Raw genomic sequence first — 50,714 nt, forward strand, 5'->3', positions numbered from 1 at the left:
TGCTTGTCTCCGGTTCAGCGCTGGCGACCATTGATGTGATGCCGTTTAAAGATGAAGCTCAGGAGCAGCAGTTCCGCCAGCTTACTGAGCAACTGCGCTGTCCGAAATGCCAGAATAACAGCATTGCCGATTCCGGCTCGATGATTGCTACCGACCTGCGTCAGAAGGTATACGAACTGATACAGGAAGGAAAAAGCAATAAAGAGATTGTCGATTATATGGTGGCGCGCTACGGCAACTTCGTTACCTACGATCCGCCGCTTACGCCGCTGACCATCCTGCTGTGGGTGCTGCCGGCGGCGGCTGTCGGCGCGGGCGGCTGGATTATTTTTGCCCGCTCGCGTCGCCGGGTGCGGCTTAAGCAGGAAGAATTTTCCGACGCTGTTCCGGCAGATGGAAAACGTGCCGGATCAGGTGCTTACGTACCGGGGATCGTGATTGCTCTCATTGTTGCGGCGATAAGCTATTATCAGACCGGCAGCTACGGGCAGGTGAAAATCTGGCGGCAGGCGACCGCTCTTACGCCGGTACTGCTGGAGCGCGCGCTGGATCCGAAGGCGCAGCCGCTGAATGAAGAGGAGATGGCGCGGCTGGCGCTGGGGCTGCGCACCCGCCTGCAAAATGATGCCGGCAATGTTGAGGGCTGGCTCATGCTGGGGCGCATTGGTATGGTACTGGGTAATGCCGGTACCGCCACCGGGGCCTATGCGAACGCCTACCGGCTGGATCCGAAAAACCGCGATGCGGCGCTGGGCTATGCGGAGGCGCTGACGCGCTCGTCCGACCCGGAAGATAACCGCCGCAGCGGGGAGCTGCTGCGCCGGCTGGTGAGAAGCGACCACACGGACATCCGGGTATTAAGCCTGTATGCGTTTAACGCCTTTGAGCAGGGGCGTTTTGGCGAGGCGGTGGCGGCCTGGGAGATGATGCTGAAACTGCTGCCGGCGGCCGACCCCCGGCGGGCGGTGATTGAGCGCAGTATCCGGCAGGCGCTGGCGCAGGAGAAATAATGCCCTGACGGTCCGGTGACGCGGCTTACCGGGCCTTGATCCGATAAGCCGCGTCGCCGCGGTTATTACATTCCGCGCGTTTGTAAAAACAGAATGGTCGCCGCGACGCGCGAGCGCACGTTAAGCTTGCGCAGCAGGTTACGGATATGCACCTTAACCGTCTGCTCAGAAATATTTAGTACTGATGCAATCTGTTTGTTAGAAAGCCCCTGCGCCAGCTCATGTAAGACATCTAACTCTCGTTCGGTCAGGATACTAAAGGGATCTTCCTGTGCACCAAACCGTTCGCGCTCACGCAGATATTCGTTAACCCGTTCGCTAAAGACTTTACCGCCGTTAGCGCCTTTGCGAATAGCCTCCAGCAGTACTTCCGGATCGCTATCTTTGAGGAGATAACCGTCGGCGCCGGCGTCGATCAGCGCGTAGATGTCGCTGGCGGAATCTGAGACGGTAAGAATAATAATTTGCGCCGTCACGCCATCCCGACGTAGCGCGTTCAGGGTATCTAACCCGCTTAGGCCTTTCATATTCAGATCCAGCAGGATCAAATCGGGCTCAATGCGATTCGCCAGATCGATCGCGCTCGCCCCATCACCCGCTTCGGCAACGACATGAAAAGCTGGGTCCAGTTCCAGTAATTGGCGAATACCTCGCCGCATAAGTGGATGGTCGTCCACAATAAGCACCTGAACAGGTGTTACTTCAGGCATGCTGTATCTCCTGAGTTTTATTAGAATGATTATTGTTTTCAGCGCGGAAATCGTCCAGATTCACCACATTGCCAAGAGCGTAAATTTTACCCTAATTAGGGTATGGGTAAGTAGTAAAACCTGTGAAAGGATATAATGATATGAAGAACGGGCTTGTCGTGGACCAGACGCTTGCCCCACCATCCGGCAAAAGGGTATCTGTTAAGTTAAATCATACGGCGTTATTTTTAAAATATTATTAATTTCAATTGATTAGGTGTTGTTCACGCAATTGATGCTGTAAGTACAGGCGGAATTTACTACATAATCATTGTTTTTAGATTTGAGCGGATTTGCGTAAAAAATGACAAAATCACGATATTTAAAAGGCTATCATTATTGTATTCGCGGAGTTTGAATTTAAAAATAGTCATGATTATAAACAGTGGATTGTGGAGTTTTACATACTGGTATAATCGGTATAGCGTATACCTCTATAAAATAAAAGCGACACAGCAAATTATAAAAAGGTTATCTAAGATAATGCAGGGTTGAATAAATGAATAAAAATAGCGACATTTCCTCATTGTTAAAAGTGGAAGAGGGAGTTAGACATAAACCTTATATTGATGCTCTTGGTTATCCTACTGTTGGAGTTGGATTTAAGCTAGGGCCACAAGGCGCTAACCTGAAAAACTATACATTTTGTTTAACAGATAATGTCATTGAGGCCTGGCTTCAGGAAAATATTAATAGGGTTTACAAGAGCATGCAACAGAATGAGAAAATCAACCAGGCATTGTTATGCAGCAATTCAGTTCGTACGGATATCCTGATATCAATGGCATATCAGATGGGGGTCAATGGTCTTGCTGGTTTTAATAGTATGCTTATGGCGATAACTGAGCAGGAATGGAATAATGCAGCAGATGAAATGAGAAGGAGTATTTGGGCAAAGCAGACCCCAAAACGGGCCGAAAGACATGCTGCAGTAATAGAATCAGGACAATGGGCACCAGTATATAATTTTGCTATTAACCAATAGTTCCTTTTTGGATGCTACTATTTTTATAGTTTATGGAAGCTTATAAGATATTAACTTAAAAAGCGTGAGGGGAAAATCAATGTTCCAGTTGCTTGGGCAAGGTACAGTATGGATTATTCTTGGAGCAATTGCTGGAGGTACAGTATTTGTAGTGTCGGCGTCGGAGTATATACTATCTGTCCGCATTATCCTTTTTGCTGTATCAGTAATTATAGGTATAATATTCGCTGATTTAGTTGCATTGGCATTAACTCATCTAATTAATAAACACTTCTCTGTGATGTTAGTAATTCCTTCGTCCGTTGGGGCTGTTGTCGCCTCTACACTTTCTATTCGTGTGCTTACTTTTTTAGGAAAACGGATAGTTGATTTACAAGCAGGAAAGAATAATCATATATAAATATTTTTCACATTGAAAATGTTTTATCATTTTAATACTGATATTATTTTCTTTTATCCTGTGTTATTTGTTGATTTTATCCTGGTTGATTGTTTTTTTGTAAAAAATGTAGGTAATATCTTTAAGTTATGAGCAAAGGGGGGAATGAATCAGGCAAGACTATTGCAACATTACTCTTGGATGAGTATGAAACGTAGTTTTTCAAAAAAACTAAGTTTGCTTAAAACGAAGCAGCCACTGTATTTGAGTTTTAGCCTTTGCAAGGCATCTTTGGCGATGGCGAAGCTGACAGACAGCGAAATCCCCATGCTATCGCTTTAGGCCTAAATTATCCCCCTGTTCCATTGGTTACCATAGGTGTAAATCAGAGGATGGGGCAAAACTGTCTGCAGTTCAATCCTCTTCTGATACTCAGTGTAACGCGCTTAATAGTCCTTCACTCACCTTCACAGCAGATAGCACAACAGCGAAAGTGGCTTCTGTTGACAGTGAAAATCAGTGATGCGAATGGTAAAGCGGCTATAAAACTTTCTGGCGGGGATGTCAAAGTAGCAACGGTAATTGAAGCCATTAATGGCAGCATGGAATGAGGCGACACAATCGGACATAGGGGATTTTTGCCTACGGGTAAAATGCAAGGCCCTACGCCTTTAGTCTTTAAGCGGAATTATCATAATAAGAAAACGAAGCTGGTGGTGCCGATGAAAGATGATGCCGGAAATAGTCTGTCTTGCAATGATATTGTATTCTTCAGCGAAAACGTGTCAAAGTAAGTATCACTTTTTTAGCGATTTATCCGCTACTGACTGTGTAACGGTTAACATGTGTATTATTTTTATATGATGTTATGCGCGGCCAACCTGAAATGCGCAAACTTGGCCGCATATTTTTGATATGGACAAATAATCCAACAAGTGTGCTGTAAGGTTAAACCGTCAATTCCACAGGAACCAGTATCTGTGGTCTAAATAAAGTGGTAATTAATTGTTCAAACTGTGCTTCGCCCTTAACACCCAATAAAATTTGTCTGGATCTTTCTGAAATAGGGGCAGATCTTATACTCCAGAGAATAGATAAAGCGAGGCCCATGTGAATATCATCAATGTGAAAGAGAGTATCTTTGGCATCGTCTGCGACAACCTGATGACTAAACACTCTCGCATCTCTGCGCGCGATATCATCTCCACCCAGTAATGTAACTAATCTTTCTGATAGTTTTCTCTCCTTGAATTTTAATGTATTATTAATAACCATATGTGCTTCAGTCATATACGGGCTTTTTTGCTTCGCCGTGTCCATCGATACCACATGTACATTTTTCCCAAAACGACTGTTGCTCTTCTGCAATTTAATTCCTTTAACCGAAAGGGCGAAGAAAGCGAATCCGGTATTAGCAAGTTGAACAACATCAGCATCGGTGGTATGGGTAGTGTCAAACACTATCCTTCTATTTATTAACTCATCACGGCTTAAAAAAGTCTCTTCTAATGTTTTAGGGTTGGTTATATGGGCATTTGTGTGATGTATCATTTGAAATTCAAGTTGCATGAATCTTTCAACAAATGTTTTTTCTTCCGGACTCATTTTTCCCAACCTTTTTTTCAAAGCCCTGATGTTATCGGAGCTTATTTGACGCACGCGAGCAGCTGAGCTAGGGGCATAAAGACAGCTAAATTGTGGATTTTTTGCGCACCAGAGTCTACCCGTTCCCATTTTTTTATAGACTGCATCGACTTTCTGAGATTGCTTATCAGAAAGTTTGGGCTTCTCAGCGCCACCTGATGCCGTGGGTGCGAGTCCTTCGGCATCTGAAAGTGTCAGTGGATTATTTCTCACCATACGGTATAAATTCAGACCGTCGATCTCCCGCCCCGGATCGGCTGCTGTCCAGCGACACAGCCAGGGGGCGTAATAGCGGTAGCCGTAGTAATACAATCCGGTGCCGTCACGTTCTTTACCTGAGTAGCGAATCACTTTATAGCTGGCTTCCAGTTCATTGCGTGCCGCCCACACAGCGGTACCGCCGAAAGGATAGTATTCTTCCCGACTAATTTGCTGACCATCTGCATCCAGTTCCAGTGATGCAGAGCCGATATTGTCGCAAAGACTCCAGCGTAGCTGATTATTATCAATGCTATTCGGTTTACCTGATTCCCAGTGCAATATCCGTATGCCGGCACGGCCTATTTGACCCGTTAAGGTATGAAGTACTGAAATAACGTTGTTACCCCCCACGGACTCCTGCCAGCTTTGCCGTAGCTCAAGACCCGGCAGGTAGCGTACTTCATCTACTGTCCAAAGTTGCTGGCTGGCATTCGTCAGGGTGCGGGTCTGCTTACGGACGCGTCTATTGCCGCTATATTGGTAAATTTCTCGATCATTCTGTGCCATATCCGTGGCGCTGCGGCAAAGTAGCACTACCGCCTGCAGGTTATTATTACCGTCCCAGATCATGTTATGACTGGATGAAGACGCCGAAATCTGTAACTGCTTCAGGTTGCCATTGCTATCGAACCATTGGTTTATCTCATCTGAAGCCTGCGCTCCACCGTCGTTCATTTGTACACTACGGTTTGATGTCGTCTCTGTTATCATCGTTCGCGTATAGTTTCCGGCCCCCGTGTGAGTCTGTGACTGCAGGTTGCCGCTGTCGTCCCACATCCAGGTCCTGGTGTAGTTTACATACTGACTGTTGTCCGTGGGTACGGGCGTCAGTGCGGCAGGTAAACTGCTGTAGGGCATTATGTTGTTCCCGGCGTTTTCCCGCCCCGTGGCTTCCAGCAACTGGTAGAGGGCGTCATAGCTGAATTCTTTCAGCCCGTCAGTAACCTGATTTCGATAGTAGCGTGTTGCTACCTGGTTATCCGTAATCGAGGTGACATTTCCTGTATTGTCGTAGCGATATGCCAGTGACTGAAGTACTGTGTTATCACTGCGCTGTGCTGCCAGTGTTGATAGCCATTGTGTTTCAGGCTCATAGCCGTATGTCGTGGTTATGCCGTTGCTTGTTTTCTCTTCTAAAACCTGACTCGCAGCACTCCAACTGATATGTTCAAGTAACGTCTGTTTAGTTTCACCATCTAGTTTTATGGCCTGACTTGTTACTTTCCCGCTGATATCATAGCGCCAGCTCTGTTGGTGCCCCATGGCGTCGGTTCTGGTTAGCGTATTTGCGAAAGCATCTGCTTGTAGCGAAGTTACATAGATTTCCGAATCCAGAAGACGCTTTCTGTTAGTGTCGTCTGCAGGCCAGTTTGGCGCTATATCACCTGACATCAGGAATTGCTGCGATATTTGTAAGGTTGCTCCGCTCAACGCGACAGAATGGATGATTTGCAGGCCGCTGTCATCATACTGCCGTACAGGCAGGCCTTTCAGATTATCGCCCTCCAGACCTTTATCACCATATTCAGTTATCCGGCTGACGCGTTTTTCCCCATCTTTTTGCTGCTCCCTTGTCTGCACCAGGCGGCCCAGTCCATCGTAGGTCTGCTCTTGCGTGGCGCCACGACCATCAGTGAGCCATACCAGGCGAGCCGCGGCATCAAACAGCGTGACCAGCCATCCGCTGTCGGTGCTCTCTCTTTTGATTACCTGCCCGGCAAGAGATGACATATTGCGCAAATTTGCCACTACACTCCGGTCTTTTAGCCATGCTGAAAATAGCCTGGGATCACGTTTTTCTTCCACCGGGCTGTCATCAGCATGGTAGCTGTGGTTGACCAAAAGACGCCGCGGAACGGACGCTTTTTCACGGTTCCAGTTTAGTATACGTACGATAAACCCCCGATTATCATTAACGCTGATAACCGGAGTGCCTGAAGCAACTGTAACAGTACACATTATTTCACTCCTCAGTAGTATTACGCTCGTAGTAACGCATCATGTCAGCATGGCAAAATAAGCACTGGAAATTATGCTAAATAAGGAGGTAATTGTTGCAATAACAGCACGCTGTATGGCGGGGATGAAGAATGATGAATATCAGGAAAGTAAAAGGTAAAAATGTTGGATTGAAGTCACGGCAGTGGGGAATACAGAATGAAACGCATTGTGGTTAATGTCGGACATTATTTAAAAAGTCTCATTCCCGCAAAGGGAATGAGACAATATATGAAAGATCAGGCGGCTTTGCTACTACCAGCGCCAGGATCTAATGCTCTCTGGCGAGGATTGGTAGAGTGAGCCAGCTTGGGCGGGGCGCTCCGACTGAATAAATATTCTTTTTCATCTTTATTGCAATAAATATTGGGTACCCGTACTCCATATCCTCCTTTGAAGGTCTCGATATATTTGCCAAAACAACCGGCAATCTCCTTACTTTCTGATGTCGCAGTGAATCTACCGGGACGAACTGATGGCAACGTGGTTGTTCCCCGATAGAGTGTTTTATTTATTAGTGTGGCGTTATTATTAATATAGTCATCAAGAAGGTTGGCAAGCTCTTCGCCAGTCTTACCATCAAGTTCATATATGCCGTTCGCCACGCCTTTATGTTCTTTTTGCTCAAAAAAATCATGCCGATCTCTGGTTGCATTTGGGTCTCTGTTTAGTCCTCTTATATGTTTAACAAGTTTGCTTGCCTTCAATCTCTCTGTAGGAGATGCGTTTTGTATCAAGTGGGATTGTGCTGCCCAAACATAGAGTATTGCTTTTTTTGCATTTTCGGCAGTTGCCTGGGCTGCTTTAGCTTTTGCTTCTTTATGTGCCCTTAAGGCGTCCTGTGAAAAGTCAGGTGGAGACATATATTTTGACTGTTCATATATGACGTGAAAAAGAATATTTATAGAAGTTTCGGTTTTTAAGGGATATGTACTGGCGCGTGAATGGTTGGTGAGAATGAAACGTTTCATGGCAAGGGAATGTTTTTCATATTTTCCACTTTTCAGAGCACTTTCATATAAATGCTCAAATTCTGCGATCTCCTCCTTCGTTAACATTAATTTAGGCATTAATCCATCAACATCCGTCAGCGTGACCGGATTATTTCTCACCATGCGGTACAGATTCAGCCCGTCGATTTCCTGGCCTGGGTCGGCTGCCGTCCAGCGGCACAACCAGGGAGCGTAATAGCGATAGCCGTAATAATATAAGCCAGTGCCGTCACGTTCCTTGCCGGAATAGCGGATCACTCTATAACTGGCTTCCAGTTCACTGCGTGCCGCCCACACCGCAGTACCGCCGAAGGGATAATATTCTTCGTGGCTGATAATCTGCCCTTGGGCATCCAACTCCAGTGAGGCCGCGCCGCTGCTGTCATCCACACTCCAGCGTACCTGATCATTGTTAATACTGGCAGGTTTTCCCAATTCCCAGTGCAGCACCCGGATGCTGGCGCGTCCGGCCTGGGTTGTGATGACATGCAATGCTTCCGTAGCCGCATGTGGCGTAATGGTGTCACCGCTGACCGTCTCCTGCCAGTGGCGTCGCAGTTCCAGACCGGGTAGGTAACGCACCTCATCAACAGTCCACAGGTTATCTTCGGCTTTTGTCAGGCGACGAGTCTGTTTACGTACGCGTGTCCCGGCGCTGTACTGGTAGATTTCACGGTCGCTTTGTTGGATATCACCTTTGCGGTCAAGAAGAATAACTGCCTGCAAGTGGTTGCTATTGTCCCAACGCATATGGTCAGTAGTCGTGGCAGACGTTTGTAATCTGCGAAGGTTGCCACAAGGGTCGAATCCAGCATCAGTATCGTCTGGAGTCAGGGAGCCGTTGTCGTCTTGCAATAAACTGCGGTTGGACTGAGCGCTTATAACCATTGTCCGGGTAAAGCTGGCGGCGCCAAGGTGGGAGAATGAGCTCAGGTTACCGCTGTCATCGTACTGGTATGAGCGGGTATAGCCAAGGGTTTGGTTACTGTCAGTTGGGATGAGTGTGGGCAGCTCTGCGTATGGGGCTTGCGTATTACTGGCATTCTCGCGTCCGCAGGCAGAGATAAGCTGATACAGCGCGTCATAGGTAAATATTCGGTCACCAGAGGTCGACTGGTTTCGGTAGTAACGTATGTTGACAGTACTGTCGGTGATGACCGTTCTATTCCCTACTGGATCATAATCATACGTTAGATCCTGAAGCATGCTACTATCGCTACGGACAGCATGAAGATTATGCAGACGTAAGGTCTCTGGTTCATAGCTGTAGGTAGTTGTCACACCGTTTCCGCTGATTTCTTCAGCGATCAGCCCTACGGGGTTAAAAGCAATGTTTTCCAGCAGGGTGAGCGGCGTAGTCTGTCCGGCCAGTTGCAGAGTCTGGCGGCAGGTAGCGCCGCTGACGTCATAAAATGTCGCCACTCTGTTGTTCTGCGAATCTGTCCAGCTAAAGGGGGCGCCGGCAGCATTTGCTACAATAGTGGAGATAAAGCCGCTGTCTTCCAGTAAGGCGTCACAAGCGGTATCATTTTCCGGCCAGTCAGGCTTACCTTCAGCATCGTTAAGAAAACGTTTTGTTTGCTGTAAAACGGCGCCGCTAAGGGCAATCGCGTTGATGGAAAGTAGCCCGCCGTCATCATACTGGTGCACACAGACACCACGCAGATTGTTACGGTAAGCATCCTCAGGGGATACAACAGCATCGCCATACTCTTTACGCCAGGCGGTTCGGGGTGCGTCACCGGCAGCCTGTTCAATACCTGAAACTGGACGGCCCAGCACGTCCCAGGCATGAGTCTGGATAGTACCGCGAGCGTCGATGCCCCATGCGGCAGCGCCTTCAGCATTAAAGAGCATAACGTGCCAGCCGCTGTCGGTGCTGTCGCGCTTCAGTATCTGGCCTGCCAGTGACAGCCTGTTGTGCAGGTTCGGTACTGCCGTACTGTCCTGCTGCCAGGCAATAAAGCGGCGGGGATCGCGGTATCGGGCGGTCCGGCTGGATGTCTCCAGTTGAGAATGAGATAGCAAAAGGCGTAACGGATCCTGGTCGGATTCACGATTCCAGTTAAGCGTGCGTACGGTCATGCCGCGGTTATCGCAAATGGTAACCACCGGCGTTGCGGTTGATAGCGTCATAAAAATACCTTTATTAAAGTTAGTGAGCTGATGCTGGTTTTATTCGGGATGAACGAGAATTTACGGGTAATACTCGTCGCTGGATTTCAGCAGAACTCACCCGTGGCCAGCTAACCTCTGGCATTGTGCCGCCAAAATCCAGTAATGCCTCCCGCCAGCCTGATTTCGACAAGCTCTGCTTATAGCGTGTATATAAAGATTTTGTCTGCTCATCGCAGGCTTGTGAGTAATAAAGTAAACTAATAAGGTTTGCTATATTATCCGCCCCTGTTAAAGGTGTGCTATTCGTTTGGCTGGCATATTGCCGCAACTTTTTTGTACTCTTTCCATCAAATTTACCCGGAAAGGGTACAGTTTGTGAATTACAATAATCTTTGGTTTTTAAAACCAGATGTGTCATTTCATGAATAATTATTGTGGCAATATCATATAAATGTCTTTTTCCTGTATCTTCGTAATTAATTAGTATTTTGATGTCTTTCGAGGTGTCATATAAATTGTGTTCATTAGTCCCGACGCATGCAGCTGCATTTTTTGGTGCGTAAGGTTCTTCCTTAATGTTACGAAATGAATTTTCATTTAACGCCGCTGCAGCCTGATGCATTTTCTCTAAGGCATCTCTTAATGTTTTTATTGTTTCCTTTGAATCATTTCCCATATAGTCTTTAATAATGGCTCTGGTTTCATTGTTAATCTCATTAGGCTTGTTGGTGCTGCTTGATGGATTATCAGCCAATGGATTCCATCGCTCCCATAAATGCTGTAAGTACGTCCACCAGCTATTTTCCGGTACAACTCTGGCATTGCCTTCCAGTGCCTGACGTGCGTCACTAATTTGCTCCCTGACAATGCTTATAAGGTCAGGGACAATTGATTGAAAACGTTCTTCAGAGGCGGAAGGTTGTGCCGAGTTGCCCCCTGGCGCCAGGCCCAAGTCATCTGTCAACGTGACCGGATTATTCCTCACCATGCGGTACAGATTCAGCCCGTCGATTTCCTGGCCTGGATCGGCTGCCGTCCAGCGGCACAGCCAGGGAGCGTAATAACGATAGCCGTAATAATATAAACCAGTGCTATCACGTTCTTTGCCACAATAACGGATCACTTTATAACTGGCTTCCAGTTCACTGCGTGCCGCCCACACCGCAGTACCGCCGAAGGGATAATATTCTTCGCGACTGATCGTTTGCCCCTGCGCATCCAGTTCCAGCGCATAAATATTATCGCTCATTTGCCAGCGTGCCTGGTTATTATCAATGCTGTCAGGTTTGCCTGTTTTCCAGTGCAGCAGTCGGATACCGGCGCGCCCCGCCTGGGTGGTTATCACATGCAGCTCCTCAGTAGGATCCTGCGGCGTGACGGTATCGCCGGTGATGGTCTCCTGCCAGTGCCGCCGCAGCTCAAGGCCCGGCAGATAGCGCACTTCGTCCACCGTCCACAGATTGCTGTCGGCTTTCGTCAGGATACGGGTCTGTTTGCGCATACGCATTCCTGCGCTGTACTGGTAAATCTCCCGGTCGCTCTGCTGGATGTCGCCGTTACGATCAAGAAGGATAACCGTCTGTAGATGGTCGCTGGCGTCCAAGATTAGCTGCTCAGAGGCAGTGGCGGACACCTGCAAATTAAGGAGGTTGCCATTGGGGTCGAATGCAGCATCAACATCATCCGGCGTCAGCGTTCCGGTGTCGTTTTGCAACCTGCTGCGGTTGGACGCATCACTCACTACCATTGTGCGGGTAAAGCATGCGGCGCCCTGGTGAGAAAGGGAGAGCAGATTACCGCTGTCATCATAGCGAAAGGAGCGGGTATAACCGATGGTTTGAGTGCTGTCTGTTGGGATAGATGCGGGCAGAACAGCATATGGGACGGTGGTATTACCAGCATTCTCGCGCCCGGTTGCCTCCAGCAATTGGTAGAGCGCGTCATAAGTGAACTCCCTCCGTCCGTCGGTTTGCTGATTCTGGAAGTAGCGGGTCGCAATGGTGTTATCAGTAATTGAAATTAAATTGCCAGTATTGTCGTAGCCGTAGTCCAGATCCTGAAGCAGAGTACTGTCGGCGCGCAGTGCGCTCATCGCCGAGAGACGCTGTGTTTCGGGTTCATAGCGGTAGGATGTGGTCACGCCGTTACCGGACTTTTCTTCCACAACCTGGCCTGCGGCACTCCACATAGTGTCCTCAAGCAGTGTCTGTTTTTTACCATCCGAAAGTGTCGCATACTGGTTTTTTACATGGGAGCTGACGTCATAACGCCAGCTCAGCTGATTCCCCATTGCATCGGTCTGGTTCAGGCTAATACCGCGCGCATCGGCAGATATTGTCGAAACATAAATCTTATCCTCCAGTAGTGCCTGCTTGCCGGCGTCATCCTCCGGCCAGTCAGGTTGCGCTTGCGCAGATAAGAGAAACTGTTGCGTCTGGCGGAGAATTGCTCCGCTCAACGCCACCGATTCGACAGTCTGCAGACCGCTATCATCCCACCGTTGTACGCATAATCCGCGTAGATTGTTTTTCTGCGCGTTAGCATCTGCAGAACACGTATCCGTGTATGCGTGACGCCAGCTTACCCGCAATGCCTCGCCTTTTAGCCGCTTACTGCCGCTCTGCGGACGGCCCAGCATATCGTAAGTCTGAGTGTGTACGGTGCCCCGACCATCAATGGACCATGCAGTGCGGCTGGCTGCATCAAAGCGCGTTACCTGCCAGCCGCTGTCAGTACTGGCGCGCTTCAGCACCTGACCTGTCAACGATGACATGCAGTACAGGTTCGACAATGCAGTATCGTCCTGTTGCCTGGCGGCGAAACGGCGAGGATCGCGTTGCACGGTGGCCCGGCTGGCCGTATCCAGCCGGGTGTGGGTAACGAGGAGCCGACGTGGACTATCTTTATCCTCGCGGTTCCAGTTAAGGGTACGAATGGTGATACCGTGGTTATCGCACACAGCAATCACCGGTGTGTCTATTGCCAAAGTCATACGGGAATATCCTCCAGACCCACAGTGTCGTTTTCATCTTCTGCGACCGTGAACCAGGCATAGTAGGTATTGCGGCGCAGATAGCCTTTAGCCGTAACCGTGCGAATATTGCGGCCCGTTGCATCGTAATAATGCGTGTCGCTATAGCCATTTGTACGCATAGCGGCATCGACAACGTAGTGCCAGTCATCGAGGAAAAAGGGTTGATAGTTGCGAACCGCCTGGCCCTTATTGTCATATTCAGTGCGTCCGGAAACGGCCCACCGGGGGCTGGCATCAACCTCTGTTGTACTGATTTCCCCATTGCTTTCTCTGTGCCAGGCTTTTCCATCCGGAAAGAGGACGCATTGCTGCAATGCCCGGCCAAAACCATCGCTGTAGCTCAGCGAAATACCGGTTTGCTGCAGTCGTTTCGTTGAGTCATCTGGATCAAACGTTGCAGGATAGTTATCTGCAGTCAGGGTCACACTGTGGATGGGATTACGGGTTGCCTCGGTCAGTAAATTTGCCAGAGGATGCTGTGGATTTTTACGCGCCCAACGATGACCAGATGAACGAATATGTCCGGTAAATGTAATAAAGCGGTTCTTCAATAGAGTAGACCAGCCATCAGCAGTGACACTGTTTGCCTGGTCAGAGGAAACGCACCCCATCCAACTGAACATATCAGTGACGTTGATGGTGGCTAGTTGCTGGAGATACCCCACCGTTGTCGCCATCGCAATGGCTTGCTCAACGGTAAGCGAAGACGAGACAGGATAGTCTGCGATTTTTGCAAACCCCACCGCCTGGCCACCATTTTCTGTTCCATATACACTGGTTGCCAACAGACGACCGAGCGCATCCAGTTGACACTCCTGATAATTATTATTGATATCAGTTGTGCGCCATGGGCTCAGGAAACGATAGTCGTATTCCATTGTGACTGTATTACCCAGTACATCTTGCTGACTAATTGGTACCAGATAATGCGAGTCATACTGACAGGTTATGGCTCCGACAAGCCTGGTAGATTGCTGGCTTGCAACCGTTGAGAATTGGCTGACATCGTTATAGAGCGTAAAGCTGTGCTCAACGGCCCAAAGGTCGGCTTCGGTTGTAAAGGAAAAGAGTGCTGGTGTATTAACATAACCTAGCTTATCGAAACTGTATTCAGCAGGGATTGTTATCCCCTCATAGGCTTTGAGCGCCGTTTCATCCAGTACCGCCGTGCGTTGATAGTGCACCAGCGCCCGCAAATCAAGGGGGGTCGACGTGTAGATAATTTCGTTTTGTTGGGTCAGATAGCGAGTTTGTTCGGCACTTAACAAGCCATTATCTGCCCGAAGCGTTTCGTAGTTGATACCGCCAGCGGGAACAGAATCGAACTCCAGTTGATTTACCCGTTGTTGAGAGGGAAGCCCCAATCGCCAGGTTTGTGAGTTTTCCAGGTGAATAAAAGATGCCAGGCTCTCCACCAGCCGCAGTTTTTGCTGTTGATCATCATAGGTATTTTCCCAGGCATCATCAGGCAAGTTAGCCGGATAGGGTTGAAGGGCATGATAAGCGCGACGGGGGTACGCAATGCTAACTTGCCGGGTAACGTAACCATAGCCGTCAGCCTGAAGCGTCACCTGTTGTGAAACCTGTGGATCGCCAGCCAGACGCTCATAATGATGTGTTATTTGCTCCAGTGCGACGGGCAATACAACGGGCATCGTACCCCCCTGAACCAGACGAACCTGCATTCGCTGTTGCGTGGTGGTATAAGGAGAGGATGCGACGCTACTGGTATCCAGCCCATAGGTTTCGCTGCGCAGCGCTGTTCCTTTTAATGCACGGAACATCCACCAGCGCGTAGCTTTATCGGGGTTGTTCAATACCTGATCCTCTCCTGCCTGCCAGGTTGTCAGAAGTGTGGCATTAAGCGTGATTTCTTCTGTATCACCGCGCCAGGGCGTACCAAATAGTGTGGTTTCATCCTCTTCACGACCACAATGGAACCAGGTCTTTGTCAGGAGCGTCGCGGCGACAGGGGTATCGTCGCCAACCGGGAGCGCATCATCATTGGTATCTTCAGTTTCGACATAACCAAAACCACGGAATTCACGCTCTTTGCCATCATAAATACCCCTACGATAACGGATGCTCTGGCTAAGCTGGTTGCCGGTAACTTCGTCCTCTGTGGTTGTTTTAACCAGCAGATGCATAGCGAAAGGTAATGCCGGCGTCGCCTGTGGATTTTGCTGTTTTTCATCCAGCCATTCTTGCGCTGAACTGCGATAAAAAAGCGTAGTGTTGGCGCCGATATTGTTATTTGTGCCTGTCAGGAGCCAGGGTTTTTGTGCACAAAAAGCAAAATGCCAGTGCGTAGGGGTAGGCCAGGGAACAGTAAGTACCAGTTCAGCCATGCCATTACCCTGAATATCTGCCACAGTAAGTTGGCAAAGACGGTCATAAACGACGCCATCAGGAAAAGCAATATTGGACCCGAAAACGAAACCATTGCCACCCTGATTCAGCCAAACCTTTGCCTGGTTATGCTGCACATAGATCAAGTCAGGAGCGCCGGAACCATCGGTATCAGCCAACAACAAATTTTCAGGATTAAACTGTTCTTCACTGTCCAGTGGCGATGGCAGGGACAACTGGACAGGCGAGCCGAAACGGCCGCCGCCGAGATTAGGCCAGCAGGTAACGCTGTTATAACGGATGCGGCATAAGTGTGATTGCCCTGATCCCAGAATATCGGCAAAAAGCACCAGTTCGCGGGCATCCCGCCCTGGGCCAGGCAGTTCAATATTTTCATCCTGATTAATGTTTAATCCAGTGCTGAAAGCGCTGCCCTCATTGGCATACAGACGCACACTTTTTGGCCCGATCATCGCCAGATCGATAAGTCCGGATCCCATTAACTGTGTAAACTGAGCTTGCGGATGAAAAAACTCTTCAGGCAGGGCGCTGAACGGGGTAAAACGGCTCCAGTTTTTATCTGATTGTTGAGTAAAGAAACCTGCCATACCCGGTGCGGCGATTACCCAGTCCAGTTGGCCGTCACCGTCGATATCTATCAGACGGGCAGATGCGTTTTGCAAGGCCGGGATCTGCGGCAGGTTAACCCAGTCGGCATAGACCACCTCGTCTGTACCCGTCTCGCCCCGGCAAGGCGCGCGATAACGCCAGTCTTTGCCATTAAGCCACAGTATACCCGGTACGCCTTCGCCATAGAGATCGACCAACTGATAAGGCGGGGAATCCAGGCCGGAAAGGGATGACATCTGTTGCCACTGAGCGCCTGACATATCAGGTTGCGAGTAACAAAGCTCTAATGGCGGACATGAGAGTACCGAGCCGTCAGCGTCATAGGCAAGCGTCTGTGCCGATGTCAGTTGGCTGAGCACCGGCGTTTCGTTATATTCCAGCAATAAGCGTGAAACCAGGGCATTATCTTGTTTTAGTTCATCAGGAAAATGATGAAACATTAATACCTGATGACACAGACGGTGTGTGCGAATCTCAAACCCATACTCGTAGCGGGAAAAAGCGTCCTGACGAGCAGGCCAACTTGTCGTCGTTGAAAAAGCGGGGGCAGTGCTGGGATCGAGTGACCGTTCACCATAGTCGAAAATAAGCGTAAACAGCCATCTTGCGTCGGGTTTATCACTTTTCCAGAGATACAAATCAGACGCGGGCGTTTGACAGCCATATTGTACGCTTGCGAGATAACGTTGTGTGGAGCAATCGCGCTGATTGGTTTTGTCTATTTCTCTGATATTACTGGAATTTTCTGCTTTCCAACAATAATAAATATGATCTCCTACGGGATTGACTGACTCTTCTACCAGCCATTCAGCAATATGCGCGGCATTATGCGGGTCGCTGATTCGAGCTGATGCGGTTTTACCCAGCATATGCAAATTACCCGTGCTTTCGTGCAGTAACCAAAAATCACCGTCTGTGGCCTCGCTTTGCCAGTGCTCCAGACGATGAAATGCGCCTTCTGTGCGTGGCTGATATCGGGTAACAGTCCAGGTTTGAGTTAGTGTCGTACTGCCATATTGTTGGCAGGTAGTTGGGTTGGGGGTCTGACTTGTACTAATGGTTTTGACCAGCACTTCACCATCAGGGCCAAGAAATTCGTCATTGTCGTTATACTGTGGTACGCCATGGCTGGTTCGTCGACTAATGCGCAGCGTAGCGCACGCCCAGCCAATACCAAAAATACTATTTCCAGCAGAGCTGCTGTAAGTCAATGATAATGAAGGCGCAAAACCACGACCCGCGCTTACGGGTAGAGGTAATGTCATTGACGCCGTGCCGCCAGGACCTGCCTGACCGAGCGCTTCTCCCATACCGCTTAAAGTACCGCCCCCTTTTGGTAAGGAGGGGGGAGTTACCATGAGTGAGGCCGTGGATGAAGATGTATTTTCTTTTAACATTTTTTCTGCTCCAGTAACCGGCCAATCCAGGCCGGTTACTTTTCAAGGGGAATTACAGTGTTTTTTCAACGGTGTTTGCGAAGTCACTGCCACCAGAGACGGCGGTGTAATGCACCTGCACAATCACGTCGCTCAGGTTATCGAGAATGGCCTTCTGCTCACTGCTTTTTGGTCGTGGGAAGCTCAACTGCCAACTAGATACCGCGCCGGTGCCTTCGAATGGCAGGTAGCGTTCGTCGCCAAAACTGAGCTCGAACAGTCCGCTGTCGTTCATGCCAGAGGAGATGGCAATCTGCTGGCTGGCGCGTAGGTTCGTGACCACGTTCGCCGCATTGCCGGTGGTGTTGTCGTTGAGATAATTCACACCATCAATATCCGCTTTCAGAAGCGTACTGCTGCTGGTTTGCGTGAGCGTGGCGCGAACGTCTTGCCATGGGCCAAGCAACGTCGGCAGGGAGAGCGTGACAAACTTAATCTGGCGCAGATAATGACCAGGATAATCATTGTCAAACAGTCTCTCATCAAGTCTGAAGTTAACCGACCCGGTCGCGATCAGATTTGCGAAGTCAGAATCGCCAAGCAGGGTTTTCAGCGACACGGTTTTGGTGAGTTCCAGCCGGCGTTGGTTGCGTGACAGCCAGGCGGATTCCATCTGCTGCAGGTTTAGCTCCAGCGTTTCGCCCGCCAGCAGACCGTGGTAACTGTCGTTCCAGGCGTTGGTTTGGATGAAACGGCTGGTTAAATCACCCATTTCATACTGCCAACACGCTTCGGCGCTCAGGCACAGCGACAACACCGCGTCGTATGCCTGGTAGTAAAGCGCCGCCAGTTGACCGATAAGCCAGCTATATAGCGACGATTGCGTGAATCGGCTGGAAATGTACTGCATTGTGGCCTGCAGATTCGCCTGTTCGGTCTGTGCCTGTTGTAGCGAGGTCTGGGCCGCCTGCTGGCGTACCGCAAGCGCATCCAGTTGCCTGTCGATGCTGGTCATCTCGGCGTTCGCCTGTTGGTATTGCTGTTTCCATTCTTCGCTGCGGCGGCGATACTCTTCCGATACCTGGATGCGCTGCGCTGTGGCCTGAATGCTGTTAGCGCTGAACTGCAATACCATACCGCTGGCGGTGAGCGCTGCGCCCCAGACAGCACCGCCGGTGGCGACACCGAAGATGTTCGGCGCCATATTTAACGTCGCGCCGGTCGTCAGGAAGGGCTCTGCGGAAGTAAGTAATGCGCTGGCGGAAGATTGCATATTCATCACTTCCTGCTCGCTGGCGGAAATGCCGGTGGTGTACAGGTCGTAATAGTAGTCATAGCGCTGTTTGGCGATATCTTTACTGGCCTCCAGCGCTTTTTGATCGGCTTTCAGCGCATCAATTGCCTGTTTTTGCAGGCTGATGGTAAAGGAGGAGAGATCCAGCGCCTGCTGCTGTTGTAACTCCTGTAATCCTGTAGATTCCTTACGTTCGTAGTAACTGAGCAGGGTTTGTCCCATCTGGCTTAATGTACCGACCGCGCCGCGGGCATGTTGCAGCATGGCGGTGAAACGGTAAGGCGGGATGGCCATACTGAGTTTAGAAGCCTGGCCTGCCAATGAACCGCCGGTAGCATTCATTTGCACCAACATTGCCGGGTTAACCGGCGTGGCGTACAGCGGAGTGTTAATCGGCTGACCGGTAATAGACAGATTGTGGCGCAGGTTGTAAAGCCGCGAGTCGATAACGTCCCAATAGTTTAGTAACTGCGCATTTAACGGCAGCGAAAACGCTTCGTTAATGGTGACTTCCTGCGCGAGTGTATTGCTGCCGGAGAAGGCGTACAGCGAGATGCTGGCGCTATCTTCCAGCGCGGTGAGGTCGGTATTGCGCTGACTGGCGATATTTTTCAGCGTATCGGGCTGCCATTGCTGGAGCGTTGAAGTATCCGGGCGGGGACCAAGCAGCGTTTTGACTTGCACATAGCGCAGTTTGGCTTGGGCAAGTCCATCGTTGGTTAAAAGACGATACTCAGCGTCGCCAGCAGCAATCAAATTTGCCAGATACGCCATGGCGATTGCTTTCTGATAATGTACCGGATCGGCTTTGGCGATAATATCCGGATCGTCCGGGTTTAGAATCAACGCCGCAAGGCTTTCCTGCGCGTTCGCTTCAACTAGCGGGCGTACGCTCCAGTAGTCCGGTTCCGGGTAATCGGCATTTGAATTGATACGGCCGCAGGCGGAAGGGTCGAAAATATAGTTAAACCACTTTTGCGCGTCTGCGTAGTTGCCTTCCTGGCTCAGGCGGCTGGCGACCAGCCACGGCATATAGAAGAACAGTTCCCAGAAGTAGAGGCCATTTGCGCCATAGAAATCCATTGGCGTGGGGCTGGCGCCGCTGGTCATTGCAGGTTCCAGGGTTAGCTGGGTATCCCAGGCAAGCAGATCGTCAATGCTAACGTTAGCTTTGTTGATTAACTCTTTGGCAAACAGGGTATTCAGGCGAACAGGAGAAATCGCAGCGCCATCGTCGAACGTACCGTTAAAAGAGAGAAATACCACCGTACCCAGCTCCTCATCCCTGCGGGTAGCGATGAGTGGAGTGGCGGGAATATTCGTTAATTTCTGAAGCGAAACACGATATTCGGTATGGGTGGTCGCGCCGCCGCAATTATTAATATAGCCAACAGAAATGTAGCGCGTGATAGCACCAGTTGTTATTTCATCATCTGTAAAGTCAGCGACAGAATAATTAAATTTTGTATTGTTATTTATCGTGGCGGCCGTTTTACTTATGCAGGTGTTAGCATTGGTTGATTGCCAACAACCACTGCTTTTGCTCTCAAATACATCAAGAGTCCACGACGTATCATTATAATAGTTTTCAATATGCCTATTATTAACTATTGACAGGACCTTGGTATTATTATTTCTCAGTTCAAAATGAAAGTATTGCATGTTTCCCTGGGATGTCATCGCGGCCTTGGTCACAATCATCTCAGCAGCAAAGTTGGCAGCATCAGTGAGAATACCTTTATCAATAGTATAGGATCTTGATAACGGAAAGGTTTTCATGCCAGTGTTATAAGGAACCTCAATAGCAACGGTATTAATTGTTGCTGATAATGTGACAGGTAAATCAACCAGTTGCATGCCGGTAAATATTGAATCTGTAAATGAATAATAACAATCTAAAACACCATCATTCTCATTCAAGTTCCAATTTTCGTGATAAAAAGTGCCAGTGCTGTTAGTGCTGCAGGCAGTAATTATCGAGCCTTCTAAAGTGATGCTGCCATCATCTGCGGTGTTAACCGAAAAGTTACGGGTATCCAGCGCCGGAAGCGTAATATATGAGTGTAACCCGTCATAGAACTTTGTTGAATCGCATTTAACATCAGCAACGTAAAATTTATCCACAAGGAAACAGGATTGAATTTTACTTTGATTGTTGGTGATGGTTTGGCTTTCGATATAATTGTACAAAAACTTAGAGATTGTATTTGTCATCCCGACGCTGACTTTCGACTCTCTTTTTTCTGTATTAAACCAGTAATCTATCGTGATGGTGAAATCGTTGTATCCATTGTCCGTATATGCCGTAACATCTGTACCGTCGTATAATGATACCAATAAATAATTATCAGTTTCATTATAGCCACAAGCAGTGCAGAGATACTTTGAAGTAAACAGTTTATCACAGTATGTTTGCTCCCCATGATGATTTGCGGTATCTGAGTCAATTGACATCATGGCAAAAGGTGATGACCAGTTGCGGCTAAAATCACACTGTGATGAATAAGCCGTAATGGTATCGCTTTCATTCGGACCATTGCCTTCCGCACGCTCAAACCAGAACAGGTATAAACGATTATTAAAATAGGCCAGGCGCGGTGTTCCCTGGATCAGATCATCGTTTATGGATGTATTAACTGGATACCATTCAGACCAGGCGTTTGATGCTACAACGTTATCAACGTTGAGAGACATATCAAACGAGCGCCAGTAGTATTGCACCGGCGAAGAGGTCGATTTACCCAACAGATAATAGGTTCCTTTGGTTTGATCTTTGTCGTCGGTATAACCGCTGACAATAGTCAGGTTAGCGACCTGTTCGAAATGATTTAAATATCCCATTACCGCCTGTTGAGCGGTATCATTGCTGACTGTTTTTTGATTTAGTTCCGTAATCAAATCGTTAAAGCAGGAGGTCTGATCCTGGCGCAGTGTGGGATCAATATAATTTTCTGGGTAGCTGTCGAGTTCAACATAGCCACCCCAGACTGCATACTGATCGGCGCCATTATTCCAGCGTTTTAGCTGCATTGTGTCCAGCGCTTGGGTGTCGTAGCCCGGTTCCATATTCAGCGCAATACCATTGATATACTGTTGGATACTGGACATAGCTTGTGCTACGCGAGATGTCTGCACATCATTGGTGACCAGTGGGTCAATTAACAAATATTCATAAACATCGTCTGATGTTTTAATCATATTGCTTAAAGTAGCGTCACCGCTATTAGGTGCATATTGCCCAATATAATACGCGAGTAATGCACTACGATAGCCCTGATTTAATTCACTGCTAATGGTTGTCGACATAATAATTCCTTATTCAGGGCGACGGAAATCCCGCCGCCCGTGGCGATATTAATAAATCTTTTTGCGGATGACTCCGCAAAAAGGGGGTGGATAATTAGTTATTACTTTGCGCGGCTACCAATGACTCTCCGACAGATTGCCACTCCTGATAAGTAGAGGTGGTGGTAAGGCCGCCAGTATTCAGTATGGTTTCAACGGATGTGCCGGTACGGGTACACAATGTTTTCAGGCGCATTACGATGTCAATATGCGCCAGCGTAGCGGCAATGCCCGTGGCGGGATTGGCATACGCGGCGGCCTGTAAGACTTCATCGCTTTCCCAGTCGGTTAGCAACGCCAGACAGGAGGCGGCCTGGTCCGGGGTAAGCGATGGCGCGCCGTTTGCTCTGCGCAGGTAGGCCAGCATGGCGTCCTCTTTATCGGCCAGTTTCATCCAGTCGCTATAACGACTGAACAGATACAACAAGTTAAAATCAATCGTAGTATCGGCTACGCCGAACCAGTCTGTGTGGGCCAGTAGCGTGGAAAGCATGGCTGGCGTCAGGTTAAAGGTACTACATAACCCTGCGCGGCGGGCAATCTGATACAGATATTGTTGGTACTCATCCGGGATAGCATCTGGCGTCGTGATGCCGTTTAACGCCAGACTTTGGCTGAGCAGATCGTATTCAGACGATGCGGTCCAGGCGAGCAGGTATGGCGGATATGAGTGATCAATATCAAACGCTTTCGCCAGCGCACTATCGGCAATATTCTGTTGCGCGAGTTTTGCTTGATAGATGATATTTGAGACTGCATCCAGTTGCGTTTCGTTAGTACCATAGCGAAGATCGTTATGAACTATATTGCTAATTGTCTGATAATCAGTTGCTACAGGTAATACAAGACCACTGCTGTCAATGATATTATTCAAAGATTCCATCCAGGTGGTTTCAGTAAATGACAAACCTCCGGGTACTGTTTCGTTAGCAGGACGATTTGATTTTACAATATTTTTAAATTCGTCCGGTGTTATGTTTTTTTGCCATACGGTAACATCACTTATGATAATGTCGCTTTTTGCTTGTTGATGTGTCGAATAGAATGCTTGTGATCCATCTTCATTTATGGACCAACAATTGCCCTCAGCCTTACAGCTTCCCATGTTATTATAATCTAAGACTGAACTATATGTTTTTGTGCCATTATCTAAATAAATATCCAAGTACAACATGTTATTGTAGGGCATTCTGATGGATACATAGAACCAGGCTTCATTTTTCTCCCATTGAGCTGAACTCGCAGAAACACCTGCTGATTTTCCATTTGAGTCTTTCATGCATATATTAAATTTATAGCTCTCACCAAGGGTGATAGCAATCCCCGTCCCTATATTACCATCACTGCCGATAGTGGCTGAGGCAATAAGAGGAGCTCCTACACGTGCACCATTTTTAATATAGCACCACATGCCCAGTGAACTTGCTTTACTTGAATCTGGGTCTAATATATTGTTAGCTGTATCGCTCAGGCATGCATATTGCCCTTTCGTTGAGTTAAGTGCATAGCTCAAAGTGTTATTATACGAGCTAGGTGCATCCGTACCATTTGGAAAATAAACTGACTCCGCAATGATATCCTGCGGGAGAGAAGAAAAATAATTTTCATTCAATAGCGTTGAAGGTAATTGTTGATTAATACCACTGATGAAATTCAGTTCAGCCGTTGTCGCCGGAAGAACCATTTCTCCGCCCTGTAACATGGCAAGCGCCCAGGTCGCCGTCAGGTTGTTATCAGCTAGCCATTGCGCGGCGTCAGACAGCGCCATCAGGGTGTCCAGAAGATCGCTGGCGCTATTCTCTACTGTCGTATAAATCGGAATACTGGCAAGGCGTGTCAGCGCATTACCTTCTTCTACCAGCATCAATAATGCTACACCATCCTCAAAGCTCAGACCCAACCAGCGCGGCGCCATCACCAGACGGTAGAGCGCAGAGATAACATCTAACGAGCAGATTAGCGTATTCGTGTCGCAGTTTTGTGCGCTGCTGACCTGTTTCGCCAGTACCAGAAACTGAGCGCGGGTGATATTAAGACCGGCGCAAATCTGCTTAACAATCTGGCCATCCTCACCGGTCAGCGCAGTATAGTTAAACGCCCAATCGGTAATTTTGAATGGTTCATCAAAAGCGGAGGTTGTATTAAATATCTGATCCAGAAAAGGAACCGCAGGGGAGATCGCGTAAGGTGTGATTTGATACAGGATAGCGGCAAACTGGAAAGCTGTGACCTGATACGCTTGTTGCCAGTGGCGGTAAACACCCAACATACGTAGCGTTTGTGCGTTAAGGGAGTTATCGCTATTCTGGCTACCCTGACCGCGAATACAGGCGTTGAGCAATAAGTCTACCTCTTCAAAGGAGAGGCCAAGCCAGCGTTGTAAACGGATCATACGATTGATGCGCTGCATACGTACATCACTCAGATGCATGAGTGTCGTGCTATTATTGAAATAACACGCAGGGTATAAACTGAGTCCCGAATCCTTGTCATTCAATGAACTCTGTAATGAGGCAATAAGCGTGACATCATTTTGGTTGATGAGGCCAGACCAGAATGCAGGTTCAGAAAAACAGAGTTTTACTGAAGAATCTTTGTCCGTGGTGTACCATGTTCGGTTAACATTTCCACTTTCATTGAGTGTCCAGTAGTATTCACCGTTTTTAGTAAATGAAGCCGCCTTAAGCGCATTGGTTTCATAAACATGGATATCACTTGAACCCTCTTTCACTAAATATAGGGTGGCAACCCTGGTCGATGTGCACCATACGAGAGCAACGTAATACCATGTGTCTGTAGTTAATGCATCGCTTTCAACATATTGGTAGTTATGATCATTTTGTACAACGAGGTGAAGTTTGCCGCTTGAATAAAGCTCAATGGAAAACCCATGTTCACCATTTTGTGGATATATATTCATGGCTACTGGGATTCTGCCTGTTGGAAGTTTGGAGTATTTAAACCAAAAACCGAATGAAAAATTCTGATTACCATCGAACTGATTACATATGGCCTCATTCAGACGGATGTAGTTATTCTTCGTTGCGCAGAGTTTATAATACTCACCATATCTATCGAAGAGTCGTTCTGGATAAAATTCATTTTGCGATTGTGATAATTCTATTTTTGACGGTGTTTCATTTATGATAGATACGCCAGCAGCATCACAGGAATAATAATGGATTGGGGTATTTAACGCTAGCGCGGTTGTACCTTTTGAAAGATAACTATTAATCTCTCTATCGTTTATATCTTTATTCCAAACCGCAATATCGTCATATAAAATGACTGAGCGGCAACTACTATGCTCTTTATAATAGTTGTTGCCATAATTTCCATTAAACCCCCAGTATTCTTCTTCTAATGCAATGCTTTCTGGGGCGTCTATTTTTATGGTGTCATAATATGTAGGACCAGAACCATTTACATTAGTTATAAAGTAAAAGTGGGTGTCGGGTGAGTACTCAATACACACGAAAAGCCAGGTATTAGTAGGGAATATACGTGATACGGTCAGCGGGGAGGTTATGCCATCTGATGCGCTTAATTCCAGACTGCAATTACCATTGGTGTCAGGGAATGCCTTAACGGTAATTCCTTTTGCAGATGAAGCATAATGATCAGTTTTATTTGTTACCACCAGGCTGCCTGATTGTATATCTGCTGGGATATTACACCAGAACGATAATGTAAAGGGAATTAGTTGGGAACCGTCAGTAGCAATATTTGATTTGAAATAGACTTCAGCATTTTCTGTCGCATCAATTTTTAAAGCTGAACCAAACTTGCCAGTGACAAAACTAACCCCTTGCGAACTGATATACATCGGTATCGGATTAGTGCATTCATCTTTTACCACGCTTCTATCCTGTAATAATGCAGAATCATTAAGATAGTTGTTAATATAACTGGCACCATACAAATCAGATCCGGATACCCGATAAGCAGGCTGGTAATTATCGGAAATAGAGACTTTAGACTCGTTGCAGGTTGAGGCGATTAAGTTTTCCATCTCCTCTTTGGTAATACTGAGTTGCTGGCAGAAAATATTACTATTTACGAATTGTTCAAAACTGCTGGAATTCATCCCCAGACTTTGATGGTAGAAATTAGTTAATTCGGTTGTAGAATCAGCGAATGTTTCAATAATAATGTTCCGCTGCTCAGGTGCAAGATTACTCTCCAGTTGCCATGCCGTTTCCGCTTTTCCCGCACGCAGGTTCTGCTTTACAAAATAAGGCCAGGCGATATCTGTTTTCTTAATTATATTCTGTAGCGATTCGTCACTGGCTTCCAGAGAAAGCAGAGCCTGTTGATGCGGGTAATGATAAGGCAGGAGCGTTGGATAACGGGTGGTAGCTAGCATTTCGCTAACGCTGGTATTCTGGGCGACGTTATTAACGTATGGCGTGACGGACTGCTCAAGCACCTCATTGACCAGTTGTAAGGAGGGAACAACCTGATTAATCGCGTCATTATCCAGCATAAGCTCTGCTAAATCAGGGCGACGGACAGCCAGCGGGATAATATTATCGACCCCCATCTGTGATTCAAAATTCGTGGCCTGATTATACAGCCAGGAGAGATAAGCGACCGGAGAGTCAATGGCCTCCGGCGTGCCATTCTGGCAATATTCACGCCAGTCATCAGCAAATAGGGTTTGCCACGTCGGGCCGCCCTTTGTGAGTACTACAGAATTGCTATCCTGTAACTGAGTGGAATACACCGACGTCTGCACCGCCTGAGCAAGGTAAGTTTTGCGAAACAACAGCATAATCTGCGTTGCGTAACCGGAGGCGGTATCATAGATTTTACTGGCTTTAGCACCAAAGAGGCCCTGGTGCTTGCAAGTAAATTCACTTTTTGATAACTTCAGGATATCAAATATAGAATAATATCCGCGGTTAGATAACTGGTTCTGTATTCCAAAATGTTCCTCTAATTTTTTGAGGGATAAAGTGGCTGTTATACTCATTTAACTATCCTTTATTGTTACAGATAATGCCTTTTGCGCGGTATATGCAATGGCATTACTTGTATAGTTGATATATCTCTACTTTTGATAGAGACAATGAATTATGTTTTTCTTAATCACACTACAATAAACATTATAAATATTTTTGGTGGCTTTATTTTCAATAAATGCTTCAATATGTGCAGTTTTGTCATCAGATGAGAAAATTGAACTAACGCTATGTCATATAGAAGATGTCTGCTAAAGATGTGAAGAGCGATGCTATGAATATCAAGAAGTGAAAATAGTGTGAGTGTTTTAAAATTAACTCTGGTGAAGTTGGTAAGACATTCGATTTGCTTTTTTGTGTTAGTTCCTGCGTAGCTGTACTAAAGTCGCCTTCTATGAAGGCGACTTTTGCTAAATAAAATCATTAAGTATTTGTTTTATTTTTAATAAAACTATGCTATTTAAATCTGACGCGTCATGATAAACGACAATGTTTTTATTATATTCTTTTATTGGCGTTTTTTTTATTCCATTGAGATTGTAGAACTGTGCTAACTTAGATGAGAACAAACCATGGCCTTCACCACTTTTTACTTTATAGATCAAAGTGGAGGGGTCGTGGTTATGTTCAATGAAATTAATGCTGTATAAATAATTTTCTAAGGTTTTAGAAAATCTATTTTTCAGAGAGTTAATATGAATTTCTTTACATACGAATAGATTATTATTTTTAGAAATAAATGGCGACAGCAGAGTCAAACCGCCAGTTGGCCATATGGATTTATTTTCATCTGGGACATCCACTATATTTTTGAGAGATATAAATATTTTATTTTCGTTTTTAAGAGAGAGTAGGTGCTCAGGTGTAATAATTGTATGTTCAACTCGGAATTCAAAACCTGGGACCTCAATGAAATCCCGCAAAAATTTTACAAAAGTTAGAGGGAAACAACTATCGAAGATTACTGTATAGAGTTTTAGGTTTTTTATTTTCTCCAGTTTTAATAGCTCTTCATATAGTGGTTTGCATTTTTTATAATATTCTAGTGCCAGAGGAGTGGGTATTAAGTCATTATGTTTTCTGACAAATAATTTGTCATCTAAATATTCTTCAATTTCAGTGATTGCTTTGCTTAATGGCGAACGTGTAATACACAATTCTTCGGAAGCGCTGGCAAAAGAGCGCTTTTCCATAATTGCTATAAAATATCTTAATTTTTTTGAAATAAAAATTCCCATATTTGCTCCTTCAATGTTCAATAATAATTGAATTTTTCTATTTACAGGTAATTCTAATTTGAAATTTTTATTGAAATTATTTCTTTTTGGATATTTTTAGTGCAAAAATTATAAATGTTAATGTTTATTATAATTGGTTTGTAATATATGCTATTAGGATGTTGAGGATTTGAGGTAAATTCATGAGTATGGTGGCGTTTACAGTAAGATTAGTGTCATTTCTTTGACTGTGGTTTTGGCATTCTTTATCTGAGTAGTGGTGGGTGGGCTGCTTTGATTACCACAGGGCGCGCCGTTCTTTGGTCCAAAAAATCCGACTGTAAACGGGTATTATCGATAACTACAGGCATTAAAAAACCCGCAAACTCTGAGAGAATGCGGGTTTTTAAGGGGTTTCTGTATGTATCCGATACATCCAGAATAATAATTTGGTCGGCACGAGAGGATTTGAACCTCCGACCCCCGACACCCCATGACGGTGCGCTACCAGGCTGCGCTACGTGCCGACTTGTGGGTGCTAATACTACCGCTTTCCATCGCGAATGCAAGGGGAAGCGGTGCTAACTGATTCATAATTAATCAGTTAGCGATAAAACGTTTCTCATCTGTTAGCACTTGCAACAGCAGACTGAGCTGCGGCTTCTGATCTTTGATCTGCTCGCCGTGTAAGTCATATGTCTGATAATTACCGTTATTATTGAGCACCAGGGTCATTTGCGGCGTCGTAATTGCCAGCGTACTGCCGTCTGCCGCCGTTACCCAGTTATGGCGACGTGGAACGGTAAAGATATCCTGGCCCTGCGAATATTCGTTCGCTGGTGTGCTGACGTGTAACAGGCGCTGCATCAACGTGGTCATCACATCGGTATGGTCGGTAAGCACATTAATACGCTGCGCAGGCGTCCCCGGCCAGTGGATCACCAGTGGCACTTGTAGATGTCCTCGCGACCAGGCGAAACGGTTTTCTTCCGGCGTCAGCGGTATGCCGCGACCTGCGGTAATGATCACGACGGTATTGTCGAGTTTACCTGCTTCCCGCAGCGCATTCAGAACCCGATTGATTTGCGCATCGACGCCGCTGGCGGCGCTGGCGTATCGTTTAACAAAATTCTTCTGATTACTGTCGTCAATGTTAGTACCGTTAAACGATACCCATGAGAACCAGCGATTATCTTCTTGCGCATAGCGTCCAAGCCAGTCTATCCATTGGCTGGCCGTCTGCGCATCAGATTGCGTTTGCGCTGCCGGCATTGAGAAATCTGACAGTAACGCCTGACGATAAAGTGGACTGGTGAAGCCATCCGAAGAAAATAGTCCCAGTTGGTAGCCTTGCTGATTCAAGGCGGTAATGAGCGCCGCTGGTGTTCTGGTAGATAATACGCCATCCATGTAGCCCGGCGATACACCATAGAACAGGCCGAAAATACCATTGTCAGTGGTATTACCTGAACTCATATGACGGGTGAAGTTGATGTTTTGCCCTGCGAATTTAGCAAGCTCCGGCATCTGCTTCTCAAATCGAGAATAGTTCAGGCCGTCTACGGTAATGAGCAGCACATTCTGACCGGTGCCCATGTCGCGATAGTGCAAATCGCTGAGCGGGTATTGTACGGAGACCGCTTCCGGATTGCCTTGCTCTACCAAGCGGCGCTGGTACTCCTGCGCATCCAGCAGGCCGTGTTTTTCAAGAAAACGTCGAGCCGTCATCGGATAAGAGAGCGGCAGGTTTGCTCGCTGCATGGTAATCGGACGGTAAAAATTAGCGTCTGCCCAGATATAGATAAGGTGCGATGCGATAAAGGAGACAAAGAAGAATACCGCAAGTGGCCTTGCGAAATGGCGACGTCGCGTGAGACTGCGCAGCTTTTGCCAGCTCCATGTCGCAAATAACATCTCGATCAATAAGATAACCGGCACGCTAATAAACATAAGCTGCCAGTCACGCGCCATTTCGTTCTGGTCAGGGTTGATGACCAGTTCCCAGACGATGGGATTAAGATGCAGGTGAAAACGGGTAAAGACTTCGCTGTCGATAAGCAACAACGTCATTCCCGCAGTCGCCAGAATGGCCGATAAGAACCGCATCAGTCGCTGGGACATCACAATAAATGTGAGCGGAAAAATAATAAGCAAATAGGTGGCGAACACCAGAAAGCTAAAGTGCCCGACAATGCTCAGGTAAGAGTATATGCGACCCACAAGCGTTGTCGGCCAGTCGGCGACAAACAGGTAACGGCTACCGAGCAGCGTAGCCAATAGTATATTGAACAGAGCGAACCAGTGCCCCCAGCTAACCATCTGGGAGACTTTTTCACGGTAGCGCTGACGATGAGTTACCATACCTGTCGTTTGTTTCTCCGGAGTCGGCTTTTTAGTGCGCTTTGTCTTCGCTAATCGAAGACTGTAATGCGCGGGTAAAAGAGTTCGCAATCGCCTGGCGTTGAGCCGGCGCAATGCTGGTATTGATAAGGTTGGTGACCATGTTTCCCAGCACCATCAGGGAAAGATCGGTCGGCGCCTTATGTTTTTCCAGTACGCTGAGCAAATCGCTCAGTAATTGTTCAACATGTTCATCACTATAGCGGGAGAGTTGTGGCATAAATCAAAATCTGTTTGTTCATGAAAGGGCAATATATTACCGTAGCAACAGTTTTTTTTCTGCATTTTTATCCCCTGAATCATTCGCGTTATGGATAACGCCTGAAATGACAGGGCGATCGCTTGCGTCTTCCGGTAGGCGGTGGTTGAATACCGCCCGGTCTTAAAGGAGAGTTTATCATGAGTCTGGATATCAACCAGATTGCCCTGCACCAGCTTATCAAGCGTGATGAGCAAAATCTTGAACTGGTCTTGCGCGATTCATTGCTGGAGCCAACAGCCACCGTTGTCGAAATGGTGGCTGAACTGCATCGGGTCTATAGCGCCAAGAATAAGGCGTATGGACTGTTTAACGAAGAGAGTGAACTGGCGCAGGCGCTGCGGTTGCAACGTCAGGGAGAAGAAGATTTTCTCGCTTTTAGCCGGGCAGCGACCGGACGCTTGCGTGACGAACTGACGAAATATCCCTTTGCGGACGGCGGCATTGTGCTGTTCTGCCACTATCGCTATCTGGCGGTGGAGTATCTGCTGGTTGCGGTACTGAACAACCTGAGCAGTATGCGGGTGAATGAAAATCTGGACATTAACCCGACGCATTACCTTGATATTAACCATGCGGATATCGTAGCGCGTATCGATCTTACCGAGTGGGAAACAAATCCGGAATCGACCCGTTATCTGACGTTTCTGAAAGGGCGGGTAGGGCGCAAGGTCGCTGACTTCTTTATGGATTTCCTCGGCGCCAGCGAAGGGCTGAATGCAAAAGCGCAGAACCGCGGTCTGTTGCAGGCGGTGGATGATTTCACTGCAGAAGCGCAGTTGGATAAAGCAGAACGACAGAACGTGCGTCGGCAGGTTTACAGCTACTGCAACGAGCGGTTACAAGCCGGGGAAGAGATTGAGCTGGAATCGCTATCGAAGGAGCTTTCCTGCGTCAGTGAGGTAAGCTTCAGCGAATTTACTGCCGAAAAAGGTTATGAGCTGGAAGAGAGCTTTCCGGCTGATCGGAGTACGCTACGCCAGCTAACGAAATATGCCGGAAGCGGCGGCGGGTTAACCATTAACTTTGATGCGATGCTACTGGGTGAGCGGATTTTCTGGGATCCAGCGACCGATACGCTGACCATCAAAGGAACGCCGCCGAATTTGCGCGATCAGTTGCAACGTCGCGCATCGGGCGGAAAGTAACGGTTTATAGGCTGATAAGCATAGCGTCATCAGGCTATAATGCGGTGCGCGACGTAAATGCCTTATCCGCCCTGCGTATTGTCAGGGACCGAGGCCAAAAAAGGGCATAAAAAACTCCGCCGAAGCGGAGTTTTTTATGCCCTTTTGGCGATTACGCGCGGATGAAGTCGATGTGAGTCAGCTTCGGCTTGAAAGCGTGACGCTGCACAGCCTGAGCTTTAACTTTTACTTCCTTACCGTCAACAACGAGGGTCAGAACTTCGCTATAGAATTCAGCTTTAGCTTGCATGTTCATAACCTTGTCGTGGTCCAGTTCGATAGCAATCGGGGCTTCAGATCCGCCGTAGATGATTGCCGGGAACTTGTTAGCGGCGCGCAGGCGGCGGCTCGCACCCTTACCCTGCTCTTTACGTACTTCTGCGTTGATAGTAAACATTTAAATCTCTCTTTAATAATTCCTGCTACAGGCGACCCAGCAACAGGTAAGTGATCTGCTTTGCGTATGCAAAAGCGGGCGAGATTCTATACTCAAATCGCCGTTACATCAATGAAAAGTGCGATTAGCCACGTAATTCGTGCGCCCGGCGGAAGCGGCCTTCATAATCGAACACTTTTTCACGCACCTGCCAGTACTGGCCTTTCATCCGCGCGACCACAAAATCGGGATGCCGCAACAGCGCCTGCTGCGCCACAATATCCGCCGCCGTGATCCAGCGTAAAGGAACGCCGGGCGTGCGGGTATGCGGGCGAATAAATAGCTGTTCGAAAGCGGTACGCTGGGCAGGCGTGTGCAAGCGGAAGCGCTCACTTACATTTGCGCCGTCCTCGTCATAGTAGGTGATTTTCAGCCATTCGCCTTTCTCGTCCTGCCCATGCTGCATCGTCATTCCGCTACAGCGCAGGACTAACGCATCCTTGAGCCTGAGCGCCGCTTTTAACATATCGTCCGGGTCGACCAGAATGGCGTCACATTCCCGGCAGCGTCGGGCGGCAATATCGTTTTCGGCATTACACTGCGGGCAGTTTTTGAAGCGAAAGCGAAAATCGCACTGCTCGCGATGGCCGTCGTCATCGTCAAACCAGCCCTGACAGCGACGGCCAAAGTGCTCAATCAGCGTGCCGTCGGCAGTGGTTTTCCCCCAGAAGGTGTTGGCAAAGCCGCAGGCCGGGCAAAATACCTGGACAGGGACGTTATCGCTTTTTCCCTTCGGGCTACCGACCTCCGGGGCATACAGGTCGTGCGGATTGCCAGCGTAATCAAGAATCAGGCAATCGGTCTTTCCCGGCGCAAGGCGCAGACCACGCCCGACAATTTGTTGGTAAAGACTAACTGACTCAGTGGGACGTAGAATCGCGATGAGATCAACGTGTGGGGCGTCAAAGCCGGTGGTCAGCACCGAGACGTTAACCAGATAGCGAAAACGCTGCGCCTTGAAATTATCAATCAGCGCGTCGCGCTCGGGCCCTGGCGTATCGCCGGTAATCAGCGCCGCGTCGTCCGCCGGAAGCAGACCGACAATCTCTTTCGCATGTTCGACCGTGGCGGCGAAAATCATCACGCCTTTGCGCCCCTGCGCAAATTCCATAATCTGGCTGATGATGTGCGGCGTAATCCGCTGCTGCTTTTTCAGCTCGCGGTTCAGGTCGGCTTCGCTGAACAGCCCATTGCTTTGGGCCTGCAGGCGGCTGAAATCGTATTGGACCACTGGCATATCAAGCCGCTCAGGCGGCGTCAGATAGCCGTGTTTAATCATATAGCGCAGCGGCAGTTCATAAATACAGTCGCGAAACAGAGCGTTGTCGTTGCCGCGCACCATACCGTGATAATGAAATTGATAAATCCAGCCTTTTCCGAGGCGGAAGGGCGTGGCGGTTAGCCCAAGCAGACGTATGTGAGGATTAACTTTACTCAGGTGAGTGAGGATTTGCTGATACTGACTGTCTTCATCGTCGCCGATGCGGTGGCATTCATCGACAATCAACAGTGAAAACTCTCCCTTAAAGGCGTCAAGATTACGCGCCACCGACTGTACGCTGCCGAACACGACTTTGCCCTGACTCTCTTTACGTTTGAGTCCGGCGGCGAAAATATCCGCTTCCAGCCCCAGCGCGCAATATTTGGCGTGGTTCTGCGCGACCAGCTCTTTCACATGCGCCAGCACCAGTACCCGTCCGCGGGCGACGCGCGCCAGTTCGGCGATCACCAGGCTTTTACCTGCGCCGGTCGGTAGAACAATCACGGCGGGCGTACGGTGGCGGCGAAAGTGGCTGAGCGTGGCGTCTACGGCTTCTTGTTGGTAGGGGCGGAGTGTAAAAATCATGGTCTCACTACGTTAAACGGTTCCGGGAATAGTATGCCATGAATCATTTCCCTTGAGGGATATAGTTAGCCCGCTATACTGAGCGGATAGCAATTCCCTTTTTTCGGGTAGAATGCCCGATTTCCGTATTATTACAGGCTAAATCACACACATGCGACTTGATAAATTTATCGCTCAGCAGCTTGGCGTCAGCCGCGCTATTGCCGGGCGTGAAATTCGTGGTAACCGCGTTACCGTCGATGGCGACATCATTAAAAATGCGGCCTTCAAACTGCTCCCGGAACATGCGGTTGCGTATGACGGCAATCCCTTAGCGCAGCAACACGGGCCACGCTATTTTATGCTTAACAAGCCGCAGGGATACGTTTGTTCAACCGATGATCCCGATCATCCAACGGTGCTGTATTTCCTGGATGAGCCGGTGGCGTATAAGCTGCATGCCGCAGGACGTCTGGATATCGATACTACCGGTCTGGTGTTAATGACAGATGACGGTCAGTGGTCGCACCGCATTACGTCGCCGCGCCATCACTGTGAAAAAACCTATCTGGTGACCCTGGAATCTCCGGTTACGGACGATACGGCGGCGCAGTTTGCTAAAGGTGTGCAACTGCATAATGAAAAAGAACTCACCAAACCCGCTACGCTGGAGGTGGTAACGCCTGTGCAGGTCCGTCTGACCATCAGCGAAGGGCGTTATCATCAGGTGAAGCGGATGTTTGCCGCGGTAGGTAATCACGTTGTGGAACTGCACCGCGAACGGATTGGCGCCATTACGCTGGATGAGGATTTGGCTCCCGGCGAGTATCGCCCGTTGACTGAAGAAGAAATCGCCAGCGTCGGCTAACTATCCCTTTAAATTCAGGAGCTTGATGTGACCACCCGGCAGCACTCTTCCTTTGCCATTGTCTTTATTCTTGGCCTGTTGGCCATGTTAATGCCGCTGTCGATTGATATGTATCTTCCGGCGCTGCCGGTAATTTCTGAACAATTCGGCGTGCCTGCCGGTAGCGCGCAGTTGACGCTCAGTACCTATATTCTGGGGTTTGCGCTGGGTCAGCTTATCTATGGGCCGATGGCGGATAGCCTCGGGCGTAAGCCGGTCATTCTGGGCGGGACGTTGGTATTTGCCGCAGCGGCGGTCGCCTGTGCGTTGGCGCAGACTAACGATCAACTGATCGTGATGCGTTTCTTTCACGGTTTGGCGGCAGCGGCGGCAAGCGTTGTCATCAATGCGCTGATGCGGGATATTTATCCAAAGGAAGAGTTTTCGCGCATGATGTCATTTGTCATGCTGGTCACAACGATAGCGCCGTTAATGGCGCCAATTATCGGCGGCTGGGTGTTGGTATGGTTAAGCTGGCACTATATCTTCTGGATACTGGCCATCGCGGCGATTCTGGCGTCAGTCATGATCTTTGCGCTGATTAAAGAGACGCTCCCAGTTGAGCGGCGTCAGTCCTTTCATATTCGTACCATAATAGGTAACTTTGCCGCGTTGTTTCGTCACAAACGCGTACTGAGCTATATGCTGGCTAGCGGGTTTAGTTTTGCCGGTATGTTCTCTTTTTTGAGCGCGGGGCCCTTTGTCTATATCGAAATTAATCATGTTCCGCCGCAGGATTTCGGCTACTACTTCGCCTTGAACATCATATTCCTGTTTGTGATGACGTTTATCAACAGCCGTTTTGTCAGACGGGTAGGGGCGCAGAACATGTTTCGGGCCGGGCTATGGATTCAGTTTGCGATGGCGGCGTGGATGGTTTTTAGCGCGCTGATGGGCATTGGATTCTGGGCGCTGGTGGTCGGCGTTGCGGCGTTTGTCGGCTGTGTGTCGATGGTTTCGTCCAATGCGATGGCGGTCATTTTAGATGAGTTTCCGCATATGGCCGGGACGGCGTCTTCACTGGCGGGCACTTTCCGCTTTGGTATTGGCGCCATCGTCGGCGCGTTGCTGTCGTTGGCTACCTTTACCAGCGCCTGGCCGATGATCTGGTCGATTGCGCTTTGCGCCACCTGTTCAATTCTGTTTTATCTCCACGCCAGCCGTCCCAAAAAGCGGTGACTGGCGTAGTGTCCCTCAATGGCGGCTAAAGCGTGGAGGGACACTATCAGATACACGATGACAAAGCTAAACGGCTTTCGTATTTGATGTATATCAATTACCACTTCATCATTTCTCTTTTTTATGTTTATTTTATGTAAAATCTATTTGTGTAAAAAGTCACATCATTGTAGTTAAAAAGGTTGAGTTAGATCGCAGAAACGGGTACATATAGCCCGCCGTTATCTCCGCGCCGGTAAAAATATTTTAATACCTGCTTACTGTTAAGCCACTGGCGGAGATATGGGCGTTAGCAATCTGTTTAAGGACGGATTGTCAATGATGTGTTAATATTGATGTAAATAAATTGTGAAGTGATTGTGCTTCCGGGGAAAGAAAGTGAATACATTACAGCTCTCAATTGTTCATCGCCTGCCACAAAACTATCGCTGGTCGACGGGTTTTGCGGGGTCAAAGGTTGAACCGATTCCGCAAAATGGGCAGAGCATCGAGAATAGTCTGGTGGCGCTTAAACTGTTGAGCCCGGCAGGCGATAGCGCGTGGTCAGTGATGCATAAGCTCAGCCAGGCGCTAAGCGACATTGAAGTTCCTTGCTCCGTACTGGAATGCGAAGGGGAGCCGTGCCTGTTTGTTAATCGTCAGGATGAGTTTGCCGCCACCTGTCGGCTAAAAAATTTCGGTGTGGCGATAGCGGAACCTTTTTCTAACAATAATCCTTTTTAAGCGTCAGCTTAACGCAAGTAGCTGACGCGTATATGCTTGTTGCGGTGCGGTAAACACGCGCTCGCATTGTCCCTGTTCAATCACTTCCCCCTGCCGCAGTACGATAACCTGATGGCACAGCGCGCGGACTACATGCAGATCATGGCTAATGAAGACATAGGCCAGACGATGCTTTTGCTGTAGCGATTTCAGGAGGGAAAGAATCTGCGCCTGAACGGTTTTATCCAGCGATGAGGTCGGTTCATCCAGGATAATGAGCGATGGTTTTAAAATCAGCGCCCTGGCGACGGCGATACGTTGACGCTGTCCGCCGGAAAACTCAGCGGGATAGCGATGCCGCGTTTCAGGATCCAGGCCGACTTCCATCATAACGGCTTTCACCTGCTGTTCGCGCTGCACGCCTGAAAGGGTGGGCTGATGGACGCGCAATCCTTCTTCGATAATTTGTAAGACGTTTAAACGCGGGTTTAGCGACGAGTTCGGGTCCTGGAATACGACCTGGATACGGTGGCGAACCGGTAAAAGCTGACGGCGGTTTAAGGTGCCCAGCGACAGACCGTCAAACACGATGCGGCCTTCGGAGTGAATAAGCCGTAATAACGCCAGACCGGTAGTACTTTTTCCCGACCCTGACTCGCCGACCAGACCCAGCGTTTCGCCTGGATGCAAGGTGAAACTGATATTGTTAACTACGACATTATGATCCACGATGCGCTTCAGAATACCTTTGCGGATAGGAAAGGCGACACGTAACCTGTCCACTTCCAGCAACGGCGGCTGTCCGGCGGGGAGCGGAACCGGATCGCCTGTGGGTTCGCTGTTGAGTAATTTTTGCGTGTACGGATGGGTCGGCGCGGATAGCAGCGTGTCGGCACGTTGGTATTCTACGCACTGACCGTGTTGCATCACCGCCACCGAATCCGCCAGTTTTTTTACAATGCTGAGATTATGGGTAATAAACAGCAATCCCATATTGAGTTCGCGCTGAAGTTCCCGCAGCAGGTGTAAAATTTGCGCCTGTACCGAAACGTCGAGAGCGGTAGTCGGCTCATCGGCGATAAGCAATTCCGGTCGTGTTAACAGCGCCATAGCGATCATGACGCGCTGGCGTTCGCCGCCGGAAAGCTGATGCGGATAATCGCGCAGACGCTCGCTCGCCTTTCGTATACCGACCCGATCCAGACAACTGATAATCTCCGCCCTTGCCGCCTCCCGACGCATTCCCCGATGGAGCGACAGTACTTCATAGAGCTGTTTTTCCAGCGTATGCAGCGGGTTAAGTGAAACCATCGGTTCCTGAAAAATCATAGCGATTCTATTGCCGCGCACGCCGCGTAGCATCTGCTCGCTGGCATGAAGCAATGATTCGCCGTGAAAGCGAATATCGCCGGAGAGGTAGACGACGGGAGGGGTAGGCAAAAGACGTAGAATGGAAAGCGCCGTCACGCTTTTTCCTGAACCGGACTCGCCGACCAGCGCCAGCGTTTCCCCGGCGTTCACCTGTAACGAAATGGCGTTAACGACAGGGCGCACGTTCTGTTGCTGACGGAAACCTACCGATAAATTTTCAATCGCAAGCAATGGAGATGTCATCTTATACCGCCCTGGCAGGATCAAAGGCGTCGCGTACCGCTTCGCCAATAAAAATCAGCAGCGATAACAGAATGGCGACAGACAGAAAGGCGGCGATCCCCAGCCAGGGTGCCTGTAAGTTGTTTTTCCCCTGTAAGAGAAGTTCGCCGAGAGAAGGAGAGCCAAGCGGCAGACCGAATCCCAGAAAATCCAGCGACGTCAGAGTAGTGATGGAACTACATAAAATGAACGGTAAAAATGTCAGGGTAGCGACCATCGCATTAGGCAACATATGACGCAGGATAATGTCACGATCGCTGACGCCAAGCGCCTGTGCGGCGCGGATATAGTCAAAATTCCGGGTCCGTAAAAACTCGGCGCGCACGACGCCTACCAGACTCATCCAGCCAAACAGTACGGTTATAGCCAGCAGCCACCAGAAGTTAGGCTGCACCACGCTGGAAAGTAAAATGATCAGAAACAGGGTCGGCATCCCCGACCAGACTTCAATGAGACGTTGTCCCCATAAATCGACTTTGCCGCCATAATAGCCCTGTAGCGCCCCCGCCAGTACGCCCATGACGCTGGAGCAAATCGTTAACATCAGGCCGAATAAAATAGAAATGCGGGTGCCGTACAGGATGCGGGCGAAAACGTCGCCGCCATTCGCATCGGTGCCCAGCCAGTTTTTCGCCGAAGGCGGGGAGGGGAAAGGCTGCGTAGTGGAAAAGTTAATGGTATTGGCGCCAAAACGTACGGGAGCCCACAGCACCCAGCCCCGATTCTCAAGCTGCCGTTGTAGCCAGGGGTCCTGATAATCCGCCGTTGTCGCCAGCGGGCCGCCGAAATCGCGTTCGCTGTAATTTTTTACCAGCGGAAAATACCACTGGCCTTCATAGCGCACCAGCAATGGCTTATCGTTAGCAATCAGTTCCGCGCATAAGCTCAGGCTGAATACGACCAGGAAAATCCATAGCGACCAGTAGCCCCGGCGATTATGGCGGAAACGCGCCCAGCGGGCCTGATTGACCGGGCTTAATCGCGGCATTATCGTCCCTCAAAATCAATGCGTGGATCGACCAGCGTATAGCTGATATCGCTCAGGATATTCAGTAATAAGCCAATCAGGGTGAAGATATAAAGCGTACCGAACATCACCGGATAGTCGCGCGAAACGGTGGCTTCATAACCCAGCAGCCCCAGGCCGTTGAGCGAGAACATGACTTCAATTAGCAGAGATCCGGTGAAAAACATACTGATAAAGGTGGCGGGAAACCCGGCGATGACCAGCAGCATGGCGTTACGAAAAACATGTTTCCAGAGAATGTTTTTTTCACTAACGCCTTTAGCGCGAGCGGTAACGACATACTGTTTACGCACCTCGTCGAGAAACGAATTTTTCGTTAGCATCGTCAGGGCGGCAAAACCGCCGATGACGGTCGCTAACACCGGTAGCGTAATATGCCACAAATAATCGGTGATTTTCTGGTACCACGGTAACGTGTCAAAGTTGGCGGAGACCAGGCCACGCAGCGGAAAGATATCGTAGTAGCTGCCGCCGGCAAAAAAGACGATTAATAAAATAGCGAACAGAAAGGCGGGGATCGCATAACCGATAATGATAAACGCGCTGCTCCACACATCAAAGCGGCTACCGTTATGGACGGCTTTGCGAATCCCCAGCGGGATAGACACCAGATAAATAATCAGCGTACTCCATAAACCTAAGGTAATAGAGACGGGAAGACTATCTTTGATCAGCGTCAGTACGGATGCGCTGCGAAACAGACTGTCGCCGAAGTCAAAAGAGAGATAGTCCCGTAGCATCTTGAAATAACGCTCATGCAGCGGTTTGTCGAAGCCGTAGCGATGGGTGATCTCAGCGATCACCTCCGGATCGAGCCCTCGGCCGCCGCGGTAATGGCTGTCGCTGATATTGCCGACGCCGGTTTGCGCATGGCTGGCGCGAACGCCTTCGCCGCCGGCGCCGGGCAACGCGCCGCCCTGACCAAATTCAATTGCGGCAATCGCCTGGTCGACAGGGCCGCCGGGAGCGATCTGCACGATAAAAAAGTTAATGGTAATAATGGCCCATAGCGTGGGGATCACCAGTAACAAACGGCGGATAAGATAGGCGCCCATTCGTTCTCGCTACCTCCTGGCTGCCGGTAGTTTGGCGGCTTTGTTGACATCATACCACCAGGTATCTAACCCGATGGTATATACCGGGCGAATCGCCGGATGGGAGAATTTGTCCCACCAGGCGAGCCTGTCTTGCGCCATATACCACATCGGCAGCATGTAATAGTTCCAGGTCAGCACCCGATCCAGCGCCCGTCCCAGCGGCACCAGTTCCGCTTTATCACCCTGCGCTGCGATAATTTGCGCGATCAGTTTATCAACCACCGGGCTTTGTACGCCGGGAGCGTTATAACTGGAGTTAATGTATTCCGACGCCCATGAGATTTGTAGATCTGAGCTGGGCCAGGGCATCGCCCGCCATAGCCTAGGCATCATGTCATAGTCGCGGCTACGCATCCGATTGGTGAGTTGAGAATTATCAACCTGACGAATAGTCATCGTAATGCCCAGACGCTGAAGATTATGCTGGAAGGGCAGAACCCACTGGCTATTACTGCTGGCAGGAAGGAGAAGTTCAAACGTCAGAGGCTTACTGGTGACGCTATTGACCCGTTGCTGTCCGTTGATCACCCATCCGGTCTGCGTCAACAAGGCGTCAGCTTTAAGAAGATTTTCGCGATCGTAGCCGTCGCCATTAGAGACCGGCGGCTGATAGATCTGAGTGAAAACTTCAGGAGGAAGATCTTTTTTCATTGGCGCGAGTAGCGCCAGTTCGTCGGCGTCAGGGTAATTTCTGGCGGCATATTCGGTATTCTGGAAGTAACTGTTGGTTCGACTCCAGGCACTATAGAACAGCGCTTTATTCATCCACTCAAAATCGAAGGCCAGGGTGACGGCTTCACGTACCCGCCGGTCTTTAAAGACCGGGCGCTGAATGTTAAAGGCCAGCCAGCGTGTGTCCTGCGCCGATTCGTTTTTCTGCTCTTCTTTAATGATGTAATGATTATCGAAATTTTTACCGATATAGCGCGTTGCCCAGTTTTTAGCATCGTTTTCCAGTCGTAGATCAAATGCGCCCGCTTTAAACGCCTCGAAAGCGACATTATCATCAAGGTAGTAATCGTAGCGGATAGTGTCGAGGTTAAAACGTCCACGATTGACCGGCAGATTAGCCGCCCAGTAGTTTTTGACGCGTGAATAGACAATATACTGGCCCATTTTCCACTGAGTAATCCGGTATGGCCCGCTGGCTAAGGGAGGCGTTGAAAGCGGATCGCTGAGTTTGTGATTTTTCCAGAATTTTTCGGGCATGATCGGTAATGAAAACAGACTAAGCATATCTTCTTTACCGGGCTTCGCCAGTTCAATTCGCACGGTTAAAGGCGCAATTGCCTTCACGGTAGTACCTTTATAGACCAGACGAAACTGCGGTACGCCTTCGGTCATAAACTTATGAAAGGTAAAAGCCACATCGCGGGCGGTAATAGGTGTGCCATCGTGAAAACGGGCGCGGGGATTAATCGTAATTTCCACCCAGGAATAGTCGGCAGCATAGCGGGCATGGTCGGCAATCAGGGGATAATAGCTTCCGGGTTCATCATCCGAGGTGGTGAAAAGCGTATCGTAAAGGGCTTCGGTACGTACACCCGGATTACCGCGCAGCGAATAGCGATTGAAATTATCGAACGTACCAATGGCGGAAAGCGTCATTTGACCGCCTTTCGGCGCCGCAGGATTCACATAATCAAAGTGATCGAAGTTGAAAGCATACTTAGGCTCGCCGAGTACGGCGAAAGCGTCGCTTTCTTTGATCGCCTGGGCCTGAGCGCCAGCGCTAACCAGGGCGACAAGCAGAAGCATTACGCGCGCAATCATCTGAAGGCGGTTTCCTTATCGTATCGCCTGCTACAAGCCGGCAGGCGTCTCACTGAATAATAAGTGACGTCGCGTCTGATGTGAATCCATTAAAACCGCAAGGGTGTTACCATTCAGGCACAGAAGGCGCCGACATCCACAGCACAAAATCTTTAAGGGGCAAAGGACGGCTGATCCAGTACCCCTGCAAGTAATTAACACCATGATCGCGTAGCCAACGAGCCTGTTCCGGCGTTTCAACACCTTCAGCTACCGTCAGCATATTCAGGCGCTTAGAGAGTGTGAGCACGGTATCCAGAACCGGCGACGTGACGGTTTCCGTGCCGATCGCCTGGATAAAGCCGCGATCAATTTTCAGATAATCTAACGTAAATCGCTCCAGATAGATCAGGGCGCTATGGCCTGTACCGAAATCATCCACGGCAATCTCAAACCCGGCGGAATGAAGCCATTCGAACAGTTTTGCCGCTTCATGCTGTTGAAGCATATCGCGTTCAGTGATTTCCAGCACGATATGAAAATGGCGCGCGGGCAGGGCGTTCCTGAGCCGATGCATATCCTCTTTAAAACAGTCGCTGTGCAGATGTTCCGGCGCGATATTAATGCCAAATTTGGCGCCGACGGGCATTATCTTCTGTAACGTGGGGGCATCGCGGGCGATCAGCTCGAACAGATGCTGCGTTAACGGTACGATAAGCTGCTGCGCTTCGGCATAGTGGATAAAGGCATCCGGCGGAATCTCTCCTGCCGTAGGGTGACGCCAGCGTAGTAAGACTTCAAGGCCGGTAACGCTCAGAGTTCGGGTATCGACGACGGGCTGATAAACCACATAAAACTGTTCGTGTTTGATCGCCGTTAAAATCTCTTTTCCTGGCCGCGTCCGGAGAGCATAGATAAAGTAACAGATAAATCCCGCAACGATGCCGCTAATGCAGCCCAGCATCGACGCATACCACACGTCATTGTAGGTCCAGCTATCGGCATAAAGCTGTATTCTAAGCGGCATGCCGCCGATAATTGCCTGTCGTGATGGCGTGTCTGGCAGCTCCGCGACGGTCATCAGGCGCGAAGAAAAGGTCGATAGCGCGGTTTTGCCGACAATCAGCGCGATGCCGTTAAAATCTTCCTGGCGTGTGGTATAGAGTAAGTAAGGCGTCAGGTTAATATTCAAGGATGTGAATACGCCGCTGTCATTTAATAAGGGATTTCGATACCAAATCACCATTGCCGGTTTGTTGGGCATCATTGGCGTGCCGGGTAGAATCGCCATATCAACGTCTTTGCGGATATCTATCTCCGGTACCAGTTGCTGAAGTGGCATATTCATGACGCCAGTAGCAGAAGAGCAGAAGACTTTTTTATCTTTAATCAATAAGAAGGCTCGGACATTGAGGCTAAAAGCGGCTTTTGAAGTGAGTTCTGCGCCAACCTGCTGACAGGTGTTGATCGTCAACGGCTGAAGAATATCGGTGGTAGCTTTCAGGTCAGCGAAATAGCTGATCAAATAATGTTGCACATCAGAAAGGAGCGTGTTGTATTTAACATCCCGTTTATGCAATGACAGGAAAAATTGCAGGCTACCAACAAGTAATGCTGCCGCCATCCCCGTAATAATACAGGTAAGCAGGATTTTCCGACCGGAAGAGGAGTCGCGTGTAAGCATAATTCCTGGTGTGACCTGAAAGGGCGAATGCCGATTAAACTGGTTGATTTATAAGACTATAGCCTGGATTAACCCATATAGTCATGCTTTTCTGTATGACAGAGGATGCGTAAGAAAAGTATTGTCGTCGCTGTGCCAAAGGCAAAATGGCTCAAATGTCTGAGAGCGCTATGCCTAATAGGCCTACGGGCGGTGCATTTTGCCTGGCCGGGAAAGTTATTCAGCAAAACGGATATGGAAGGGGTAATAAGTAAACGCACTGCCGAAGCAGTGCTTTTTATGTCGTTTCATCAGGTAAGCCAAGGGAAGTGCTGCCTGACGAAAATTAACTGCGGCTCAGAACTCGACGCGCTTCGTTGTAGCGTTTTTTCCAGTACGGTTCATTCATGCTGGAGATAATGACGCCGCTACTGGTAGACGCATGGACAAACTGGTTATTGCCGATATAAATACCGACATGACGACCAGTGGAACCGGCGCGGAACAGAACCAGATCGCCCGTACGCAGGTTATTGCGTGAAACCGCTTTGCCCATTTCCTGCTGTTCGTAGGTTGAACGCGGAAGCTCTAAACCAAACTGTTCACGGAAGGTGCGCTGTACAAAACTGGAACAGTCGACGCCTTTCTTAGTGCTGCCGCCCAGGCGGTAACGCACGCCTTTCCAGTCAGCATACTGATCCATAATCCGTGACTTAACGTCGAGGTTACGTACCATATTTTCAAATTCATCCTGAGAGGCTTGCAGTGAAGAGCTATCGCTATTGCCCACAGCATGCGTCTCAGAATGCATATTCTTTGCGGTATTGGTGGTTGTGCTACAAGCAGAAAGCAGAACCGCAACTGCAATCGCGGGAATCCCGCGCAAGATATATCTCAAAATCGGTTGAGATTTGACCATGTTGTTTGTTTTCCCTTGAAGTCCTTAACGATAAATATCGTTATAAAAATGCCAAACGTGATGAGACTAATTACCTGCACAGCTTGAGACAATTCTTTGAGCACAAATCTGTGGCGGAACGCACAAATTTATTCGCAATGAGAATAATTATCTGGCGAGGCAAAACGAGTTTGAGATTACCCGATCGTTGTTGTCATTGCGAGCGATTTCGCATGATTTTTTATAAGAATTTATGATACGAAAAGTGAACCATCAGCACTGGTCAAATTAAGAGCAAATCGTTTAAAAAGCGGTCAACCCGTTCATTTTGCAGAGGAATAATATGACCAAAAGATGATGGGCGGGGAGAATATCATCATAAATTACCTTCAACGATGCAAAACCATCGCTGAAGGTAATGTTAATTACACAGGTTATTTGTTTAAAATTTGTTTATTTCCGCCCGGAAGATAATTCTCAAAAAGCGCTATCGCCCGGTCGCTGAGCGGGGTCATCAGCCACCAGGGAAGGCCAATCAAAATAACCGTTAGCGAACCGACCACAATATCAGTGAACCAGTGAGCGCCAATCATAACGCGCGGAAACGCGAAAACCACAAATATAATAAGGGCGATAATCCCTGCCATTTTGCCGAAATAACGCAGCATAAAGGCGGAAAATATCAGCAGCATCATACCGTGATCGCCAGGGAAACTATCTTTTGACGCGTCTTTTGTCGGGATGTGCAACAACTCGCTGACGCGATAAATATGCTCAAAAGAGAGCGTTGGGCTGGCGCGCTTGACGGGAATCAACGCCTGACCGAGCTGGTTAAGCACCACTGCCGTTAACAGCATGACCAACCCGATTATCACAATGCGCCGCCGACCCGACGTGTTTTCTTTCAGCCAGAAACTGAGCATCAGCCCCCCCATCGCCAACAGCGAACAGCCGTCAAACGCCCGATTATTGGTAATGGCGACCCACCAGAGAAACGCGCGACTTTCCACCAATTTCTGGTTAAAAAAGTGGAATATGCCGGAATCAATGGGGAACCAGAAACCGTGATTGACGGGGAGATACCATGACAAAAACAGCGCCAGGCCGGCGGCATTAAGCAGAATTATCAAGGGATAGCGGGTTTTCATCGTCATTTCGCCGTAGTTTTAAACGGTGGCAACCTTACGCGTGCATAGCTAAACGAAGTTTCAACAAGGCCGTCTGTAACACATTCCAGTCGGTTTCTGTGTTTGAGATAAGTTCAACCCGGCTGTCCGGCGGCGCGACACTCTGTGTTTCGATGTGCAGGTCATCACCCTGGCGGTTGATGCGTACCAGACCCTCTTTTATGCGCATAACGCCTTTCACCCGGCCCACCGGCGCCAGACGCGCCCATTCGAGTAGGCCAATAGTGTCGAACACGGTATCGGCATCGAAAATCCAGCCGCAGGCCTGATGACCCTGTCCGCTATTCAGGCTGCGTCGCCAGCGTTGTTGTGCGGGCAGATTTAGCGCGGCGAGCCCTTTTTTACTGGCGTGAGTGTGAGAATGGGCGGCGCTGGCCGGCAGTTCCGCCAGATTTTGGCGCGGTAAATCCAGAAGTTTACCGTCTATCTGTCCATGTTCGGCATGAACCAATTGACGATCGCCGCCATATTGTCGCCACCACTGTTGTAGTGCGGCATCGCTTTGCGTCGTGGCGCGGTCGGCTTTATTGGCGATGATAATATCGGCGGAGGCGAGCTGATCGCGGAAATTTTCATTGACGACGATCTGTTCGTCCAGCAACAGGCGAGGGTCCAGGATGCAGAGCGTGGCGCGTAAGTCAATCCACGGCTCATAAACCGGGGCAGTCAATAAATCCAGAATTTGTTTTGGATGCCCCAGTCCGGTCGGTTCAATCAGCAATCGGTCAGGTTTGCCCTGACGTAGTAACGTGTTAAGTCCTACCTGCATAGGCAATCCATTGACACAACACATGCAACCGCCGGGGATCTCTTTTAACAGTGCGCCGCTGTCGGCAAGCAGCGCGCCGTCAATACCCACCTCGCCAAATTCATTGACCAGGACGGCCCACTTTTCAGCCGGATCTTTATAGGCCAGTAAGTGAAGGATAGAGGTTGTTTTTCCGCTACCGAGAAATCCGGTGATAAGATTGGTTTTGGTCACGTCAGCTCCAGGATATTGATACAACATAACGACTTTCAATAATCCTGGCGAATAAATGAGAAAAAGAGAAGAGGCGAGTCGATGAAGTCGCGCCTCTCCTATCTTAATAGCAGAAAATGTTAACTTTTTAACGCTTCGATTACCGTCTGGCGTGCTACATATATCGGGGGATTATCCGGTATTCGCGGTGGTTGTGTCTGACTGTCCCTCGCGATTTGCCAGATTTTATGCTGATAGCATCGCTGTCTTCTGTTCAAGGACAGCCAGCACTCTATGGATTTGCTGTATCGGCAGACCGCCAAAGCCAAAAAACATCGCCGTTTCGCGTTTCTCTTTTCGCAAGGCGTTTTAGAAAAGGTACCGGTATAAATGCCCCGAATGTGATGGTCCATCGCTTTCAGCACAGACAAGGATTACTACGAGCAACCAATCTCGTTGCCAGGATTTTATGTGCTTGCCGTGGTAATGATGACGCATTTTATACGCGAGGATACGCAGTATCTGCAATCACTGTTACTGGATGACGTTGACAGTCGAAATCACTAAAGACTAAGGGACAGCATGCGCTGTCCCAGACAGGTTGCGCTCCCCAGGGGGGCGTAAACAGGGGGCGCAGCCTAAAAACGCAAAACTTAATCCGCGCGGCCCATATAGCGGCGCTCTTCGATATGAATGCGGATCTTCTCACCTGCGCTCAGGTATTCAGGAACCTGAATAACCAAGCCGGTGCTTAATGTCGCGGGTTTGTTACGCGCGCTGGCTGATGCGCCTTTTATGCCCGGCGCGGTTTCGACAATTTCCAGATCCACGGTCTGTGGAAGCTCCAGCGCCAGCAGTTGGCCGTCCCAGGTCAGAACCTGCATATCCGGCATTCCGCCTTCAGGCATAAACAGCAACTCTTCTTCGATCTGATCCTTGGTGAAGGTATACGGCGTATAATCTTCTTTATCCATGAAAACATATTCGTTGCCATCAACATAAGAAAAGTCAACGCCGCGACGGCTCAGGGTGACGGTATCAACGATATCGTCGCCTTTGAAACGTTCTTCCACTTTCAGACCTGTGCGGACATCGGAAAAACGCATTTTATACAGTGTGGCGGCGCCACGGGCGGTTGGGGACTGAATGTCGATATCTTTCACAATCAGCAATTTGCCGTTGTAGTTCAGTACCATACCCTTTTTAATTTCGTTCGCTCTTGGCATCGAGGAGATCCTGTATGTAGAGATTATCTAAAATATCGCGTCAAACTACTCGCGCCGGGCCGTTCAGGCAAGTGGAATTGTCACTTTTGCTGCTGCAAAAAAGGTGATACTGTTCGCCTGCTTCAGCTCCGCGTTCAACGAGAATACGCTATGGCATGTCGCCCGGATTGTGGAGTGTGCTGTGTTGTCCCTTCTGTTTCCAGCACTGTCCCCGGAATGTCTGAGGGCAGACCTGATCATGATGACGTCCACATTTTAAGTCTGGATTTTGCTTTGAGCAAATTCTGTTATCTTTCATTTAGTTATACGAGGAGACGAGCATGGAGTGTCGTAGCGGTTGTGGAGCTTGTTGTATCGCGCCTTCAATTTCGTCGCCAATACCCGGAATGCCGAATGGAAAGCCGATGAAAACCAGATGCGTGCAGCTTTCGGAAGATAATTTGTGCCTTATCTTTGGCTCGCCTTTACGTCCAAAAGTCTGCTCTGGTCTGCAACCGACAAGGGAAATGTGTTTAACGACCCGGGAGGACGCAATTATTTATCTACTGGAACTTGAACAGAAAACCCTACCGTAAACTAAACCTCTTTTGATAAACGCGCAGGGGTCTACGTTATATCTCCAATTGTTCTGCAAAAGCTGAACATCAAATAATCTCTTTTTACCGTTAAATGGCGTAATACATGCCCCCTTATTTTTCGGCTTCTGAAGCGGTAAATGCTGCCGTTTATGGCCGTTGGCGCCTGAACGTGTACTGAGGAAGCAACTATATAAAACAAAAACGATTAATTTTATTTATATGATAGTCTTTGTCTATTAAAATAAGGCTTTTTGATCGATTTTAATTATTTACAACGATCGATATCTATAATTTAATAGATTTTAGCTATCACTCGTGGTTTTACCGATCGATATAACCAGTGTGAATGTATTGTTATTTTCCTTTAAAATACTCGAATTCTTATGTGCGGGTTTTATCTTATGAAGAAATATACGTTCGCAGCCAGGGCGTTTATTTTTACTCTGGTGTTGCTTTTTGTTATTTCAGTGGTTGGGCTGACAATTAGCGTTTTAAAAGGGATGTGAAATGCAGGGTGAAAACAGTGAAATCGATTTAGTCGATATTTCCTTGTTCCTAATAAGAAACTGGCTAAGTATCGTAATGACTACCTTTATTTTTGTTGTTATGGGCTATGTTTTTGTGAGCGTGCAGCATGATACAAAGATTGTGAGTATTAAAATTAAACCCAATCTGGATACGCCTGCTACTTATGCTTTATGTGGCTATGTTAATGATATTCAATGTAAAACAACGGTTATCCTTAACCGATTTAGTCGTTTCTTGCCTGCGGACTATAAAAATAAAATAAGCTTCGAAGCGAGAAGTCAGCTTATCCTTTTTAAGGTGCAGGGGAGGGAGGGAAGTGTCAATCATATTATTTCCACACTAAAAAATAGCGTCGATAAAATGGCGGTATGGTATATCGATGATGGTGACATTAAACGCTATAGTTTGCACAAAAACATGTTGCAAACGGAAACGTATGCAAAACTGTCATTGCTATCGGATGCGGTTAGAAATAATATTAATATTGAAGTGTTAGATGTTTCTATTACGCCAAAATATAAGATGCGGCTGGTATTGGCACTTTGTGTACTGATAGGCTTGATTTTCTCAATAGCCGGTCTTTTATGGAAAAGGGCGATAACAGTATATCGTGTTGAGAAAAAGACAGTGAAGGGCAATGGATAGAACATTGCACAGAGTTAACCCCTGTGCTGAAATATGCCGAATCGCCAACGTATTGTAACGTCCCGGTGAACTCACCTTGACGGCGCAGACCCGTTCTGCATTTCACCGCCTGGGTCAGTTATTCAGAGGATCTTTCGCGAAGGGTAACAGCTCGTGCAGCCGCTCTTCCGGTAATGAAGGTAGCCGCTCCAGAACCAATTTCAGCCAGCCATACGGCTCCACGCCGTTCAGCCGCGCCGTCTCCAGCAGGCCCATCACC

Annotated in this window: 33 protein-coding genes and 1 tRNA gene; 11 read left to right on the forward strand and 23 right to left on the reverse strand. The window is 48.5% G+C overall.

Annotated features, from left to right (window positions below):
- Positions 1–1,010, forward strand: a 1,010-nt coding sequence (locus F4V61_RS20965) for a cytochrome c-type biogenesis protein CcmH (protein ID WP_150363962.1), incomplete at its 5' end; no start/stop codon positions are given.
- A 65-nt stretch (positions 1,011–1,075) separates the two neighbouring features.
- On the opposite strand, the gene narP is transcribed toward F4V61_RS20965, so the two are convergent.
- Positions 1,076–1,720 carry a nitrate/nitrite response regulator protein NarP gene (narP, locus tag F4V61_RS20970; protein WP_001115502.1) on the reverse strand — a complete coding sequence of 215 codons (645 nt, stop codon included), beginning with the start codon at positions 1,718–1,720 and terminating at the stop codon, positions 1,076–1,078.
- 538 nt (positions 1,721–2,258) lie between these two features.
- Between narP and F4V61_RS20975 the strand changes: the two genes are divergently transcribed.
- The 3 genes from F4V61_RS20975 to F4V61_RS22895 all read left to right on the forward strand — a co-directional run bounded on the left by F4V61_RS20975 (position 2,259) and on the right by F4V61_RS22895 (position 3,734).
- Positions 2,259–2,744 (forward strand): glycoside hydrolase family protein, encoded by a 486-nt coding sequence (locus tag F4V61_RS20975; protein ID WP_079828681.1) that lies wholly within the window; start codon positions 2,259–2,261, stop codon positions 2,742–2,744.
- 79 nt (positions 2,745–2,823) lie between these two features.
- On the forward strand, positions 2,824–3,144 hold the full coding sequence (locus F4V61_RS20980; RefSeq protein ID WP_000487167.1) for a putative holin: 321 nt from the start codon (positions 2,824–2,826) through the stop codon (positions 3,142–3,144).
- A 257-nt stretch (positions 3,145–3,401) separates the two neighbouring features.
- A complete protein-coding gene (locus F4V61_RS22895; RefSeq protein ID WP_001161549.1) occupies positions 3,402–3,734 on the forward strand; it encodes an inverse autotransporter beta domain-containing protein in 333 nt (110 codons plus the stop codon).
- Positions 3,735–4,071: 337 nt separating this feature from the next.
- On the opposite strand, the gene F4V61_RS20985 is transcribed toward F4V61_RS22895, so the two are convergent.
- The 10 genes from F4V61_RS20985 to F4V61_RS21030 form a co-directional block, all read right to left on the reverse strand.
- Positions 4,072–6,987, reverse strand: coding sequence for an RHS repeat domain-containing protein (locus tag F4V61_RS20985; RefSeq protein WP_080161306.1), 2,916 nt, complete (start codon positions 6,985–6,987; stop codon positions 4,072–4,074).
- A 278-nt stretch (positions 6,988–7,265) separates the two neighbouring features.
- On the reverse strand, positions 7,266–10,103 hold the full coding sequence (locus tag F4V61_RS20990; RefSeq protein WP_232082004.1) for an RHS repeat-associated core domain-containing protein: 2,838 nt from the start codon (positions 10,101–10,103) through the stop codon (positions 7,266–7,268).
- A gap of 70 nt (positions 10,104–10,173) precedes the next feature.
- Positions 10,174–12,774 (reverse strand): RHS repeat-associated core domain-containing protein, encoded by a 2,601-nt coding sequence (locus F4V61_RS20995; protein ID WP_249041811.1) that lies wholly within the window; start codon positions 12,772–12,774, stop codon positions 10,174–10,176.
- Positions 12,775–13,124: 350 nt separating this feature from the next.
- Positions 13,125–17,507, reverse strand: a complete 4,383-nt coding sequence (locus F4V61_RS21000; protein ID WP_275952355.1) for a SpvB/TcaC N-terminal domain-containing protein — start codon at positions 17,505–17,507, stop codon at positions 13,125–13,127.
- A 91-nt stretch (positions 17,508–17,598) separates the two neighbouring features.
- On the reverse strand, positions 17,599–22,125 hold the full coding sequence (locus F4V61_RS21005) for a neuraminidase-like domain-containing protein (protein WP_058345169.1): 4,527 nt from the start codon (positions 22,123–22,125) through the stop codon (positions 17,599–17,601).
- A 94-nt stretch (positions 22,126–22,219) separates the two neighbouring features.
- Positions 22,220–27,139, reverse strand: coding sequence for a Tc toxin subunit A (locus tag F4V61_RS21010; RefSeq protein ID WP_080161302.1), 4,920 nt, complete (start codon positions 27,137–27,139; stop codon positions 22,220–22,222).
- 399 nt (positions 27,140–27,538) lie between these two features.
- Positions 27,539–28,366 carry a LysR family transcriptional regulator gene (locus tag F4V61_RS21015; RefSeq protein WP_000510823.1) on the reverse strand — a complete coding sequence of 276 codons (828 nt, stop codon included), beginning with the start codon at positions 28,364–28,366 and terminating at the stop codon, positions 27,539–27,541.
- Between the two features lie 429 nt (positions 28,367–28,795).
- Positions 28,796–28,872 (reverse strand) — tRNA-Pro (locus F4V61_RS21020).
- A gap of 73 nt (positions 28,873–28,945) precedes the next feature.
- The gene (gene yejM, locus F4V61_RS21025) at positions 28,946–30,706 is read right to left on the reverse strand and encodes an LPS biosynthesis-modulating metalloenzyme YejM (protein WP_038395230.1); all 1,761 of its coding nucleotides are present in this window, start codon (positions 30,704–30,706) and stop codon (positions 28,946–28,948) included.
- A 31-nt stretch (positions 30,707–30,737) separates the two neighbouring features.
- Positions 30,738–30,965, reverse strand: coding sequence for a YejL family protein (locus F4V61_RS21030; protein ID WP_038395232.1), 228 nt, complete (start codon positions 30,963–30,965; stop codon positions 30,738–30,740).
- 179 nt (positions 30,966–31,144) lie between these two features.
- Here F4V61_RS21030 and yejK point away from each other — a divergent pair, with 179 nt between their 5' ends.
- Positions 31,145–32,152: a nucleoid-associated protein YejK gene (gene yejK, locus F4V61_RS21035; protein ID WP_038395234.1), complete on the forward strand. Its 1,008-nt coding sequence runs from the start codon at positions 31,145–31,147 to the stop codon at positions 32,150–32,152.
- A gap of 151 nt (positions 32,153–32,303) precedes the next feature.
- Here the strand turns inward: yejK and rplY are convergent, their stop codons facing one another.
- Both rplY and F4V61_RS21045 read right to left on the reverse strand, forming a co-directional pair.
- Positions 32,304–32,588 carry a 50S ribosomal protein L25 gene (rplY, locus tag F4V61_RS21040; protein ID WP_000494189.1) on the reverse strand — a complete coding sequence of 95 codons (285 nt, stop codon included), beginning with the start codon at positions 32,586–32,588 and terminating at the stop codon, positions 32,304–32,306.
- A 124-nt stretch (positions 32,589–32,712) separates the two neighbouring features.
- Positions 32,713–34,473: a DEAD/DEAH box helicase gene (locus F4V61_RS21045; protein ID WP_080161301.1), complete on the reverse strand. Its 1,761-nt coding sequence runs from the start codon at positions 34,471–34,473 to the stop codon at positions 32,713–32,715.
- A gap of 151 nt (positions 34,474–34,624) precedes the next feature.
- Here F4V61_RS21045 and rsuA point away from each other — a divergent pair, with 151 nt between their 5' ends.
- From rsuA to F4V61_RS21065, 3 genes are all read left to right on the forward strand, one after another.
- A complete protein-coding gene (rsuA, locus tag F4V61_RS21050; RefSeq protein WP_001234843.1) occupies positions 34,625–35,320 on the forward strand; it encodes a 16S rRNA pseudouridine(516) synthase RsuA in 696 nt (231 codons plus the stop codon).
- 27 nt (positions 35,321–35,347) lie between these two features.
- A complete protein-coding gene (locus F4V61_RS21055) occupies positions 35,348–36,538 on the forward strand; it encodes a Bcr/CflA family multidrug efflux MFS transporter (protein WP_000213406.1) in 1,191 nt (396 codons plus the stop codon).
- A gap of 378 nt (positions 36,539–36,916) precedes the next feature.
- Positions 36,917–37,261 (forward strand): YejG family protein, encoded by a 345-nt coding sequence (locus tag F4V61_RS21065; protein ID WP_001094643.1) that lies wholly within the window; start codon positions 36,917–36,919, stop codon positions 37,259–37,261.
- 3 nt (positions 37,262–37,264) lie between these two features.
- Here F4V61_RS21065 and yejF read toward each other — a convergent pair whose 3' ends face one another.
- From yejF to yeiP, 9 genes are all read right to left on the reverse strand, one after another.
- The gene (gene yejF, locus F4V61_RS21070; protein WP_080161300.1) at positions 37,265–38,854 is read right to left on the reverse strand and encodes a microcin C ABC transporter ATP-binding protein YejF; all 1,590 of its coding nucleotides are present in this window, start codon (positions 38,852–38,854) and stop codon (positions 37,265–37,267) included.
- Position 38,855: 1 nt separating this feature from the next.
- On the reverse strand, positions 38,856–39,881 hold the full coding sequence (locus tag F4V61_RS21075) for an ABC transporter permease (RefSeq protein WP_080161299.1): 1,026 nt from the start codon (positions 39,879–39,881) through the stop codon (positions 38,856–38,858).
- The gene (locus tag F4V61_RS21080; RefSeq protein WP_058345162.1) at positions 39,881–40,975 is read right to left on the reverse strand and encodes a microcin C ABC transporter permease YejB; all 1,095 of its coding nucleotides are present in this window, start codon (positions 40,973–40,975) and stop codon (positions 39,881–39,883) included. Before F4V61_RS21080 ends, F4V61_RS21075 begins: the two co-directional genes overlap by 1 nt.
- A 9-nt stretch (positions 40,976–40,984) precedes the next feature.
- Positions 40,985–42,790 carry an extracellular solute-binding protein gene (locus F4V61_RS21085; protein ID WP_058345161.1) on the reverse strand — a complete coding sequence of 602 codons (1,806 nt, stop codon included), beginning with the start codon at positions 42,788–42,790 and terminating at the stop codon, positions 40,985–40,987.
- 106 nt (positions 42,791–42,896) lie between these two features.
- Positions 42,897–44,453, reverse strand: coding sequence for a cyclic di-GMP phosphodiesterase (locus F4V61_RS21090; RefSeq protein ID WP_058345160.1), 1,557 nt, complete (start codon positions 44,451–44,453; stop codon positions 42,897–42,899).
- 325 nt (positions 44,454–44,778) lie between these two features.
- Positions 44,779–45,351: a bifunctional murein DD-endopeptidase/murein LD-carboxypeptidase gene (mepS, locus tag F4V61_RS21095; RefSeq protein ID WP_000241015.1), complete on the reverse strand. Its 573-nt coding sequence runs from the start codon at positions 45,349–45,351 to the stop codon at positions 44,779–44,781.
- A gap of 413 nt (positions 45,352–45,764) precedes the next feature.
- Complete coding sequence (locus F4V61_RS21100; RefSeq protein WP_038395252.1) at positions 45,765–46,484, reverse strand: phosphatase PAP2 family protein; 720 nt, start codon at positions 46,482–46,484, stop codon at positions 45,765–45,767.
- Between the two features lie 28 nt (positions 46,485–46,512).
- Positions 46,513–47,499, reverse strand: a complete 987-nt coding sequence (locus F4V61_RS21105; protein WP_038395254.1) for a CobW family GTP-binding protein — start codon at positions 47,497–47,499, stop codon at positions 46,513–46,515.
- A gap of 632 nt (positions 47,500–48,131) precedes the next feature.
- Entirely contained in the window at positions 48,132–48,704 is a 573-nt protein-coding gene (gene yeiP / locus F4V61_RS21115) for an elongation factor P-like protein YeiP (RefSeq protein ID WP_001136822.1), read from the reverse strand.
- A 320-nt stretch (positions 48,705–49,024) separates the two neighbouring features.
- On the opposite strand from yeiP, the gene F4V61_RS21120 reads away from it, so the two are divergent.
- The 3 genes from F4V61_RS21120 (at position 49,025) to F4V61_RS21130 (ending at position 50,455) form a co-directional block, all read left to right on the forward strand.
- Positions 49,025–49,279: a YkgJ family cysteine cluster protein gene (locus tag F4V61_RS21120; protein WP_024131814.1), complete on the forward strand. Its 255-nt coding sequence runs from the start codon at positions 49,025–49,027 to the stop codon at positions 49,277–49,279.
- Between the two features lie 386 nt (positions 49,280–49,665).
- Positions 49,666–49,788: a hypothetical protein gene (locus tag F4V61_RS21125; protein ID WP_024131815.1), complete on the forward strand. Its 123-nt coding sequence runs from the start codon at positions 49,666–49,668 to the stop codon at positions 49,786–49,788.
- Position 49,789: 1 nt separating this feature from the next.
- Entirely contained in the window at positions 49,790–50,455 is a 666-nt protein-coding gene (locus tag F4V61_RS21130) for a GNVR domain-containing protein (protein ID WP_058345159.1), read from the forward strand.
- Positions 50,456–50,569: 114 nt separating this feature from the next.
- Here F4V61_RS21130 and F4V61_RS21135 read toward each other — a convergent pair.
- Positions 50,570–50,714 (reverse strand): transposase domain-containing protein (locus F4V61_RS21135; RefSeq protein ID WP_139814985.1); only part of this gene is annotated, 145 nt, incomplete at its 5' end.

It is taken from the genome of Salmonella enterica subsp. arizonae (assembly GCF_008692845.1).
GTDB classification, from domain to species: domain Bacteria; phylum Pseudomonadota; class Gammaproteobacteria; order Enterobacterales; family Enterobacteriaceae; genus Salmonella; species Salmonella arizonae.

What these genes read in the sequence shown, in the direction of transcription:
- narP (WP_001115502.1), bottom strand. Translation starts at nt 1,720, where the DNA reads ATGCCTGAAGTAACACCTGTTCAGGTGCTTATTGTGGACGACCATCCA.
- F4V61_RS21030 (WP_038395232.1), bottom strand. Translation starts at nt 30,965, where the DNA reads ATGCCACAACTCTCCCGCTATAGTGATGAACATGTTGAACAATTACTG.
- F4V61_RS21000 (WP_275952355.1), bottom strand. Translation starts at nt 17,507, where the DNA reads ATGGTAACTCCCCCCTCCTTACCAAAAGGGGGCGGTACTTTAAGCGGT.
- yejM (WP_038395230.1), bottom strand. Translation starts at nt 30,706, where the DNA reads ATGGTAACTCATCGTCAGCGCTACCGTGAAAAAGTCTCCCAGATGGTT.
- yeiP (WP_001136822.1), bottom strand. Translation starts at nt 48,704, where the DNA reads ATGCCAAGAGCGAACGAAATTAAAAAGGGTATGGTACTGAACTACAAC.
- F4V61_RS20975 (WP_079828681.1), top strand. Translation starts at nt 2,259, where the DNA reads ATGAATAAAAATAGCGACATTTCCTCATTGTTAAAAGTGGAAGAGGGA.
- rplY (WP_000494189.1), bottom strand. Translation starts at nt 32,588, where the DNA reads ATGTTTACTATCAACGCAGAAGTACGTAAAGAGCAGGGTAAGGGTGCG.
- yejK (WP_038395234.1), top strand. Translation starts at nt 31,145, where the DNA reads ATGAGTCTGGATATCAACCAGATTGCCCTGCACCAGCTTATCAAGCGT.
- F4V61_RS21120 (WP_024131814.1), top strand. Translation starts at nt 49,025, where the DNA reads ATGGAGTGTCGTAGCGGTTGTGGAGCTTGTTGTATCGCGCCTTCAATT.
- F4V61_RS21045 (WP_080161301.1), bottom strand. Translation starts at nt 34,473, where the DNA reads ATGATTTTTACACTCCGCCCCTACCAACAAGAAGCCGTAGACGCCACG.
- F4V61_RS21130 (WP_058345159.1), top strand. Translation starts at nt 49,790, where the DNA reads ATGCAGGGTGAAAACAGTGAAATCGATTTAGTCGATATTTCCTTGTTC.
- rsuA (WP_001234843.1), top strand. Translation starts at nt 34,625, where the DNA reads ATGCGACTTGATAAATTTATCGCTCAGCAGCTTGGCGTCAGCCGCGCT.
- F4V61_RS20990 (WP_232082004.1), bottom strand. Translation starts at nt 10,103, where the DNA reads ATGACCGTACGCACGCTTAACTGGAATCGTGAATCCGACCAGGATCCG.
- F4V61_RS21080 (WP_058345162.1), bottom strand. Translation starts at nt 40,975, where the DNA reads ATGGGCGCCTATCTTATCCGCCGTTTGTTACTGGTGATCCCCACGCTA.
- F4V61_RS21075 (WP_080161299.1), bottom strand. Translation starts at nt 39,881, where the DNA reads ATGCCGCGATTAAGCCCGGTCAATCAGGCCCGCTGGGCGCGTTTCCGC.
- F4V61_RS21085 (WP_058345161.1), bottom strand. Translation starts at nt 42,790, where the DNA reads ATGATTGCGCGCGTAATGCTTCTGCTTGTCGCCCTGGTTAGCGCTGGC.
- F4V61_RS21010 (WP_080161302.1), bottom strand. Translation starts at nt 27,139, where the DNA reads ATGAGTATAACAGCCACTTTATCCCTCAAAAAATTAGAGGAACATTTT.
- F4V61_RS20995 (WP_249041811.1), bottom strand. Translation starts at nt 12,774, where the DNA reads ATGCTGGGCCGTCCGCAGAGCGGCAGTAAGCGGCTAAAAGGCGAGGCA.
- F4V61_RS21125 (WP_024131815.1), top strand. Translation starts at nt 49,666, where the DNA reads ATGTGCGGGTTTTATCTTATGAAGAAATATACGTTCGCAGCCAGGGCG.
- F4V61_RS21005 (WP_058345169.1), bottom strand. Translation starts at nt 22,125, where the DNA reads ATGTCGACAACCATTAGCAGTGAATTAAATCAGGGCTATCGTAGTGCA.
- F4V61_RS20985 (WP_080161306.1), bottom strand. Translation starts at nt 6,987, where the DNA reads ATGTGTACTGTTACAGTTGCTTCAGGCACTCCGGTTATCAGCGTTAAT.
- mepS (WP_000241015.1), bottom strand. Translation starts at nt 45,351, where the DNA reads ATGGTCAAATCTCAACCGATTTTGAGATATATCTTGCGCGGGATTCCC.
- F4V61_RS21015 (WP_000510823.1), bottom strand. Translation starts at nt 28,366, where the DNA reads ATGGGAATTTTTATTTCAAAAAAATTAAGATATTTTATAGCAATTATG.
- F4V61_RS20980 (WP_000487167.1), top strand. Translation starts at nt 2,824, where the DNA reads ATGTTCCAGTTGCTTGGGCAAGGTACAGTATGGATTATTCTTGGAGCA.
- F4V61_RS21100 (WP_038395252.1), bottom strand. Translation starts at nt 46,484, where the DNA reads ATGACGATGAAAACCCGCTATCCCTTGATAATTCTGCTTAATGCCGCC.
- yejF (WP_080161300.1), bottom strand. Translation starts at nt 38,854, where the DNA reads ATGACATCTCCATTGCTTGCGATTGAAAATTTATCGGTAGGTTTCCGT.
- F4V61_RS21090 (WP_058345160.1), bottom strand. Translation starts at nt 44,453, where the DNA reads ATGCTTACACGCGACTCCTCTTCCGGTCGGAAAATCCTGCTTACCTGT.